Annotated in this window: 56 protein-coding genes (2 of these 56 only partly in view); 28 read left to right on the top strand and 28 right to left on the bottom strand. The window is 59.7% G+C overall.

What is annotated here, in order from left to right; translation table 11 throughout:
* From BK667_RS19180 to BK667_RS19190, 3 genes are all read left to right on the top strand, one after another.
* Nucleotides 1-1059 carry the 3' portion of an MltF family protein gene (locus BK667_RS19180; protein WP_123510211.1) on the top strand. It extends 363 nt beyond the left edge of the window, so 1059 of the gene's 1422 nt are visible here — the last part of the coding sequence; the start codon falls outside the window, past its left edge; its stop codon occupies nucleotides 1057-1059.
* A 103-nt stretch (nucleotides 1060-1162) separates the two neighbouring features.
* Nucleotides 1163-1597, top strand: coding sequence for a DoxX family protein (locus tag BK667_RS19185; protein ID WP_123598570.1), 435 nt, complete (start codon nucleotides 1163-1165; stop codon nucleotides 1595-1597).
* Nucleotides 1598-1845: 248 nt separating this feature from the next.
* Nucleotides 1846-2154, top strand: coding sequence for a class I SAM-dependent methyltransferase (locus BK667_RS19190; RefSeq protein WP_123510216.1), 309 nt, complete (start codon nucleotides 1846-1848; stop codon nucleotides 2152-2154).
* Nucleotides 2155-2166: 12 nt separating this feature from the next.
* Here BK667_RS19190 and greB read toward each other — a convergent pair whose 3' ends face one another.
* From greB to BK667_RS19205, 3 genes are read right to left on the bottom strand one after another with little or no spacing between them, the layout of a single operon-like run.
* Nucleotides 2167-2664: a transcription elongation factor GreB gene (gene greB / locus BK667_RS19195; RefSeq protein ID WP_123598571.1), complete on the bottom strand. Its 498-nt coding sequence runs from the start codon at nucleotides 2662-2664 to the stop codon at nucleotides 2167-2169.
* 33 nt (nucleotides 2665-2697) lie between these two features.
* Complete coding sequence (locus BK667_RS19200) at nucleotides 2698-5202, bottom strand: ABC transporter permease (RefSeq protein ID WP_123598572.1); 2505 nt, start codon at nucleotides 5200-5202, stop codon at nucleotides 2698-2700.
* Complete coding sequence (locus BK667_RS19205; protein WP_123510220.1) at nucleotides 5202-5885, bottom strand: ABC transporter ATP-binding protein; 684 nt, start codon at nucleotides 5883-5885, stop codon at nucleotides 5202-5204. Before BK667_RS19205 ends, BK667_RS19200 begins: the two co-directional genes overlap by 1 nt.
* Nucleotides 5886-5895: 10 nt before the next feature.
* Between BK667_RS19205 and BK667_RS19210 the strand changes: the two genes are divergently transcribed.
* The 3 genes from BK667_RS19210 to BK667_RS19220 all read left to right on the top strand — a co-directional run bounded on the left by BK667_RS19210 (nucleotide 5896) and on the right by BK667_RS19220 (nucleotide 7967).
* The gene (locus tag BK667_RS19210) at nucleotides 5896-6501 is read left to right on the top strand and encodes an arylesterase (RefSeq protein WP_123598573.1); all 606 of its coding nucleotides are present in this window, start codon (nucleotides 5896-5898) and stop codon (nucleotides 6499-6501) included.
* Between the two features lie 56 nt (nucleotides 6502-6557).
* Nucleotides 6558-6851 (top strand): hypothetical protein, encoded by a 294-nt coding sequence (locus BK667_RS19215; RefSeq protein WP_047527147.1) that lies wholly within the window; start codon nucleotides 6558-6560, stop codon nucleotides 6849-6851.
* A gap of 144 nt (nucleotides 6852-6995) precedes the next feature.
* Nucleotides 6996-7967, top strand: a complete 972-nt coding sequence (locus BK667_RS19220) for a L,D-transpeptidase family protein (RefSeq protein ID WP_123510233.1) — start codon at nucleotides 6996-6998, stop codon at nucleotides 7965-7967.
* Nucleotides 7968-8090: 123 nt separating this feature from the next.
* On the opposite strand, the gene BK667_RS19225 is transcribed toward BK667_RS19220, so the two are convergent.
* Entirely contained in the window at nucleotides 8091-8342 is a 252-nt protein-coding gene (locus tag BK667_RS19225) for an outer membrane lipoprotein OprI (RefSeq protein WP_002553018.1), read from the bottom strand.
* A 644-nt stretch (nucleotides 8343-8986) separates the two neighbouring features.
* On the opposite strand from BK667_RS19225, the gene BK667_RS19230 reads away from it, so the two are divergent.
* On the top strand, nucleotides 8987-9274 hold the full coding sequence (locus BK667_RS19230) for a GNAT family N-acetyltransferase (RefSeq protein ID WP_020800382.1): 288 nt from the start codon (nucleotides 8987-8989) through the stop codon (nucleotides 9272-9274).
* Between the two features lie 61 nt (nucleotides 9275-9335).
* Here the strand turns inward: BK667_RS19230 and BK667_RS19235 are convergent, their stop codons facing one another.
* Both BK667_RS19235 and BK667_RS19240 read right to left on the bottom strand, forming a co-directional pair.
* Nucleotides 9336-10412, bottom strand: a complete 1077-nt coding sequence (locus tag BK667_RS19235; protein WP_123598574.1) for a 3-deoxy-7-phosphoheptulonate synthase — start codon at nucleotides 10410-10412, stop codon at nucleotides 9336-9338.
* Nucleotides 10413-10541: 129 nt separating this feature from the next.
* A complete protein-coding gene (locus tag BK667_RS19240; protein WP_123510235.1) occupies nucleotides 10542-10985 on the bottom strand; it encodes a PilZ domain-containing protein in 444 nt (147 codons plus the stop codon).
* Between BK667_RS19240 and BK667_RS19245 the strand changes: the two genes are divergently transcribed.
* The 5 genes from BK667_RS19245 to cysB all read left to right on the top strand — a co-directional run bounded on the left by BK667_RS19245 (nucleotide 10984) and on the right by cysB (nucleotide 14934).
* On the top strand, nucleotides 10984-11370 hold the full coding sequence (locus BK667_RS19245; protein ID WP_123510237.1) for a thioredoxin family protein: 387 nt from the start codon (nucleotides 10984-10986) through the stop codon (nucleotides 11368-11370). The two genes, BK667_RS19240 and BK667_RS19245, sit on opposite strands and share 2 nt — an antisense overlap.
* Nucleotides 11367-12320, top strand: coding sequence for a putative 2-dehydropantoate 2-reductase (locus tag BK667_RS19250; RefSeq protein ID WP_123598575.1), 954 nt, complete (start codon nucleotides 11367-11369; stop codon nucleotides 12318-12320). The genes BK667_RS19245 and BK667_RS19250 overlap by 4 nt, the downstream gene beginning before the upstream one ends.
* 24 nt (nucleotides 12321-12344) lie before the next feature.
* Nucleotides 12345-13250 carry a 5'-nucleotidase gene (locus BK667_RS19255; protein WP_123510240.1) on the top strand — a complete coding sequence of 302 codons (906 nt, stop codon included), beginning with the start codon at nucleotides 12345-12347 and terminating at the stop codon, nucleotides 13248-13250.
* Between the two features lie 94 nt (nucleotides 13251-13344).
* Nucleotides 13345-13848 carry a universal stress protein gene (locus BK667_RS19260; protein ID WP_123510242.1) on the top strand — a complete coding sequence of 168 codons (504 nt, stop codon included), beginning with the start codon at nucleotides 13345-13347 and terminating at the stop codon, nucleotides 13846-13848.
* A gap of 111 nt (nucleotides 13849-13959) precedes the next feature.
* Nucleotides 13960-14934: an HTH-type transcriptional regulator CysB gene (gene cysB / locus BK667_RS19265; RefSeq protein WP_054052018.1), complete on the top strand. Its 975-nt coding sequence runs from the start codon at nucleotides 13960-13962 to the stop codon at nucleotides 14932-14934.
* 6 nt (nucleotides 14935-14940) lie between these two features.
* Here the strand turns inward: cysB and BK667_RS19270 are convergent, their stop codons facing one another.
* Both BK667_RS19270 and BK667_RS19275 read right to left on the bottom strand, forming a co-directional pair.
* On the bottom strand, nucleotides 14941-15423 hold the full coding sequence (locus tag BK667_RS19270) for a GreA/GreB family elongation factor (RefSeq protein WP_123598576.1): 483 nt from the start codon (nucleotides 15421-15423) through the stop codon (nucleotides 14941-14943).
* Between the two features lie 14 nt (nucleotides 15424-15437).
* Entirely contained in the window at nucleotides 15438-15836 is a 399-nt protein-coding gene (locus BK667_RS19275) for a hypothetical protein (RefSeq protein WP_123510246.1), read from the bottom strand.
* 124 nt (nucleotides 15837-15960) lie between these two features.
* Here BK667_RS19275 and earP point away from each other — a divergent pair, with 124 nt between their 5' ends.
* Nucleotides 15961-17118, top strand: a complete 1158-nt coding sequence (gene earP / locus BK667_RS19280; protein WP_123598577.1) for an elongation factor P maturation arginine rhamnosyltransferase EarP — start codon at nucleotides 15961-15963, stop codon at nucleotides 17116-17118.
* Nucleotides 17119-17166: 48 nt separating this feature from the next.
* Complete coding sequence (locus tag BK667_RS19285) at nucleotides 17167-17736, top strand: elongation factor P (protein WP_007943632.1); 570 nt, start codon at nucleotides 17167-17169, stop codon at nucleotides 17734-17736.
* Nucleotides 17737-17932: 196 nt separating this feature from the next.
* Here the strand turns inward: BK667_RS19285 and BK667_RS19295 are convergent, their stop codons facing one another.
* The 3 genes from BK667_RS19295 to BK667_RS19305 all read right to left on the bottom strand — a co-directional run bounded on the left by BK667_RS19295 (nucleotide 17933) and on the right by BK667_RS19305 (nucleotide 20156).
* On the bottom strand, nucleotides 17933-18352 hold the full coding sequence (locus BK667_RS19295; protein WP_123598579.1) for an organic hydroperoxide resistance protein: 420 nt from the start codon (nucleotides 18350-18352) through the stop codon (nucleotides 17933-17935).
* A 316-nt stretch (nucleotides 18353-18668) separates the two neighbouring features.
* Nucleotides 18669-19130, bottom strand: coding sequence for a MarR family winged helix-turn-helix transcriptional regulator (locus BK667_RS19300; protein ID WP_123598641.1), 462 nt, complete (start codon nucleotides 19128-19130; stop codon nucleotides 18669-18671).
* A gap of 69 nt (nucleotides 19131-19199) precedes the next feature.
* Nucleotides 19200-20156, bottom strand: coding sequence for a LysR family transcriptional regulator (locus BK667_RS19305; protein ID WP_123510254.1), 957 nt, complete (start codon nucleotides 20154-20156; stop codon nucleotides 19200-19202).
* Between the two features lie 110 nt (nucleotides 20157-20266).
* Here BK667_RS19305 and BK667_RS19310 point away from each other — a divergent pair, with 110 nt between their 5' ends.
* Nucleotides 20267-21016: a sulfite exporter TauE/SafE family protein gene (locus BK667_RS19310; RefSeq protein WP_123510256.1), complete on the top strand. Its 750-nt coding sequence runs from the start codon at nucleotides 20267-20269 to the stop codon at nucleotides 21014-21016.
* On the opposite strand, the gene BK667_RS19315 is transcribed toward BK667_RS19310, so the two are convergent.
* Nucleotides 21006-21860, bottom strand: coding sequence for a LysR substrate-binding domain-containing protein (locus tag BK667_RS19315; RefSeq protein WP_101209067.1), 855 nt, complete (start codon nucleotides 21858-21860; stop codon nucleotides 21006-21008). The two genes, BK667_RS19310 and BK667_RS19315, sit on opposite strands and share 11 nt — an antisense overlap.
* Before the next feature lie 96 nt (nucleotides 21861-21956).
* Between BK667_RS19315 and BK667_RS19320 the strand changes: the two genes are divergently transcribed.
* Nucleotides 21957-22172 (top strand): DUF1127 domain-containing protein, encoded by a 216-nt coding sequence (locus tag BK667_RS19320; protein WP_054052224.1) that lies wholly within the window; start codon nucleotides 21957-21959, stop codon nucleotides 22170-22172.
* A 64-nt stretch (nucleotides 22173-22236) separates the two neighbouring features.
* Nucleotides 22237-23460, top strand: coding sequence for a winged helix-turn-helix domain-containing protein (locus BK667_RS19325; protein WP_123598580.1), 1224 nt, complete (start codon nucleotides 22237-22239; stop codon nucleotides 23458-23460).
* A gap of 122 nt (nucleotides 23461-23582) precedes the next feature.
* Here BK667_RS19325 and BK667_RS19330 read toward each other — a convergent pair whose 3' ends face one another.
* A complete protein-coding gene (locus BK667_RS19330) occupies nucleotides 23583-24929 on the bottom strand; it encodes a class II 3-deoxy-7-phosphoheptulonate synthase (protein ID WP_123510260.1) in 1347 nt (448 codons plus the stop codon).
* Between the two features lie 147 nt (nucleotides 24930-25076).
* Between BK667_RS19330 and BK667_RS19335 the strand changes: the two genes are divergently transcribed.
* Entirely contained in the window at nucleotides 25077-25832 is a 756-nt protein-coding gene (locus BK667_RS19335; protein ID WP_123510262.1) for a spermidine synthase, read from the top strand.
* Between the two features lie 137 nt (nucleotides 25833-25969).
* On the opposite strand, the gene BK667_RS19340 is transcribed toward BK667_RS19335, so the two are convergent.
* Nucleotides 25970-26761 carry a crotonase/enoyl-CoA hydratase family protein gene (locus tag BK667_RS19340; protein WP_123598581.1) on the bottom strand — a complete coding sequence of 264 codons (792 nt, stop codon included), beginning with the start codon at nucleotides 26759-26761 and terminating at the stop codon, nucleotides 25970-25972.
* Between the two features lie 421 nt (nucleotides 26762-27182).
* On the opposite strand from BK667_RS19340, the gene BK667_RS19350 reads away from it, so the two are divergent.
* Nucleotides 27183-28856 carry a DEAD/DEAH box helicase gene (locus BK667_RS19350; protein ID WP_123510266.1) on the top strand — a complete coding sequence of 558 codons (1674 nt, stop codon included), beginning with the start codon at nucleotides 27183-27185 and terminating at the stop codon, nucleotides 28854-28856.
* A 178-nt stretch (nucleotides 28857-29034) separates the two neighbouring features.
* On the opposite strand, the gene BK667_RS19355 is transcribed toward BK667_RS19350, so the two are convergent.
* Complete coding sequence (locus BK667_RS19355; RefSeq protein ID WP_123598582.1) at nucleotides 29035-29802, bottom strand: DODA-type extradiol aromatic ring-opening family dioxygenase; 768 nt, start codon at nucleotides 29800-29802, stop codon at nucleotides 29035-29037.
* A 103-nt stretch (nucleotides 29803-29905) separates the two neighbouring features.
* Here BK667_RS19355 and BK667_RS19360 point away from each other — a divergent pair, with 103 nt between their 5' ends.
* Nucleotides 29906-30562, top strand: a complete 657-nt coding sequence (locus BK667_RS19360) for a thiopurine S-methyltransferase (protein ID WP_123598583.1) — start codon at nucleotides 29906-29908, stop codon at nucleotides 30560-30562.
* A gap of 200 nt (nucleotides 30563-30762) precedes the next feature.
* On the opposite strand, the gene htpX is transcribed toward BK667_RS19360, so the two are convergent.
* Complete coding sequence (gene htpX / locus BK667_RS19365; protein ID WP_123598584.1) at nucleotides 30763-31650, bottom strand: protease HtpX; 888 nt, start codon at nucleotides 31648-31650, stop codon at nucleotides 30763-30765.
* 315 nt (nucleotides 31651-31965) lie between these two features.
* On the bottom strand, nucleotides 31966-33177 hold the full coding sequence (locus tag BK667_RS19370; RefSeq protein WP_054052048.1) for a pyridoxal phosphate-dependent aminotransferase: 1212 nt from the start codon (nucleotides 33175-33177) through the stop codon (nucleotides 31966-31968).
* A gap of 225 nt (nucleotides 33178-33402) precedes the next feature.
* Between BK667_RS19370 and msrB the strand changes: the two genes are divergently transcribed.
* From msrB to BK667_RS19385, 3 genes are all read left to right on the top strand, one after another.
* Nucleotides 33403-33798, top strand: coding sequence for a peptide-methionine (R)-S-oxide reductase MsrB (gene msrB / locus BK667_RS19375; RefSeq protein ID WP_123598585.1), 396 nt, complete (start codon nucleotides 33403-33405; stop codon nucleotides 33796-33798).
* Nucleotides 33799-33997: 199 nt separating this feature from the next.
* Nucleotides 33998-34483, top strand: a complete 486-nt coding sequence (locus tag BK667_RS19380) for a glutathione peroxidase (RefSeq protein ID WP_123510276.1) — start codon at nucleotides 33998-34000, stop codon at nucleotides 34481-34483.
* Complete coding sequence (locus tag BK667_RS19385; RefSeq protein ID WP_123598586.1) at nucleotides 34480-34941, top strand: MarR family winged helix-turn-helix transcriptional regulator; 462 nt, start codon at nucleotides 34480-34482, stop codon at nucleotides 34939-34941. The genes BK667_RS19380 and BK667_RS19385 overlap by 4 nt, the downstream gene beginning before the upstream one ends.
* On the opposite strand, the gene BK667_RS19390 is transcribed toward BK667_RS19385, so the two are convergent.
* The gene (locus BK667_RS19390; protein ID WP_123510280.1) at nucleotides 34925-37246 is read right to left on the bottom strand and encodes a hybrid sensor histidine kinase/response regulator; all 2322 of its coding nucleotides are present in this window, start codon (nucleotides 37244-37246) and stop codon (nucleotides 34925-34927) included. The genes BK667_RS19385 and BK667_RS19390 overlap by 17 nt on opposite strands.
* A 154-nt stretch (nucleotides 37247-37400) precedes the next feature.
* Between BK667_RS19390 and BK667_RS19395 the strand changes: the two genes are divergently transcribed.
* Together BK667_RS19395 and msrC are read left to right on the top strand one after the other, a co-directional pair.
* Nucleotides 37401-38291: an ATP-binding protein gene (locus tag BK667_RS19395; protein ID WP_123510282.1), complete on the top strand. Its 891-nt coding sequence runs from the start codon at nucleotides 37401-37403 to the stop codon at nucleotides 38289-38291.
* Complete coding sequence (gene msrC / locus BK667_RS19400) at nucleotides 38288-38770, top strand: free L-methionine (R)-S-oxide reductase MsrC (RefSeq protein WP_054052060.1); 483 nt, start codon at nucleotides 38288-38290, stop codon at nucleotides 38768-38770. Before BK667_RS19395 ends, msrC begins: the two co-directional genes overlap by 4 nt.
* Nucleotides 38771-38934: 164 nt before the next feature.
* On the opposite strand, the gene BK667_RS19410 is transcribed toward msrC, so the two are convergent.
* The 4 genes from BK667_RS19410 to BK667_RS19425 all read right to left on the bottom strand — a co-directional run bounded on the left by BK667_RS19410 (nucleotide 38935) and on the right by BK667_RS19425 (nucleotide 47693).
* On the bottom strand, nucleotides 38935-41880 hold the full coding sequence (locus tag BK667_RS19410; RefSeq protein ID WP_123598587.1) for an HD domain-containing phosphohydrolase: 2946 nt from the start codon (nucleotides 41878-41880) through the stop codon (nucleotides 38935-38937).
* Nucleotides 41881-41928: 48 nt separating this feature from the next.
* Complete coding sequence (locus BK667_RS19415) at nucleotides 41929-45585, bottom strand: transporter substrate-binding domain-containing protein (protein WP_123598588.1); 3657 nt, start codon at nucleotides 45583-45585, stop codon at nucleotides 41929-41931.
* 8 nt (nucleotides 45586-45593) lie between these two features.
* Nucleotides 45594-46220 carry a response regulator transcription factor gene (locus BK667_RS19420; protein WP_123510288.1) on the bottom strand — a complete coding sequence of 209 codons (627 nt, stop codon included), beginning with the start codon at nucleotides 46218-46220 and terminating at the stop codon, nucleotides 45594-45596.
* A gap of 366 nt (nucleotides 46221-46586) precedes the next feature.
* Complete coding sequence (locus BK667_RS19425; protein ID WP_123598589.1) at nucleotides 46587-47693, bottom strand: alkene reductase; 1107 nt, start codon at nucleotides 47691-47693, stop codon at nucleotides 46587-46589.
* Between the two features lie 322 nt (nucleotides 47694-48015).
* Here BK667_RS19425 and BK667_RS19430 point away from each other — a divergent pair, with 322 nt between their 5' ends.
* On the top strand, nucleotides 48016-48903 hold the full coding sequence (locus BK667_RS19430; RefSeq protein ID WP_123598642.1) for a LysR family transcriptional regulator: 888 nt from the start codon (nucleotides 48016-48018) through the stop codon (nucleotides 48901-48903).
* 1 nt (nucleotide 48904) lies between these two features.
* Here BK667_RS19430 and BK667_RS19435 read toward each other — a convergent pair whose 3' ends face one another.
* The gene (locus tag BK667_RS19435) at nucleotides 48905-50125 is read right to left on the bottom strand and encodes an MFS transporter (RefSeq protein WP_123598590.1); all 1221 of its coding nucleotides are present in this window, start codon (nucleotides 50123-50125) and stop codon (nucleotides 48905-48907) included.
* A 228-nt stretch (nucleotides 50126-50353) separates the two neighbouring features.
* Between BK667_RS19435 and BK667_RS19440 the strand changes: the two genes are divergently transcribed.
* Nucleotides 50354-51448: a Gfo/Idh/MocA family protein gene (locus tag BK667_RS19440; protein ID WP_123510294.1), complete on the top strand. Its 1095-nt coding sequence runs from the start codon at nucleotides 50354-50356 to the stop codon at nucleotides 51446-51448.
* A gap of 82 nt (nucleotides 51449-51530) precedes the next feature.
* On the opposite strand, the gene BK667_RS19445 is transcribed toward BK667_RS19440, so the two are convergent.
* The 5 genes from BK667_RS19445 to BK667_RS19465 all read right to left on the bottom strand — a co-directional run bounded on the left by BK667_RS19445 (nucleotide 51531) and on the right by BK667_RS19465 (nucleotide 55264).
* Complete coding sequence (locus BK667_RS19445) at nucleotides 51531-52862, bottom strand: deoxyguanosinetriphosphate triphosphohydrolase (RefSeq protein WP_123510296.1); 1332 nt, start codon at nucleotides 52860-52862, stop codon at nucleotides 51531-51533.
* A gap of 68 nt (nucleotides 52863-52930) precedes the next feature.
* A complete protein-coding gene (locus BK667_RS19450) occupies nucleotides 52931-54094 on the bottom strand; it encodes an EAL domain-containing protein (protein ID WP_123598591.1) in 1164 nt (387 codons plus the stop codon).
* Nucleotides 54095-54220: 126 nt separating this feature from the next.
* Nucleotides 54221-54562, bottom strand: a complete 342-nt coding sequence (locus BK667_RS19455; RefSeq protein ID WP_123510299.1) for a hypothetical protein — start codon at nucleotides 54560-54562, stop codon at nucleotides 54221-54223.
* Complete coding sequence (locus BK667_RS19460) at nucleotides 54559-54948, bottom strand: phage holin family protein (RefSeq protein WP_123510301.1); 390 nt, start codon at nucleotides 54946-54948, stop codon at nucleotides 54559-54561. Before BK667_RS19460 ends, BK667_RS19455 begins: the two co-directional genes overlap by 4 nt.
* A gap of 1 nt (nucleotide 54949) precedes the next feature.
* Nucleotides 54950-55264 (bottom strand): ElaB/YgaM/YqjD family protein, encoded by a 315-nt coding sequence (locus BK667_RS19465; protein WP_123510303.1) that lies wholly within the window; start codon nucleotides 55262-55264, stop codon nucleotides 54950-54952.
* 306 nt (nucleotides 55265-55570) lie between these two features.
* Between BK667_RS19465 and BK667_RS19470 the strand changes: the two genes are divergently transcribed.
* Nucleotides 55571-55678 carry the start of an ammonium transporter gene (locus BK667_RS19470; protein WP_123598592.1) on the top strand. The gene runs 1101 nt beyond the window's last position, so only the first 108 of its 1209 coding nucleotides appear in the window; its start codon is at nucleotides 55571-55573; the stop codon falls past the right edge of the window.

Raw genomic sequence — 55678 nt, forward strand, 5'->3', positions numbered from 1 at the left:
GATCCGCAATCCGGTCACGCCGTCAGTACCAGCGAACCGATTGCCAGCAACATTCCGCTGATCCTGGTCGGCATTAAGGGCGAACGCCGTTACACCAAACTCGAACAACTCTCCGGCAAAACCCTGGCGTTGCCCACGGGCAGTGCGGCCGGGGATGCGGTCAGTCAGATCAATCAAAAACTCGCCCTGCACAAACTGGCACCGGTGAAGGTCGAGTGGGTCGACCCCAGCCTGGCGGTCGAAGATGTGCTGGAGATGGTCCAGGGTGGCATCTTCCACCTGACCATCGTCGAGCAACCGATCGCTGAACGCTGGGGCAAGATCCTGCCCAAGTTGCGCTTCGATCGGCAGTTGCTGATCAGCGAACCCGGCGAGGAATACTGGTTTGTGCGCCGTGATGCTTCGATGCTGCGGGCGAGCATCGATCGCTTTCTGACCACCTACAAAAAGCCGTCGGATGAGGACGTGGCGTTCTTGCGCATTTATCGACGGCTGTATCAAGTGCACTATCCACTGGCCAAGGCTGACCGACAGCGTCTGGAAAAACTCCGCCCGGTGCTGCAGAAACACGCGGACGCCCAAGGCATGGACTGGCTGAACCTGGCGGCGCTGGCGTTCAAGGAGTCAGCGTTGCAACCCGAGGCTCGCGGTGGTGGCGGCCCGACCGGCCTGATGCAGATCACCCCGTCGGCGGCCCAGCGGGTTGGAGTCAACAATATTCAGAACCTCGACGCCAATGTGCAGGCCGGGGCCAAGTACCTGGCGATGATCCGCCGCAAATTCTTCTCCAGCCCCAAACTCAACGAGCGTGAGCGCATGGCGTTTGTGCTGGCGGCCTATAACATGGGGCCGGAACGGGTCCAGGGCATGCGCGCCGAAGCCCGGCGCCGGGGGCTGAATCCGAACCAGTGGTTCTTTCAGGTGGAGCGCATTGCCATGGAGCAGGTGGGAATGGGTGCGGTCAGCTATGTTAATAGCGTGAACAAGTATTACTTGGCATTCGATCGGGAGCGGGAGTCGTTGGAGCCTCAGGGGCAAAAAGTCGCCTCACGGAAATGATCGATTAAGCTGATGGTTGTGGCGGAATATTTGCGCTTTTATCATTCGATATAACGATTAATATAGCGGCCAACCAACACACATAATCAATGGATGACACAGCATGAGCTCACTGATCAACAAGGTACTGTTTACCCGCGCCGGCTATGGCCTGACTGTTCTGCGGATCTTCGTCGGCATCATCTTCGCGGCCCACGGCTCGCAGAAACTCTTCGGTCTGTTCGGTGGCTACGGGATTGCCGGTACTGCGCAATACATGGAAAGCATCGGTCTGGCACCGGGTCACCTGATGGCGATCCTGGCCGGTGGTACTGAGTTCTTCGCCGGCCTCGCATTGATCATCGGCCTGTTGGCTCGTCCAGCGGCGCTGGGGCTGACATTCCTCTCGTTGGTGGCAATCTTTACCGTGCATTTGCCTAACGGTTTGTTCATGGCCAACAACGGTTACGAGTTCGCCCTGGCCCTGCTCGGTGGCAGCATCGCGGTGCTGATCGAAGGTGCGGGCAAGCTCTCGGCGGACCGCGCCATCGCTGGCTGACCGCTCTGGCTCAACGAAAAGGCCCGCATTGTGCGGGCCTTTTTTGTTGCGCGTCATTCTTGACACTGTCCGGTCAGGTTCTCTAGGATGCTGCTCATGCGCCGATTTAAACAGCTACTTGCGGGGCGCCAGGTGACTCATTCAGTTGCCGATAGAAGCTTGAAACAGGCTTCGAAATACCGCTAAAGCGCTGGTTCGGTGTTGCCTCTCACCTGCCATGCAGACTTTCGAGGCAGAGACACGACCCAATGAATGCACTAAGCCCCGTTGTACGTCCCGCGCCGATCACGGCACACCTCACCCAGCGCAATCCAAAAATCCTGCTTGGCGGAAAACATCAGCCAACGCTTCTGCGTTATCTCGATGGCTGGCCACGTCGCACCGGCGGTCCCGCCGCGTTCCTGATCCAGTTTGTCGAAGACGGCGAGTCCTTGGCTCGATTTACCAATGACAGTTTTGATCTGGCGGTGATTCAGTCGCCCACGCTTGAAGATGCTCCGCAAGTGATCAAGCAACTGATTCGGGTTGCGCGGCAAGGGTTGATTACCCGGCGCTGAGGTTTCGGGGCTCTACAGATACTCAATCGCCACGATATACACACACTGCTCGCCCGTTGGTGTCTGGACTCGAACTTCTGCGTCCAGCGCCTTGCCGATCAGTGCTCGTGCCAGTGGCGAATCAATGCTGATCAATCCCAGTTTGAGGTCCAGTTCATCCGGGCCTACGATGCGATAGCGCGACTCTTTGCCTTCCTCATCTTCAATCGTCACCCAGGCTCCGAAATACACCTTGTTCGGATCGCTGGGTTTTTCGCTGACGACTTTCAGGGCTTCCAGGCGCTTGGTCAGAAAACGCACGCGACTGTCGATCTCGCGCAACATTTTTTTGCCGTAGGTGTACTCGGCGTTTTCCGAGCGATCACCCTGGGCCGCCGCTTCGCTGACTGATTGCGTCACCTGGGGGCGGCGCACGTGCCAGAGTTCGTGGAACTCGGCACGCATCCGCGCTTCACCTTCAGGGGTGATCAGCGCGGTGCCAGCGGTGCGGGGAGGGCGATAACGGCTCATGGCGACTTCTTGTGGAAATGAGTCACGAGTCTATCAACCCTCGCGCAAGACTGTCAGGGGGCTGGCGTTCAAGGCGCGCCGCGTGCCGAACACGCCGGCGCCGCCAATCAGCACGGCGCCGATCAGGGGCAGCACCAGCAACCATGGGTGCGGGTGCCAGGGCAGGTCGAAGGCGTAACGGTAAAGCACCAGGCTGACCAACTCCGAACCCAGTGCCGCCAGCAAACCGCTGACCGCTCCAAGTAAACCGAACTCAATCCGCCGGGCCTTGACCAGCAACTGACGCTCGGCCCCCAATGCCCGCAACAACGCGCCTTGGCGAATACGTTCATCCAGCGTTGCCTGCAGGCCGGAGAACAGCACCGCCATCCCCGCCGCCAACACGAACAACAATACGTACTCCACCGCCAGGGTGACCTGGGCGAGAATGCTGCGCAGTTGTTCCAGCAAGGCTTCGACTTGCAGGATGGTCACCGCCGGGAACGCCCGGGACAAATCCACAATCTGCTGATCGTGACCCGCCGCCAGATAGAAGCTGGTCAGGTACGTCGCCGGCAGATCCTTCAAGGTGCCGGGCTGGAAGATCATGAAGAAGTTCGGCTGGAAGTTGTCCCAGTTGATATCCCGCAGGCTGGTGACTTTCGCTTCGCGATTGACCCCGCCGACAGTAAATACCAGATGATCGCCCAGCTTGAGTTTCAGGCTTTCGGCGACTTTGCCTTCTACCGATACGCCGGGCACTTCGTCCGGCGTTTGTTCGGTCCACCAGGTGCCTGAGGTGAGCTTGTTGCCCGCCGGCAGGTCCGCCGCCCAGGTCAGGCTCAGGTCACGCTGAATCGCCCGGTCACCCGCCGAATCCTTGCTGACGATGTCCTGCACCGCTTCGCCATTGATGCTGATCAGCCTGCCAGGCACCACCGGGTACAGCGGCGCCGATTGCGCCGACAGTTCGATCAGGCGATCGGTGAACGCCTGTTTATCCGCCGGCAGAATGTTCAGGGCGAAATAATTCGGTGCGTTTTTCGGCAGCTGGTTCTGCCAGGTGTCCAGCAATTCGCCGCGCAACAGCGCGATCAATGCCATGGACAACAGAATCAAGCCAAAGGCCAGGGATTGGCCGGCGGCGGCCAGTGGGTGACGCAGTAACTGGCCCAGACCCAGGCGCCATGGCAAAGACGCGCGCGCCAGCATCCGACGCAGGCTTTTAAGCAGCAACAGCAGCAAACCGCCCAGCACCACGGCTGCGATTACGCCGCCGCCCAGCAGGGCAAACGTCAGGACCAGGTCCAGACTCAAGCGCCACATGATCAGCCCGAGCGCACCCAGCGCCGCGCCATAGACCATCCAGGTGCTGGACGGAATCGGCAGCATGTCCCGACGCAGCACCCGCAATGGCGGCACCCGTCCGAGTGCGGCCAGCGGTGGCAGGGCGAAACCGGCCAGTGCCACCAGCCCGGTGCCGATCCCGGCAATGGCCGGCAACAAGCCGCCCGGTGGAACGTCTGTGGGCAACAAGTCATGCAGCAGCGCAAACAACCCAAGCTGCGCCAACCAGCCGATCAGGGCGCCGCTGAGACTGGCCAGCAAGCCGAGCACCGTCAGCTGCAAACTGAACAGCACCATGGTTTCCCGGCGGGACAAACCCAGGCAACGCAGCAAGGCGCTGGCATCGAATCGGCGTGTGGCGAAACGGGTCGCCGACAGCGCCACTGCGACACCGGACAGCAAAACTGCCACGAGGCTGGCCATGTTCAAATAGCGTTCGGCCTTGCCCAGGGCGCCACCGATTTGCCGGTTGCCGTCCCGGGCATCCTGCAGGCGCTGATTGGCGGCAAGGCCGGGCTTGACCAGTTGGCGATAGGTTTCCAGCGCCTGGGCCTTGCCGCGCCAGAGCTCGCGGTAACTGACCCGGCTGCCGGGTTGCACCACGCCGGTGGCGGTGAGGTCGTCGAGGTTGATCAGCACTCGCGGTGTCAGGCTGTAGAAGTTGCCGGCGCGATCGGGCTCGTAGGTCAGCACTCGCGTCAGCTTCAGGGTTTTCATGCCGACGTCGATGCTGTCGCCGATCTTCAGGTCCAGCGCCGTCAGCAGTCGCGCTTCGACCCAGGCTTCGCCGGGCTTCGGCCCGCCACCGGACTCTTCCGGGGCAAAAGGCGCGGGGGCGCTTTTCAGTTCGCCGCGCAGCGGATAGACCGCGTCCGCCGCCTTGATGCTGGACAGCTGGATGCCGTTGTCGGTGGCGATGACACTGGAGAATTCCACCACCTGGGCGTGTTCCAGCCCAAGCTCCGTGCCGCTCTTGATCTGTTCGGGCCGCGCCGGCGAGCTGCCTTCGAGCAACAGGTCGGCGCCAAGAAACTCGGTGGCGCGCAACATCATGGCGCCGTTGAGGCGAGCGCCGAAATAACCGATGGCAGTACTCGCCGCCACGGCCACCAACAAGGCGAAGAACAACACCCGCAGCTCACCGGCGCGGGCGTCGCGCAGCAGTTGGCGGATGGCGAGGCTGAACAGGCGCAACAGCGGCAAGCGTGCCATCAAGGCTCCAGAGGGGCGACCAGCAGGCCGGCTTCAAGGCGGATCAGGCGCCGGCAGCGATGTGCCAAGCGTTCGTCGTGGGTCACCAGCACCAGGGTCGTGCCGCGTTCCTTGTTCAGTTCGAACAGCAGATCGCTGATGCGCTCGCCGGTGTGGCTGTCGAGGTTGCCGGTGGGTTCATCGGCAAACAGCACGTCGGGTTCGGCAGCAAACGCCCGGGCGATTGCCACGCGCTGCTGTTCGCCGCCGGAGAGCTGGCGTGGCGAGTGCGTCAGGCGCTGGCCCAGGCCTACCCGTTGCAGCAATTCGGTCGCGCGCTCCCGGGCGTCTTTGCGTCCGTCGAGTTCCAGGGGCAGCATCACGTTTTCCAGGGCGTTGAGACTGTCGAGCAGTTGAAAGGATTGGAAGACAAAACCCACATGCTCGGCGCGAATGCGTGCGCGTTGATCTTCGTCGAGATTGCTCAGGGCCTGGCCGGCGAGGGTGACTTCGCCACTGCTCGGCAGGTCGAGGCCGGCCAGCAGGCCGAGGAGGGTGGATTTGCCAGAACCGGAGGCGCCGACAATGGCCAGACTGTCGCCCTTGTTCAGTTCCAGGCTGAGTTCGTGCAGGATAGTCAGTTCACCTTCCGCGCTGGGAACCACTTTGCTGAGGTTCTTCGCGGTGAGAATGCTTGCGCCCATGGAGAATCCGATGCGTGTGTGGTTTTTGAGTGCTGGCCTGGCCTTGATGTGCATGGCCCAGAACGCAGCGGCGGGTACAGTCCTGATCGTTGGCGATAGTATCAGCGCCGGTTTCGGACTGGATACCCGCTTGGGGTGGGTGTCGCTGCTTGAGCAACGGCTCAAGCACGAAGGTTTCGACGATAAAGTGATCAATGCCTCCATCAGCGGCGACACCAGTGCCGGAGGCCAGGCACGCCTGCCGGCGCTGCTTGCAGAGCATAAACCGGAGCTGGTCATCCTCGAGTTGGGAGGCAACGACGGGCTGCGTGGACTGCTGCCAACACAATTGCAACAAAACCTTGCGGCGATGATCGACAGCTCAAAAGCCAGCGGTGCGAAGGTCTTGTTGCTGGGGATGCAATTGCCGCCCAATTACGGTGCCCGATACACCGAGGCCTTTGCGAAGGTCTATGGCACGCTGGCGCAAGAGAAAAAAATCCCCCTGGTACCGTTTTTTCTCGAAGGAATCGGCGGTCATCCAGACCTGATGCAAGCCGACGGCCTGCACCCGGCCGCGGTGGCTCAGGACAAGTTGCTGGAAAATGTCTGGCCGACGCTGAAACCGCTGCTTTGACGCTTTTCTAGTGGCGGTGTTTCGGCTAAGGTGGCGCCCCCGATTTGGAGCCCCCGATGCCGCGTCCTGCCTGGTCCCTTTTTGCCTACCAACTGATCGAGCCTGACGAGCAGCTGGATCTGTTCGCCTGCCAGGAAGTGCGGGTGCATCTGGTGGCGCGGCAGCTTGAACTCGGCGGTTCGGCGGACCGGACGCTGTGTGGCAGCCTGCTGCCGGCGCAGCCGCGTTGGTCGAGCGTGGATCGCAGGGTGTTCCAGGACCAGCGTTTGTGTTCGCTGTGCCGAGCGATTCTTGAGTCGCAAAAACGCGGCACCTCGCCGATCTGGCCGGAATTGCGTTTCGAGCTTTAAGCTCCTACCTATGACCTCGCCGCTGCTCCCGCATGAAAAAAATGTCATGTATCGCCTGCAATGTGCTCGATCTCCCCGAAATTACGGACGTCGGTGTACAATCGCGTTCTTATACCCTTGTCGATCATGCGAAGGATTTTCCGGATGTTGCCGCGCTTTCCTGCCGTCACCCGCTGCCTGACCCTTGCCGCCTTCTGTGTGGCGGGTCCAGTTTCAGCACTAGAGCTGCCTCTACCACCTCCAGGTGAAGACATCATCGGTCAGGTGCAAGTGATCAAGGCCAAGTACGAAGATACCTTCGCCGACCTTGGTACCACTTACGATCTGGGCTATTCGGAAATGGTCGCGGCCAACCCGGGCGTTGACGCCTGGCTGCCGGGCGCCGGCACCGAAATCATTCTGCCGACCCGCTTCATCCTGCCGCCGGGTCCGCGTGAAGGCATCGTCATCAACCTGGCCGAGTACCGCCTCTACTACTATCCGAAAGGCCGGAACGTGGTGTACACCTTCCCGCTGGGGATCGGCCGTGAGGGTTGGGGTTCACCGATCGCGCACACCACCATCACCGCCAAGACGCCGAACCCGACCTGGACCCCTCCAGCCTCGATCAAGGCCGAGCATCTCGCCGACGGTGACCCGTTGCCGAATGTGGTGCCGGCCGGCCCGGACAACCCGCTGGGGCCGTTCAAGTTCAGCCTGGGCACTCCGGGCTACCTGATTCACGGCTCGAACAAGAAATTCGGTATCGGCATGCGCACCAGCCACGGCTGCTTCCGCATGTTCAACAACAATGTGCTGGAAATGGCGGGCATGGTGCCGGTCGGTACATCGGTGCGGATCATCAACGACCCGTACAAGTTCGGCCTGAGTGGCGGCAAGGTTTATCTCGAAGCGCACACGCCGCTGGACGACAATGGCAATCCGTCGGTGGTCGACAAGCACACCGCCGTGATCAATGCGATGCTCAAGCGTGAAGACATCACCAACAATCTGCGCATGAACTGGGATGTCGTGCGTGACGTGGTAGCGGCCGAAGATGGCCTGCCGGTGGAAATCGCCGTGCCGAATACGTCCGCGCCTATGGTGTCGAGCGTGCCGGTCGATCTGCAGCAGTAAACACGAAAAAGGAACCCGCCGACGTTGGCCGTCGGCGGGTTTTTTTATGGCCGATACAAAACACCGGGCATAAAAAAAGCCGATCCATAAATGGATCGGCTTGATAACAATCCCGAAGGACTATTACTTGCGGCTAGCTTTGTCCAGCATGCGCAGAGCACGCTCGTTAGCTTCGTCAGCAGTCTGTTGTGCTTTTTGAGCAGCAGCCAGAGCTTCATCAGCTTTACGGTAAGCTTCGTCTGCACGAGCCTGGGAGCGAGCAGCTGCGTCTTCAGTAGCGGTCAGACGTGCTTCGGTTTCTTTCGATACGCTGCTGCAACCGGTAGCCAGAACTGCGGCCAGAGCCAGAGCAGAGAATTTCAGAACGTTGTTCATCGTGTTCCCCTTCAAGGACTTTCTATTAAGTAGCTGTCTCCTCAGAGTGAGGAAATAGCCGGCGTACATACTACCCATTACTTGTCGTAAGTAAACTGACGTAAAGCAAGAAGCAAAAAAAATTGTAGGCGTTGATTCTTTTTCGAGCAACTTTTAACTGCTCTGGATAAAAAATACCCAGCTGCGAGGCCCGAGATGAGCGAGCCGCATGAGAAAAGTTCCCTAATCCGAAGGCAGTATCTCCGGTCTTTGTTAAAGTCTGTCTACATGCTTTCGTCTACACTTTTGTTCGGATTTTGCGTAGCGCCTCTCATATCTTTCTGCATGTTGAGGTGACTTTAACGAAGGGCGCTCGTCTTAAGTCTCAACATCCGGCAATGTTCAGGCTTTCGACCCGGGAAGATCTTTGGTCGAGCCATCCCTGCGTCAATTGGAGCAGCACCCCGCAGCCACCTCGGCATGATGACGAGCGCACCTTGAGCATTTTCGCCAATGGTGCCTACTATTTGATACGTGCCCAGGTTGCGCGAGATCGGTGTCGCTCTTCTCGGTGTCCATTCAGGCACAGGGTGGCGTAGATGTTCCTTCGCCGGAAAAACATCGGTAAGGTAGGGGTCAGAATCCAAGACCCGCGAGGAGTAGTGATGAGCGAGGCGTTGTCCATCCACCATGACCAGGCTGGTCATCAGTTCGAGACCAATGTGGACGGTCATCGTGCCTACCTGACCTATATGGATCTGGGGAAACAGACCCTGGATATCTATCGCACCTTCGTGCCCAACGCATTGCGTGGCCGTGGCATTGCGGCGGCATTGACCGAGCAGGCGCTGCAGTACGCTGAAGAAATGGGCTACACGGTGATTCCATCGTGCTCCTACGTGGAGCGCTACATGGAACGTCATCAGCGGCACGCGGCCAAGCTGAGCCAGTAAACGCAACGCATAAAAAAACGCCGGGTTAAACCGGCGTTTTTTTGTGCCTGAAAAACGATGATCAGCTGCGATCGCGTTTCGGCAGCACGTCCTTGAGCTTGGCGTGCATGCTGCGCAGGGTGTTTTCGGTGGCAGTCCAGTCGATGCAGGCATCGGTGATCGATACGCCGTATTGCAGGTCGGCGAGGTCTTTCGGGATCGCCTGGCAGCCCCAGTTCAGGTGACTCTCGACCATCAGGCCGATGATCGACTGGTTGCCTTCGAGGATCTGGTTGGCGACGTTCTCCATCACCAGCGGTTGCAGGGCCGGGTCCTTGTTGGAGTTGGCGTGGCTGCAATCGACCATGATGTTCGGCTTGATCTTGGCCTTGTTCAGCGCTTGCTCGCAGAGGGCGACGCTGACCGAATCGTAGTTCGGCTTGCCGTTGCCACCGCGCAATACCACGTGACCGTAGGCGTTGCCCTTGGTGGTGACGATCGACACGCCACCTTCCTGGTTGATGCCCAGGAAGCGATGCGGGCTGGAAACCGACTGCAAGGCGTTGATCGCCACGGTCAGGCCGCCGTCGGTGCCGTTCTTGAAGCCGACCGCCGAGGACAGGCCGGAGGCCATTTCACGGTGAGTCTGGGATTCGGTGGTACGCGCGCCGATGGCCGACCAGCTGATCAGGTCCTGCAAGTATTGCGGGGAGATCGGGTCGAGGGCTTCAGTGGCGGTCGGCAGGCCCATCTCGGCCAGGTCCAGCAGCAACTTGCGGCCGATGTGCAAGCCGTCCTGAATCTTGAACGAGTCATCCAGGTACGGATCGTTGATCAGACCTTTCCAGCCGACGGTGGTACGTGGCTTCTCGAAATACACGCGCATGACCAGATACAAGGTATCGGACACTTCGGCGGCCAGAGTTTTCAGGCGCTCGGCGTATTCGTGGGCAGCCTTGATATCGTGGATCGAGCACGGCCCGATCACCACGAACAGGCGGTGGTCGGTGCCATCAAGAATGTTGCGAATGACTTCGCGGCCCTTGGTCACGGTGCGCAGGGCAGCGTCGCTCAAAGGGATATCACGCTTGAGCTGATCGGGAGTGATCAGGGTTTCGTTGGAAGCGACGTTTAGGTCGTTGATCGGTAAATCAGCCATCGTTTACTCGTCAGGTCACGGGTGCCATCCGCCAGCGAACCCGCGCGGCGGAGCACAGCAAATTAAGCGCGTCGGGGGACCCGAACCTTAGCGCGTTACACCGTGGCTCGACAATGGGCAGACACCGCTTTAATCCAGCACAGGCTGAGCAAAAGCCTTGCGAACCGTGTCGTGGGAGAACTCGTCGGCATGCTGCTGCACCCATTCAAGGGCCAGGGCTTGAGTTTCCTGCAGATCATCATGGGCATCATGCAGGCGACGATAACGTTCGATCTGGCACACCTGCTCGCCCATTCGCGCACTGAACAGCATCTGTTCGTCGACAAAAGCGATGCCCACCAGGTAGCCACGCTTTCGGCGCAGGCACCAGGCCACGTAGCCCAGATAACGCAAGTCGGGGTTCAAGGTCGGCATGCGCACTTCGAGTGCCGTGCCGTGACGCCAGGCGCGGTGGTAATTGCAAGCCATGCCGCCGAGGCTGATAGTGTGCAGCCGTTGCCGTGAAATGCACTCATGTTTGAGCAGCGTAAGTTCCACGGGCACATCGTCAGGATGAGGAAGAAAACGTCCCATGAACACGGACTCCCTGTGTCGCCCATTTGACATTGTTTCCCCCAGTATAGTGGTCGAATCGGAACTGACCGATTTCGACGCCGACCAAAGGCTGCTGGCGATGAACGGCGTTTCCCTGGTGATTTTCACCAGCGTCGGCTGCGCCAGTTGCCGGTTTGCCCGAGAGCAATTGCCAAGGCTCGATCTGGCGATCGATCAGTTGTGCTGGATCGACGCGGCGGACAATGGCGGGTTGGTGGAACGTTATGAGGTCTTTCATTTGCCGGCGCTGTTTGTGGTGCGCGACGGTGAGTTCTTTGGGGCGGTACAGTCGCGCCTGACCGACACTGAACTGAATCAGGCGGTGAGCCAGGCGCTGAGTCGAATTGCTGAGGAGTTGCCATGATTGGAGCAGTTGCCAAGCCGACAATCGGCATTATCGGGACCGGCGCAATTGGTGGTTTCTACGGGTTGATGCTGGCGCGTGCCGGTTTCGATGTGCATTTTCTGTTGCGCAGTGAGTTTTCCGCAGTCGCCGAGCGCGGGCTGCAAGTCAACAGTGCGGTACATGGCGCGCTGACGTTGAATCCGGTCCAGGCCTATTCAGCGGCCGAAGACATGCCACCCTGCGACTGGTTGCTGGTGGCGGCGAAGAGCACCAGCCCGGGGCTCGCGCCGATCATCATTGAAGCCGCGGCCCCCGGCGCCAAAGTCCTGCTGCTGCAAAATGGCCTGGACGTCGAAGACAGTCTGCGAGAGTCGCTGCCGGATTCGCTGCATGTGCTCGGTGGGTTGTGCCTGATTTGTGTCCATCGCGAAGGCCCGGGCGTGATCACCCATCAGGCCCTCGGCGCGGTAAATGTTGGCTACCACAGTGGCCCGGCCAACGACGACGCGGCGCGCATGGCGCTGGTCGAGGAGGGCGCCGGGCTATTCCGTGCCGCCGGTATCGACTCTCAGGCCATGCCCAATCTGCATCAGGCGCGCTGGCAAAAACTGGTCTGGAATATTCCTTACAACGGTCTGTCGGTTTTGCTCGGGGCGAGCACGACACCGTTGATGGCCGATGCCGACAGCCGCGCGCTGATCCAGGCATTGATGGCCGAAGTGGTGCAGGGCGCCCAGGCCTGCGGTCACGTCATACCGCCCGGTTACGCCGACTACCTGTTCATGATGACCGAGAAAATGCCTGACTATTGGCCGAGCATGTACCACGATCTCCTGCACAAACGACCGCTGGAATTGGAGGCAATCTACGCCCGGCCCTTGGCGGCGGCGAAAGCGGCGGGATGTGAGTTGCCACGCATCGAGGCCCTGTATCGGGCGCTCGGTTTTATCGATCGACGTAACGTTTGAGTCGATCCACCAGAGGGGAAGGGCATGGCCAAGGACATAGATGACAAATTGGTGCTGGCGATTTCTTCGCGAGCGCTGTTCGACCTGAGCGAAAGCCACAAGGTCTATCTGTCGGATGGGGTCGAGGCCTATCGGCAATACCAGATCGAGCACGAAGACGAAGTCCTCGCGCCCGGTGATGCTTTCCCGCTGGTGGAAAAACTCCTGAACCTCAATGCCAGTCTTGGCCGCGCCCGGGTCGAAGTGGTGCTGGTGTCGCGCAACAGTGCCGACACCGGACTGCGGGTCTTCAACTCGATTCACCACTACGGACTGGCGATTTCCCGCGCGGCGTTTGTCGGTGGACGCAGTCCTTATCCGTACCTCAAGGCTTTTGGTTGCGACCTGTTTCTCTCGACCCATGCCGAAGACGTGCGCAGTGCGCTGGACGCCGGTTTTGCCGCCGCGACCATTCTGTCGGGCGGCGCGAGCCGGGCCGCCAGTGATGAGTTGCGCATTGCCTTCGACGGGGATGCGGTGCTGTTTTCCGATGAGTCGGAGCGGGTTTATCAGTCGGGTGGGCTGGAAGCTTTTCAGGCCAGCGAACGCCAGGCGGCCCGTGAGCCCTTGCGCGGTGGACCGTTCAAAGGCTTCCTGGCGGCGTTGAATTTGTTGCAGCGCGAGTTCCCCGAAGACGCCTGCCCGATCCGCACCGCCCTGGTCACCGCGCGTTCGGCACCGGCCCACGAGCGCGTGATCCGCACGTTGCGCGAGTGGGATATCCGTCTGGACGAATCGCTGTTTCTCGGCGGCCTGACCAAAGCCGCGTTTTTGGAAGCCTTTGCCGCCGACGTGTTTTTCGACGATCAGGCAGGCCATTGCGAACTGGCTCGTGAAGTGGTCGCCACCGGTCACGTGCCCCATGGCATAAGCAACGAGCAAAAAGTTTAAGCCCTTGCTTCAAGGTGTTACGCGGCCCGTCGTACTCGGCAAGGCACTGCTAAGCTGAATCAATCTCCGCCATGTCGGCACGCAAGGAGGTCATATGATTCGTTCCATGCTGTATGCCACCGACCTCGGCCTGTATGCACCTTTGGTGATGCAGCACGCCTTGGCGCTGGCGCGAACATTCAATGCCGACTTGTATGTGGTGCACGCAGTGGAACCCATGGGGCTGTTTGCCGAATCGGTGCTGCAGAGCTATCTCGATGAGCAAGCGTTGAACGAGTTTCACAGCCAGGGCCTGAACACGGTGATCGCCAATATTGAACGGCGGGTGCTGGAAAGCTTTCGTGAAGAACTGGGGGATGAGGGGGAACAGGATCTGGCGCGGATACAAGCGGTGCGGGTGCTTCAGGGCGATCCGTCGCAGGTGATTCTCGACCAGGCGCAGAAACTCTCCGTGGATTTGCTGATCGTAGGTAGTCATAGCCATCGCGCCAGTGCGGAAACGCCATTGGGCCGCACGGCGGCGCGGGTCTTGCAGTTGGCTCGGGTGCCGGTCTATCTGGTGCCATTGGTGGAGCGTCGGCGTCTGGGAGATCGCTAGAACAAATAATGCTGTTTTGATAAAAAAGTTCTAGATTTATTCTTCAAACCATTAATATAGTTATATACCGTCGCTGATGCCCGTGGCGTCTACCTGCTTTGAGGGATTCATATGAAGCTTCAACAACTGCGCTACATCTGGGAAGTGGCGCACCACGACCTCAACGTTTCCGCTACAGCCCAAAGTCTCTACACCTCGCAGCCGGGCATCAGTAAACAGATCCGTTTGCTGGAAGACGAATTGGGCGTCGAGGTCTTCGCCCGCAGCGGCAAGCACCTGACCCGCGTTACCCCGGCCGGCGAACGCATCATCACCACTGCCGGCGAAATCCTGCGCAAGGTTGAAAGCATCAAGCAGATTGCCCAGGAATTCTCCAACGAGAAGAAAGGCACCCTGTCGATCGCCACCACCCACACCCAGGCGCGTTATGCGTTGCCGCCGGTGATCAGCAACTTCATCAAGCAATACCCGGACGTTGCGTTGCACATGCACCAGGGTTCGCCGATGCAGATCGCCGAAATGGCCGCTGACGGCACCGTGGATTTCGCCATCGCCACCGAAGCCCTGGAGTTGTTTGGTGACCTGGTGATGATGCCGTGCTACCGCTGGAACCGCTGCGTGGTCGTGCCCCAGGGCCACCCGCTGACCAAGCTGCCGAAGCTGACCCTCGAAGCCCTCGCCGAATACCCGATCGTGACCTACGTGTTCGGTTTCACCGGCCGTTCGAAACTCGACGAAGCCTTCAGCCATCGTGGCTTGACGCCGAAAGTAGTGTTCACCGCCGCTGACGCCGACGTGATCAAGACTTACGTGCGCCTGGGTCTGGGTGTGGGCATCGTCGCTAAAATGGCGGTCGACGCCAAACTCGACAGCGACCTGGTGATGCTCGATGCCAGCGATTTGTTCGAATCCAGCATCACCAAGATTGGTTTCCGTCGCGGCACCTTCCTGCGTGGTTTCATGTGCGACTTCATCGAGAAGTTTGCCCCGCACCTGACCCGCGAAGTCATGGCCAAAGCCATCCAGTGCCACAACAAGCAGGAACTGGAAGAGCTATTCGACGGCGTCGAACTGCCGGTCCACTAAGCTGCTTTAAATCACCTCGGTAACAGCAAACTGTTGCCGAGCGCCCGCCACCAGAATCTCTACCTCGTCCCCTTCGAACTTGCCCAACAGGCTTTTGCCCAGTGGTGAGCGAGGGGTGATGACGGTGATCATCTGCCCCACCACATCGACCTTCAAACCCGCCGCATCAGGCGCCAGGAACAGCCACTGTTCACGACCCTTTTCGTCTTCGAGGCCGAGCAGGGCGCCGACTTCGATGCCGCGCTGATCATCATACGGGCGCAGCGTCAGGTTCTGGCAGAGGGTCAGTGAATGACGAATTTCCTCGACCCGTTTCGCCTGCCCGGCCGCCAGGTATGACGCCTCGAGCCCCAGCGTGTCGTATTTGTTTTCGGCGATGTTCTCTTCGTGGGTCGCGGTTTCGTACGCGGTTTGCGCAGCACGTTCAGCGATGTCGAGATCGATACGCAGCTTGTCGAGTATCAGTTGGTGGACGGTCGGCTTGTGCATAGAGAGCTTCTTGATCAATCGCAGAATTGCAGGACGTTGGCGCGGCTTTTTTCGTTCGGCGCGGTTTGGTCCTGTTGCAGCCAGAACTGGCATTTGGGGTTCGACAGGTTGCGGTTGTTCGTGCGGGCCTGGTCGAGGGTTTGCTGTTGTTCGTTCTTGCGCAGGTTCTCTTTGTATTGCTCGAACATCGGGGTTTCAGGGGCGGGCTGCACCACCACCGGCGGTTTTGCCAACTGCTGCACGGCCTGGGCCACTGGCGCCAATTGCTCCGGGAAGACAAAACGCGAGGCGAGCCAGCAAGTCAGCGCGATGGCCAGGAACCCAAGCCAAAGACCCAGAGCAATGCTGGCGGTCAATTGCACGGCATTGAGGCGGATCGGCAACGGGCGGCGCGGGTTGGGACGGTAGGGCATGGCTGCCTCCTGGCGGGTGGTCGCGGGCGGATCGCGATTGTCGCACGAAGATTAATCGTCGTCGGCCCTTCTGCACGGGGTAATTTATGCGGACAATCGGCGCCTTTGCCAACGGGAGCCATAAATGCCTGAACTGCCTCAAATGAAAAACCGCGGGCGCTGGGATATTTTTTGCACCGTGGTCGACAACTTTGGCGACATCGGTGTGACCTGGCGCCTGGCCCGACAACTGGTGGCCGAACATTCGGTGCACGTTCGCCTGTGGGTCGATGACTTGCGGTCCTTCGAACGCCTGTGCCCGCAGATCGACATCCACGCGCCCCAGCAATGGCAGCAGGGTGTCGAGGTGCGTCAATGGCCCGCCGAATGGCAACCCGTGGAGGCCGCCGACGTGGTGATCGCCGCGTTCGCCTGCCAACTGCCGAGCCCCTACATGGATGCCATGGCCGAACGGGAAAAACCGCCGTTGTGGATGAACCTGGATTATCTGAGCGCCGAGGACTGGGTGATCGGCTGCCACGGTTTGCCGTCGGTGAAATACAAGAGCGTGCAGAAGTTCTTCTTCTTTCCGGGGTTCCAGAAAGGCACTGGAGGCTTGCTCCGTGAAAGTGGATTGCTGGAGCGGCGTCGGCAGTTTCAGCAAAGCCCCGAGGCTCAGCGAGAATTCCTGCAAGGTTTGGCGATTGATCGCGCGCCCGGTGCGCAGTTGATCTCGCTGTTTGCCTACGAAAACACCGGGCTGGCGAGTTGGCTCGACACGCTGGCCGCCGATTCGACACCCACCCACCTGCTGGTGCCGGAAGGGCGGATTCTCGGCGACGTCGAACGCTGGCTCGGCGTCGATGGGCTGGTGGCAGGTGCGCTGCATGTGCGGGACGCCCTGACCATTCAGGTGCTGTCGTTCGTCCGCCAGGATCAATACGATCACTTGCTCTGGTGCTGCGATTTCAACGCCGTGCGTGGCGAAGATTCGTTTGTCCGGGCGCAATGGGCGGGGCGGCCGCTGCTGTGGCACATCTATCGGCAGGACGAAGACATCCACCTGGACAAGCTCGAAGCCTTCCTCGTGCTCTATACAAAAGACCTGTCGGCGCCTGCCGCAGAAGCGATCAGCGGTCTTTGGCGGGTGTGGAATGCCGGCGGCGACATGGCCGACCAATGGCTCGCGACCCGCAAACACTGGCCGGAGCTGGAAAAACACGCCGAGGCCTGGTGTCTGGAACAAGCCTTGCAGGCCGATCTTGCCGCGGCGCTGGTACAGTTTTACCTAAATTGGATATGATACGCGGCCTAGATTTTTGTAAATCCCATCCAAATTCGGATATTCGCAATGAAAACTGGTAAAGAACTGAAACCCGGTACCGTGATCCGTCTCGAAAACGATCCTTGGCTGGTTCAGAAAGCTGAATTCACCAAGTCCGGTCGTAACAGCGCGATCATGAAGACCAAGCTGAAGAACCTGCTGACCGGTTACAAGACCGAGATCGTTTACAGCGCCGACGACAAACTGGACGACGTAATCCTCGACCGCAAAGAAGCGACCCTGTCCTTCATCAGCGGCGACACCTACACGTTCATGGACACCACCGACTACACCATGTACGAGCTGAACGCTGAAGACATCGAAGCCGTTCTGCCTTTCGTTGAAGAAGGCATGACCGATGTTTGCGAAGCGATCTTCTTCGAAGAGCGTCTGGTTTCCGTAGAACTGCCGACCACTATCGTGCGTCAGGTTGACTACACCGAAGGTTCCGCTCGCGGCGACACTTCCGGCAAGGTGATGAAGCCTGCCAAACTGAAGAACGGTACCGAGCTGTCGGTTGCTGACTTCATCGAAATCGGCGACATGATCGAGATCGATACCCGCGAAGGCGGTTCCTACAAAGGCCGTGCTAAATAAGCACAGCCCCAGGAATGAAAAAGCCCGACCATTGAGTCGGGCTTTTTTTTGCCTGCGAATAACTTGATAACAACACCTGTCTCCTGTGGGAGCGGGCTTGCTCGCGAAGGCTGCTGCACATTCAACAGAGATGTTGACTGAACTAACGCTTTCGCGAGCAAGCTCGCTCCCACATTTCGTGTTGCGGTGTTCGCTATCAAACAGTCACGTGCAGGCGCACTTCGACGTTGCCACGGGTGGCGTTGGAGTACGGGCAGACTTGGTGAGCCGTATCGACCAGGGATTGCGCATCGGCTTGTTCCAGGCCCGGCAGGCTGATGTGCAGGTCGATGTCCAGACCGAAACCGCCAGGGATCTGGCCGATGCCGACATGGGCAGTGATCGAGGCGTCGTTCGGGATGGTGCGTTTGGTCTGGCTGGCGACGAATTTCAGCGCGCCGATGAAGCAGGCAGAGTAGCCGGCTGCGAACAGTTGCTCAGGGTTGGTGGCTGCGCCGCCAGCACCGCCGAGTTCTTTTGGGGTAGCGAGTTTGACGTCGAGGATGTTGTCGCTGGAAACCGCACGACCGTCACGGCCACCGGTGGAAGTTGCGATTGCGGTGTAGAGAGTTTGCATGGTGTGAGCCTCATTCGGATTTGGATGTTTTGCGCTAAATGTTTGCGCGCTAAGTAAGTGCGAGATGAATGTATCGCGCGAATATTTAGTGCGCAAGATAAATTTTTGAAAAAATTTGGCCTGTGACAGATGTTTCGAATGCGAATCGCCGGAGAGGTTTGAAATAGAGGGGTTTGTGCGGGGAGTGCAGGCGGGAAATTATTGGCGGTTTTGAGGGCGCCTTCGCGGGCAAGCCTCGCTCCTACAGGGGAACGCATTCCAACTGTAGGAGCGAGGCTTGCCCGCGAAGAACGATAACGCGGTCCCGCAGATGCCCCTAAAGACTGTCCTGCAGGTGACTACGCAGATCCTGCAGATCATTTTGCAGCTTCTTCAACTGCTCAATCGTCTGCCCGCTGGCGCCCAAAATGCACTGCGGAATATCCCGAGCCTTGTCCCGCAACGCGCGGCCCTGTTCGGTCAGTTCGACAATCACCACCCGTTCGTCATCACGGCTGCGGGTTCGGCTGAGCAAACCTTCGACTTCCAGGCGTTTGAGCAAGGGTGTCAACGAGCCCGGATCGGTCAGCAGACGGTTGCTGATTTCACCGACGGTCAAACCGTCCTTTTCCCACAACACCATCATTGCCAAATACTGCGGATAGGTCAGGCCCAGTGCTTGCAGCAAAGGTTTGTAGACCTTGGTCATCAGCAGTGAAGTGGAATGCAGGGCGAAGCACACCTGATTGTCCAGCAGCAGGTGGTCGCAATTGTCCGGGGTGTTGCGTTCGGTGGTCATGTCAAAGCCTTGATCAGTGATCGTCATGAATCTAGCGGGCGAATCTTTAATGCGCCAGATAATTATGGCCTAGTCCCCGGCCAGATTGCCTTGCAGGGCCAGATCCCACGGTGCAATCGGGCTGAAGCGAGTCTTCAGGTATTCCAGCAGCAGACGACTGCGGGAACTGGCTTGCTGCTCCAGACGCAACGCATATATCCCGGCGGTTTCCGGTTTTGGCAGGCCGTTTTCGCAGAACAGTGGCAGCAGTTCGCCGCGCAGCAGGTATTCGCTGGCCAGCCAAGTCGGCAAGTGGGCGATACCCAGCCCGGCCAGTGCGCCACAGACCAACGCCTCGGCATTGTTGGCGCTCATGCGGATGCGCGCGGGGCGGTGCAATTGCATGCGCCCATCCTGTTCGAAGCGCCAGGCGAAGGGCGGGGCGAGGCCATCCCAGTCGAGGCCATCGTGTTCGTTCAACTGCGACGGGTCGGTCGGCACGCCTCGGCGCTTCAAATAGGCGGGGCTGGCGCAAGCGATGCGCACCATGTTCGCCAGTGGCGTGGCGACCAATCGGGTGTCGGCCATTTGCCCGGCGCGCAATACGAGATCGACTTTGCCCAGGTTCAGACCCTGCATGTCGACAAAACTGTCGATCAGGTGCAATTGCACGTCGAGACCGGGATACAGCATCAGAAAATCAGCGATGACCGGTGCCAGATGTCGACGGCCGAACGCAGCGGGCGCATCCACCCGAATCAAGCCTTCAGGCGCGCTGCTGAGGGACACCGCTTCCGCCCGGGCCAAGCGCAGTTCGGCGACTATCCGCCGCGCACGCTCGGCAAACGCCAAACCCGCCGGCGTCGCCCGCACCGCGTGGGTACTGCGCAGGAACAACTGACTGCCGACCGCGCTTTCCAGGCTGTCGATGCGCCGGGCGACGGCCGAAGGTGTCAGTGGATGGCGCCGGGACGCAGCGGAAAAGCTCCCGGTTTCCAACACATCGAGGAACAGCCCGAGTTGGTCAGTCAATTGATTGGGGTTCATGGTTTCACCAGCGCTTATGCGAAATCGGCACAGCCATTGTGCGTTGCTGTGCGTTTCCCCGCTATAGCCGACTGCGTAGGATGAAACGCCTGACAAGAGGGAATTGGCCTGTGATTGAGTTTTTGATGTACCTGATCTTTGGCGTGGCCTTGGGCACCTTGGGTGGGTTGTTCGGCATCGGTGGTGGCTTGGTTGCCATTCCGTTGCTCGGCGTGCTGTTTGGCCTCGATCAGCAACTGGCCCAAGGCACCGCGCTGGTGATGGTAGTGCCGAACGTGATGCTGGCGCTGTGGCGCTATCACCAACGCAATCGCATTGACTGGCGCCACGCTTTGCCTCTGGCTTCGATGGGATTTTGCTTTGCCTGGATCGGTTCGATCTGGGCCGTAGGCATCGATGCACAACACTTGCGCGTAGGATTTGTGGTGTTCCTGGTGGCGCTGTCGACCTACAACCTGGTGCGGATGTTTACCGCCAGTACACAAACGTCTTCGCACATGCATTACTCGTGGCCGTGGCTGGGTGTGCTGGGCACGGCATCCGGGACCATTGGCGGGTTTTTTGGTGTGGGCGGAGCAGTGGTGGCAACACCGGTGTTGACCAGCCTGTTCGGCACCACCCAGGTAGTGGCCCAAGGCTTGTCGCTGGCCCTGGCATTGCCGAGCACCGGGGTCACCTTGGTGACTTACGCGGTGCACCAAGAGGTGAACTGGATGATCGGTTTGCCTTTGGCGGTCGGCGGCCTGATGAGTATCAGTTGGGGGGTGAAGATCGCTCACGCCCTGTCTGAACGACTGTTGCGCGGGCTGTTCTGTGGCTACCTTGTGTTCTGTGCCGTGATACTCGCCCTTAAAGTTTGAAGCCTTCGACGATGTGTTCGGCCAGGCATTCGGTGATTGGCGACGGGTTGTGCAGGTTGCGCACCAGCATGATGCAGGCCTCGGGCAGCAGCGGCAGGTCTTCGGCGGCACCGAGGATGCGCATGTCCGGGGTGATCAGGCTTTCCAGTTGCGCGGTCACCGCCAGGCCGGCGCTGACCACAGCCATCAGCGCCGACAGGCTCGAGCTGTTATAGGCGATGCGGTAATCACGGCCCATGGCGTCAAGGGCATTGCACGCCCACAACCGGCAGAAACAATCACTGTTGAACATCGCCAGCGGTAGCGGCGTTTGCTCGTGGGCGCTGAAGCATTGCGCCTCGGCCCAGACGAAACGCTCCTTGCGCAGCAACTGGCCGATCTCGGTGCCCGGTTCGCGAGTGACGATCGACAGGTCCAGGTCCTGGCGCTGCAACAGTTGCCGGGTCGATTCGCAGTGAACTTCAATCTGGATCAACGGATAGAACTTGGCGAAGCGCGACAGGATCCCCGGCAGAAAGCGCATGACGTAATCATCCGGCGTACCGATGCGCACGGTGCCGACCATGTGCGGCTCGCGCAGGGTATTGAACACTTCACTGTGGAGTTTGAGGATGCGCCGCGCATAGCCGAGCAACACTTGGCCCTCGGCGGTCAACTTGACCTGACGCCCGTCGCGCTCGAACAGCTGGCGCTGCAACACGTCTTCTTCCAGGCGCTTCATCTGCATGCTCACCGCAGACTGAGTGCGGTTGACCATTTCACCAGCGCGGGTGAAACCGCCCAAATCGGCGATGGCGACAAAAGTGCGCAGTACATCGGTATCGATACTGGGGAACGCCGACATTCATCAATCTCCGAGATGTATACCATCAGAAACATTCGTTGGATTGATCTTAGCTTCGGCGCGAGACTTGAGCCATCCCTAAAGGAGGGCAACAAGATGAAAGGTCAACACGAGCATGTAACGTCAGAAAAATTCTCAATCCACGCGGTTTCCGATTTGCTGCACAAGTTTAGTCGCTGGTACGAACTTCACCGCGAACGTGAGCTTTTGGCGAGCCTGAGCGATGAAGCGCTGAAGGACATCGGTGTCAGCCGTGCGGATGTCGAGCACGAATCGATCCGGCCGTTCTGGGACGATCCGATGCATAAATGATGAGGCCATCGCTACACAAACCCCTCTCTGGTGAGGTAGGTTGCGAGCAGACAAGGAGATGCTCATGCCCGCAACGCTGTCCTTTTCCATCAAACAGGCTCGACGTCTGGCACTGGCTGCCCAAGGGTTTAACGGGCGCCAGCCGCCAGCGGCGATCAAACCGGTCCAGCTCAACCGGCTGATCGAACGCCTGGGCATTTTGCAAATCGATTCAGTCAATGCGTTAGTGCGTTCGCACTACCTTCCCTTGTTTTCCCGTCTTGGCAATTATCCTTCCGACTTGCTTGATCAGGCTGCCTGGAGTCAGGGTCGTCGACGTACGTTGTTCGAATATTGGGGCCATGAAGCTTCGCTGTTGCCGTTGTCCATGTACCCGCTGATGCGCTGGCGCATGCAGCGTGCGACCCGTGGTGAAGACATTTATCAGCAATTGGCAAAGTTTGGTCGTGAACAGCAGGACACGATTCGCCGGGTGCTGGGTTCGGTTGAGGAGTTGGGCGCATTAGGTGCGGGCAGTTTGTCGACCCGTCAGGAGCGGGCCGGACCCTGGTGGGACTGGAGCGCTGAAAAGCATGCACTGGAATGGCTGTTTGCCGCCGGTGAAGTAACCGTCGCCGGCCGTCGTGGTTTCGAGCGACTTTATGATCTGCCGGAGCGGGTGATTCCCTCGGCCATTCTGCAGCAGCCTTTGCTGACGGAGGATGAAGCCCAGCGGGGCTTGCTGCTGCACGCCGCGACGGCCCTGGGTGTGGCGACGGAAAAAGATCTACGGGACTATTTTCGCTTGAATCCCGGTGATGCCCGTCCACGTTTGGCGGAATTGGTCGAGGCCGGCGAATTGTTGACCTGCGAAGTCGAAGGCTGGCGCCAACCGGCCTATTGCCTGCCCGAGCCCAAGGTGCCGCGCAAGGTGGAGGCCAGTGCCTTGCTGTCACCTTTCGATTCGCTGATCTGGGAGCGCAGCCGCACCGAGCGCTTGTTCGATTTCCGTTATCGGTTGGAGATCTACACGCCGCAGGACAAACGGGTCTACGGCTATTACGTATTACCGTTTTTGCACAACCAACGGATTGCCGCTCGGGTGGATTTGCGCGCCGAACGGGCGCTGGGCCGGTTGGCGGTGCATGCCGTGCATGAGGAAGAGCCGGGGCTGGATGAGGCGGGGATGCTGGCGTTGGCGGTGAATTTGCGGGGGATGGCGGATTGGTTGGGGCTTGCGCAGGTGCAGTTGAATTGTCAGCGGGTGAGTGCGGGGCGGTTACGGGTGGCATTGGCGCAGATTGAGTGAGTGGGCCTTAATCCGATCGTTCCCACGCTCTGCGTGGGAACGCCTCTAGGGACGCTCCGCGTCCAGTGACGCGGAGCGTCACGGGCTGCATTCCCACGCAGAGCGTGGGAACGATCACTGACTCAGCGGCGGACTTGCTTCAACGTCTCAGCAATCAAAAACGCCAATTCCAGCGATTGATCCGCATTCATCCGTGGATCGCAATGGGTGTGATACCGGTCTGACAACCCATCCTCGGTAATCGGCCGCGCCCCACCGATGCACTCGGTGACGTTCTGCCCGGTCATTTCGATGTGGATACCGCCGGCATAGGTGCCTTCCGCTTCGTGCACCTGGAAGAACTGCTTCACTTCGCCGAGGATCTGCGCGAAGTCGCGGGTCTTGTAGCCGCTGCTGGCCTTGATCGTGTTGCCGTGCATCGGGTCGGAGCTCCACAGCACTTTCTTGCCTTCGCGTTCCACGGCGCGGATCAGTTGCGGCAGGTGATCGCCGACCTTGTTCGCGCCCATCCGCGCGATCAGGTTCAAACGGCCCGGGTCGTTGTCCGGGTTGAGCACGTCGATCAGACGAATCAAATCTTCAGGATTCATGCTCGGGCCGACTTTGACGCCGATCGGGTTGTTCACCCCGCGCAGGAACTCGACATGTGCGCCGTCGAGCTGACGGGTGCGGTCGCCGATCCACAGCATGTGGGCCGAGCAGTCGTAATAATCGTTGGTCAGGCTGTCGCGACGGACAAAGGCTTGCTCGTAGTTCAGCAGCAGCGCTTCGTGGGCGGTGAAAAAGCTGGTTTCGCGCAGTTGCGGCGAGCTGTCCATGCCGCAGGCGCGCATAAAGGCCAGGGTTTCATCGATGCGATCAGCCAGGTGGCTGTATTTTTCGGCCAGGGCCGAGTTGGCGATGAAATCCAGATTCCACTTGTGCACTTGATGCAGGTCGGCAAAACCGCCCTGGGCAAAGGCGCGCAGCAGGTTCAGGGTGGCGGTGGACTGGTGATAGGACTGCAGCAGGCGTTCCGGGTCCGGCACGCGGCTTTTTTCGTCGAAACCGATGCCGTTGACGATGTCGCCACGGTAGGCCGGCAAGGTCACGCCGTCGATGGTTTCGTCGTTGGCCGAACGGGGTTTGGCGAACTGGCCGGCCATGCGCCCGACTTTGACCACCGGGCAACCGGCGGCGAAGGTCATGACGATCGCCATTTGCAGCAGCACTTTAAAGGTGTCGCGGATTTTCGCGGCGGAGAACTCGGCGAAGCTTTCGGCGCAGTCGCCGCCCTGCAACAGAAACGCGCGGCCCTGGGTCACTTCGGCAAACTGACGGCGCAACTCCCGGGCTTCACCGGCAAACACCAGCGGCGGATAACTGGCCAGGGTTTGCTCGACCTGCGCCAAATGCGCGGCGTCGGGGTAGCGGGGTTGTTGCTGGATCGGCAAGGCACGCCAGCTGTCAGGGCTCCAGGGTTGGCTCATCACGGTCTCTAGTGTTTACGCACGGGCGCTTATGTTATCAGCAATTAGTGCGTGACCTGTTCCCGTCGCTTCGCGGACAATCGCGCCTTTGCCGCTTCATGTTGCGGTGTATTGCGTTGCCGGGCTCGGCAGCGATCAGGAGACGAAATGACTGAGGAGCGCGTCGAGCATTTGCTCGCCGAGGTACAGGATGAGTTCGGCGTGATTCGCGTGCTGGAAGTGGCCGATTACCGTTTTCTCGAATTCGGCGATGCCATCGAGCAAAGTTGCGTATTCACCGCCGACCCGAGCTGGCTGGAGTACGACTACACCCGCGCGATGCTGATCGGTGCGCTATGCCATGAGCAGCCGGAAAGCGCGCTGTTCCTCGGCCTTGGTGCGGGCACACTGACCCAGGCCTGCCTCAAGTTCCTGCCACTGGAAGACGTCGAAGCCATCGAACTGCGCCCCGACGTGCCGCGCCTGGCCATCGAATACCTAGGGCTGGATGATGATCCGCGGCTGTATATCCGCGTCGGCGATGCGCTGGAGTTGTTGGAGACGGCTGAGCCGGCGGACCTGATTTTCGTCGACCTTTATACCGATGTCGGGCCGGGTGTCGGGCATCTGGCCTGGAGTTTTCTGGAGAACTGTCAAAAACGCCTGAATCCGGGTGGCTGGCTGGTGATCAATCAGTGGGCCACTGATGATGGCAAACCCTTGGGCGCAGCGTTGTTTCGCGGGCTCTACCATCGGCATTACTGGGAACTGCCGGTGAAGGAGGGCAACGTGATTTTGATCGTGCCGTCGGAGCTGGATCAGGAACTGGACCTGGACGGCTTGATCGCCCGGGCCGAAGGACTGGCGCCGCAGTTGGGGTATTCGTTGCTGTCGTTGATCAAGGCGATTCGGCCGGCGACGTAATGCGTTGAGTGGACGGACCTCTTCGCGGGCAAGCCTCGCTCCTACAAGTTTTTTGTCGTTCGCATTTCCGGCATACGACACAAAACCTGTAGGAGCGAGGCTTGCCCGCGAAGACAATATTCGCCCCAACACAAACCTCAAACCCCTTTGAATACACCGGGCCGTTTCTCGATCATCGACCGCACACCTTCCTTGGCATCCTCGCTGTTTAGCAATTTCTTCACCATCGGCGGCAACCCCTGCGCCGCTGCCGTTTCCCCTTCATAGCGCGCCTGCCTGGCCGACATCAGCGTTGCCTGAACCCCCATTGGCGCCTGCCGGGCAATGCGTTCCGCCAGTTCAATTGCCCGGGGCAGCAAATCTTCACTGGCCATGACTTCCTGCACCAATCCCAAGTGCAACGCGTCATGGGCATCGAATTCATCGCCGGTCAGCAGCCAGCGCATCGCGTTGCCCCAACCGGCCACCTGATGCAGGCGCAACGTGGCGCCGCCGAACGGGAAGATCCCGCGCTGCACTTCCATCTGGGCGAAACGGGTGTTGCTGGCGCAGAGGTTGATGTCGGCGGCCAGCATCAACTCGATGCCAATGGTCAGGCAATAACCTTGCGCGGCGACGATCACCGGTTTGCTGACCCGTGGCCCGGCGAACACGCCCCACGGATCACAGCCGCCGGGGGGTGCCTGCCAGCCTTCGGCGAGGGCGGAACTGGCATTGATCAGGTCGAGCCCGGCGGTGAAGTGCTCGCCATGGCCGAACACCACCGCTACCCGCGCCTCGCTGTCGGCCTCGAATTCGCCATAGGCCAGGCTCAGTTCGTTGAGCAGATCAAGGTCGAAGGCGTTGCGCTTGGCAACCCGGTCCAGGCCAAGTAACAAGACATGACCATGTCGCTCACGGCTGATACGACTGGAAACGGTCTGATTCATGGGGCATTTCCTCGGGCGGGGAGAGGGTGCCAGACCGAAGGTCCGTGTCACCAGGGTGAACCGTTTTAGCGCCATCGCCAGCAGGGCCGGGCCTTTGAAAAATAGACCGTTGCGCGATTATCCGCAAAGCCTGTGACACAACGGTATATACGTCAGTTTTCCGACAAATAATGCTCCCTTTTTGGGCGAATTCCGGTATAGTGCGCGCCGGCCTTTAACCGGGCCGCGTTTAGGTAGCGCAATTCCCCGAAGTCAGCTTCGGCTGCACGTCCGCACAGCGGACTCTCCCTTGACGAATCTTTTTCATTCATTCGTTTTCGCAAATCCCCGCCGACAAAGCAGCCAGGGCGACTCTTGAGTCTTACACGGCATGCGCAGCTTTGGAGCATGGGTCTTTGCGGATGCACTTAGAGGCAGACCCATGACCCAGGAAACCGGCGGCTTCGCCGCTTTTAATCTTAATCCGAATATTCTTGCAGCCGTCATTGCGACCGGCTACGAAGAACCTTCGGCTATTCAGCAGCAATCGATCCCGATCATCATGGCCGGCCACGACATGATCGGCCAAGCGCAAACCGGTACCGGTAAAACCGCCGCGTTCGCCCTGCCTATCCTGCATCGCATCGATCCTGCCAAGCGCGAGCCGCAAGCCCTGATCCTGGCGCCAACCCGTGAGTTGGCGCTGCAAGTAGCAACCGCTTTCGAAACCTACGCCAAGCAAATGCCGGGCGTTACCGTTGTGGCCGTTTACGGCGGCGCCCCGATGGGCCCACAACTGAAAGCAATCCGTAATGGCGCACAGATCGTTGTCGCCACTCCGGGTCGTCTGTGCGACCACCTGCGTCGCGACGAAAAAGTCCTGTCGACCGTGAACCACCTGGTTCTCGACGAAGCGGACGAAATGCTCAAACTGGGTTTCATGGACGACCTCGAAGTTATCTTCAAGGCTCTGCCACCGACCCGTCAGACCGTATTGTTCTCGGCGACCCTGCCGCAGTCGATCCGTGCCATTGCCGAGCGTCACCTGCGTGATCCGCAGCACGTGAAGATCCAGACCAAGACTCAAACCGTTACCGCGATCGAACAGGCTCACCTGTTGGTTCACGCTGACCAGAAGACCTCGGCTGTATTGAGCCTGCTGGAAGTCGAAGACTTCGACGCCCTGATCATGTTCGTGCGCACCAAGCAAGCGACCCTGGACCTGGCCAGTGCCCTGGAAGCCAAAGGCTACAAAGCCGCTGCGCTGAACGGTGACATTGCCCAGAACCAACGTGAGCGCGTCATCGAATCCCTCAAGGATGGCCGTCTGGACATCGTTGTGGCGACCGACGTTGCTGCCCGTGGCCTGGACGTTCCGCGCATCACTCACGTGTTCAACGTTGACATGCCGTACGATCCAGAGTCCTACGTTCACCGTATCGGCCGTACTGGCCGTGCCGGTCGCGAAGGTCGTGCACTGCTGCTGGTGACTCCGCGTGAGCGCCGCATGCTGCAAGTGATCGAGCGTGTAACCGGTCAAAAGGTTGCCGAAGTTCGCCTGCCGGATGCTCAAGCTGTTCTCGATGCCCGCATCAAGAAACTGACCAACAGCCTGTCGCCGCTGGTCGCTGATGCCGAATCGACTCACGGTGATCTGCTGGATCGCCTGACCGCCGATATCGGTTGCACTCCGCGTGCCCTGGCCGCTGCGCTGCTGCGCAAAGCCACCAACGCTCAGGCGCTGACCCTGGCTGCCATCGAGAAAGAACGTCCACTGGTGCCGAACAATGCACCGCGTGGCGATCGTCCAGAGCGCACCGGTGATCGTCCGGACCGTGGTGATCGTGAGCGTCGTGCTCCGGTTGCATTGGCCGAAGGCCGTGCTCGTTGCCGTACCGCGCTGGGTGCGCGTGATGGCATCGCTGCCAAGAACCTGCTGGGCGCTATCCTCAACGAAGGTGGCCTGGCTCGCGAAGCAATCGGTCGCATCCAGGTGCGTGACAGCTTCAGCCTCGTTGAGCTGCCGGAAGATGGTCTGGAAAAACTCCTGACCAAACTGAAGGACACTCGCGTTGCTGGCAAGCAGTTGAAGCTGCGTCGCTATCGCGAAGATTAATCCGCTCTCGGGCTGATTGATCGCACATAAAAAATCCCCGACTGGTTCGGGGATTTTTTTTGCCTGATCGTTCCCACGCTCCGCGTGGGAATGCCTCATCGGACGCTCCGCGTTCGGCTTTTAAAGGGACGCGGAGCGTCCCGGGCTGCATTCCCACGCGGAGCGTGGGAACGATCAATTACCCAAACCGGTAAATATCCATCCCCAGCGCCCCCATGGTGAATCCCTGGTGCGCAATCCCGAACTCACCCCCGGCCCCGCGAGCAAAGTACAGCGGCAGCAAATGCTCATCGCTCGGATGGTTGCGCACAGCATTCGGTGCCTGCTGACGATAATCGTGCAGCGCGGCCTCGTCGTTGGCAGCGAGTTTTTCAATCATCCAGTCGCGGAATGCCTTGGCCCATGGTTCGACGCTCTCCGGGCCGGCGTGCCAGTCCAGTTCACGCAGGTTGTGAGTGATGCTGCCGGAGCCGATCAACAGCACGCCGTGCTCGCGCAGGCTGGTCAGTGCATGGCCGACCCGGGTCTGCAGGGCCGGGCCACCGCGGGTTGGCAGTGAGACTTGCACCACTGGAATGTCGGCCCGGGGGTACATCAATGACAGCGGCACCCAGACCCCGTGATCGAATGGCCGCTTGGCGTCGATGCGCACTGGCAGGCCATCGGCTTTCAACAACTCGACCACCTCTGCCGCCAGTTGCGGATCACCGGGCGCGGGGTATTGCACGTCGAACAAGGCCTTCGGGAAACCACCAAAGTCATGCCAGGTGTCGGGCTGCGGGTTGCCGCTGACCAGCAGCTCGTTGCTTTCCCAGTGCGCGGATACAATCACAATGGCGTTGGGCTTTGGCATTTCTGCGGCAAGGCGTGCCAGGGCAGGGCCGCTGGCGCCTGGTTCCAGTGCCAACATGGGCGAGCCATGGGATATGTACAGGCTGGGGAACATGAATGAGCTCCTGAGGGGTAAGATGGCGTCATCTTCAGTCAGATCATTGATCTAAATCTAATATAAGTTTTAGGGTCTTTTGATCGAATTTTCGGGATTAATTATGCAGCCGGAGTTTTGGCACAAGCGGTGGACGTCGAATCAGATCGGCTTCCACCTGCCGGAAGTGAATCCATATCTGCAACGCTACTGGCCGCAATTGGGCCTGGAAGAAGGCGCGCGCGTACTGGTGCCGTTATGTGGGAAAAGCCTGGATCTGCTGTGGCTGGCGAAATGCGGCCACGAGGTATTGGGCGTCGAATTGTCGGAAAAAGCCGTGGAAGACTTTTTCCACGAACATCAATTCGACCCGGATGTCAGCGACCAGGGCCCGTTCACGGTCTATCGCGCGGGTTCGATCGAGATCTGGTGCGGCGATTTCTTCGCCCTGACCGCCGGCGATGTGGCTGATTGCAGCGCGTTGTACGACCGAGCGGCGTTGATTGCCTTGCCGCCGAAGATGCGCGAGCAATACGCCGAGCATCTGAAGCGGATTCTGCCAAAGGATTCCCTGGGGTTGTTGATCACCCTGGATTACGACCAGACGCAGAAGGAAGGGCCGCCGTTTGCCGTGCTGGATGACGAAGTGCAACGGCTGTTCGGGGCGAGCTGGGAGCTGAAGATTCTGGAAGACCAGGACGTTCTGGGTGAGAGCTGGAAGTTTGTCGAGAGCGGTGTGACGCGGCTTGAAGAGCGGGTGTATCGGGTTTCCAGCCGATAGATTTGTAGGGTTGTATCGGCCCCCATCGCGAGCAAGCTCGCTCCCACACTGGATCTGTGTCGATCACAAAATATGTGATTCACCTCGGTCAACTGTGGGAGCGAGCTTGCTCGCGATGGGGTCCGAAAGAACACCACAAAATCAGCAGACAAAAAAAGGCCCGCATTCACTGCGGGCCTTTTCTTTTGGTACGGAGCGACTCAGCCCCGACGACGCAGCGCGTCAATACGCTCTTCCAGCGGCGGGTGGCTCATGAACATGCGGGCGAACCCTTGTTTGATGCCACCGTTGATACCGAAGGCGTTCAAGGTGTCCGGCATGTGCACCGGCAGCCCTTGTTCGGCTCGCAGGCGCTGCAGAGCGCCGATCATTGCGCCGGTGCCAGCCAGGCGTGCGCCGGCTTCGTCAGCGCGGAATTCGCGTTTGCGCGAGAACCACATGACGATGGAGCTGGCCAGAATGCCCAGCACCAGTTCGGCGACGATGGTCGCTACGTAGTAGGCGATGCCCTGGCCTTCTTCGTTCTTGAAGATCACCTTGTCGACAAAGTTGCCGATGATCCGCGCGAAGAACATCACGAAGGTGTTCACCACGCCCTGGATCAACGCCAGGGTGACCATGTCACCATTGGCCACGTGCCCGATTTCGTGGGCCAGCACGGCTTTGACTTCATCCGGCGAGAACCGCTCGAGCAGACCCTGGCTGACCGCGACCAATGCGTCGTTCTTGTTCCAGCCAGTGGCGAAGGCGTTGGCCTCGTAGGCCGGGAAAATCCCGACTTCGGGCATCTTGATCCCGGCTTCGCGAGACAGTTGTTCAACGGTTTGCAGCAGCCATTGCTCGTGACGGGTGCGCGGCTGGCTGATGATTTGGGTGCTGGTGCTCATCTTCGCCATCCACTTGGAGATGAACAGCGAGAACAGCGAACCGGCGAAACCAAAGACCGCACAGAAAAGCAGCAGCTGATTGAGGTTGAGATCAACCCCGTTGGCCGCCATGAACCCGTTGAAGCCGAAAAGGCTCAGGGTGATGCTGGCAATCAGCACGACCGCCAGGTTAGTGGCCAAAAACAGCAGGATGCGCATCATGGTTGTAGAAATCTCCTCATGCTAAAGATGTAGCGTACTGCGGGGTATATAAGGTGCTGCACCGTGCTATTCAACCGAGTGACTATTTCAAACTGTGTCCTACAGCAACAGTCTAGCCCCGTGCAGGGCATTTCCGACGTGGACGCAGGAAGGGTTTGGCAGCCGAATGACTGCGCAGGCCCCGTCTTTGTTAGACGCGAGCGCAAAATCCATCGACAGGCAACGATAGCAACAGGGATGTGCGGCAAGGTGTAGAGATGTGTTGCTGAATCAATCACCGTGCGACCGGACCCGCGTCGCACGGTGATCACCAGCTTACTGGCGGTAAGTCTTGAGGAAGTTGCCGATCCGGCCGATGGCCTGATCCAGTTCGTCGACCCGGGGCAGGGTGACCACGCGGAAGTGATCCGGCCACGGCCAGTTGAACGCCGTGCCTTGCACCACCAGCAGCTTCTCGGAGAGCAGCAGGTCGAGCACGAACTTCTCGTCGTTGTGAATCGGGCACACCTTCGGATCGATGCGCGGGAACGCATACAGCGCGCCCATCGGCTTGACGCAGCTTACGCCCGGAATGTCGTTGAGCAATTCCCAGGTGCGGTTGCGTTGTTCCAGCAGGCGACCTTGCGGCAACACCAGGTCATTGATGCTCTGGTAGCCGCCGAGCGCGGTCTGGATCGCGTGCTGGCTCGGCACGTTGGCACACAGGCGCATGTTGGCCAGCATGTCGATGCCTTCGATGTAGCTCTGGGCGTGGTGTTTCGGCCCGGAAATGGCGATCCAGCCGGAGCGGAAACCGGCCACGCGGTAGGACTTCGACAGGCCGTTGAAAGTCAGGCACAGCAGGTCTGGCGCCAGGGATGCGGTGCAAATGTGCACGGCGTCGTCGTAGAGGATCTTGTCGTAGATTTCGTCCGAGAACACCACCAGGTTATGCGAACGAGCCAGTTCGAGCATGCCCAGCAACACTTCCTTGGAATACACCGCGCCGGTCGGGTTGTTCGGATTGATGATCACCAGGGCCTTGGTGTTCGGGGTGATCTTGGCCTTGATGTCGGCCAGGTCCGGGAACCAGTCGGCGCCTTCATCGCACAGGTAATGCACCGGATTGCCGCCGGCCAGGCTGACCGCGGCGGTCCACAGCGGGTAGTCAGGCGCCGGCACCAGCACTTCGTCGCCGTTGTTGAGCAGGGCCTGCATCGACATCACGATCAGCTCGGACACGCCGTTGCCCAGGTAGATGTCCTCGATGCCGACACCTTCGACCTGCTTCTGCTGGTAATACTGCATCACCGCTTTGCGCGCGCTGAACAGACCTTTGGAATCGCTGTAGCCCTGGGCGGTCGGCAGGTTGCGGATCACGTCCTGGAGGATTTCATCCGGCGCTTCGAAACCAAAGGGCGCCGGGTTGCCGATGTTCAGCTTGAGGATGCGATGGCCTTCCTCTTCCAGGCGTTTGGCGTGCTTGAGCACTGGGCCGCGAATGTCGTAGCAGACGTTGGCGAGCTTGTTCGATTTGCTGACCTGCATGGCGATGTGTTCCCGAAAATGAACGATCCAGGCGGCGTGTGAACTACCGTACTGGGAATCCTGCGTATTCACCCAGGCCCGGAGCCTGGGATGGCGACACTCATAATCCGTTTGAATGCGCGGGGTCTGGCTGCCAGACTGGCGTTTGACGAGGCGCAATCATACGTGCCGCCCGATCCGTGGAAAAGGTACAGATCGGGCTTTTTCAGCTGCTGAGGTGTGACGATGGAAAAGTTGGATAAACCCCTGGAAGAATGGAAGGCGATGCTTGATCCAGAGCAGTACAACGTTTGTCGCCTCAAGGGCACCGAACGGCCATTCTCCGGCAAGTACAACGACACCAAGACCGACGGCGTTTACCACTGTGTCTGCTGCAACGAGCCGTTGTTCGATTCCAAGACCAAGTTTGATTCCGGCTGCGGCTGGCCGAGCTTCTATGCGCCGATCGGCGAGAGTGCGATGGTCGAGATCCGTGACGCCAGCCACGGCATGATCCGCACCGAAGTGGTCTGCGCCAAGTGCGACGCCCACTTGGGCCACGTGTTCCCGGACGGTCCGCCACCGACCGGTTTGCGTTACTGCATCAACTCCGTGTGCCTGGACCTGGTTCCCCGCTCGTAAACGCGAATCCCCCCTGTAGGAGCGAAGCTTGCTCGCGAAGGCATCGAATCAGTCAACATCATTGTTGAATGTTAAGACGTCTTCGCGAGCAAGCTTCGCTCCTACAGGGATTGGCGGGTGTTTTATTGATTTATTAAATTGCACACAATTCAATTGCTCGCTATGTTCAAAGCTTCTTCCTTCATTTGGAGCCCAAACCATGAGCGACAACCTGCTGAGCATCCCGGTTACCACCATCAAGGGTGAGCAAAAAACCCTGTCCGACTTCGCCGGCAAAGCCGTGCTGGTGGTCAATACCGCCAGCAAATGCGGTTTCACCCCGCAGTACAAAGGTCTCGAAGAACTGTGGCAGACCTACAAGGATCAAGGTCTGGTGGTGCTCGGCTTTCCCTGCAACCAGTTCGGCAAGCAGGAGCCTGGCAACGAAGGGGCGATTTCCGAGTTCTGCGAGTTGAACTTCGGTGTCAGCTTCCCGCTGTTCAAGAAGATCGACGTTAACGGTTCCGACGCCCATCCACTGTTCGTCCAACTAAAAAAACGCGCGCCGGGCCTGCTGGGTTCACAAGGCATCAAGTGGAACTTCACCAAGTTCCTGATCGGCAAAGACGGCCAGTTGGTCAAGCGCTTCGCCCCGGCGACCAAGCCTCAGGACTTGACCGCCGAGATCGAAGCCCTGCTGAAATGAACACCGTGTCCGCCGATTCCCTGAAACTCGACAGCCAGCTGTGTTTCAAGCTGTATGCCGCTTCCCGGGCGGTGATTCGTGGCTATAAGCCGATGCTCGATCAACTCGGCCTGACCTACCCGCAGTACCTGGCGATGCTGGTGTTGTGGGAATGGCAGGAAGAGGCGCCGGAGCAGCCGACCGTCAAGGCCCTGGGCGAACGCCTGGCGCTGGATTCCGGCACCCTCACGCCGTTGCTCAAGCGCCTTGAACAACTGCAACTGGTTCAGCGCCAGCGTTCGGCGCGGGATGAGCGTGAGGTGCACCTGAGCCTGTCGGCCGCAGGCCTTGCCCTGCGCGAGCAGGTCGGGCCGCTCAAGGCGCGCCTGTTGTGCGACAGCGGTGTTGATCTGAATCGCCTGAATGAACTGCGCGAGGGCCTCGATCAACTGTTGGGGCAGATCAAAGCGCTGTCGTAGTCGGTATCCACAAGTCGAGCAGGGCGGCCAGTTCTTCACGGCGAAAGGGTTTGGCCAGGTAGTCGCTCATGCCCGCCACGCGGCAGCGTTCGCGTTCTTCGGACATGGCGTTGGCGGTCAGTGCGACGATCGGCAACTGCGGCCAACGCCCACTGCGACGGATATGCCGACTGGCCTCGTAGCCGTCCATCACCGGCATGTTGCAATCCATCAGCACCAGATCGAATTCACTCAGCTCAAGTTGATCCAGGGCTTCGGCGCCGTGGGCGGCGACAATCACCTCGCAGCCGAGTTTGCCGAGCATGCCCTTGGCCACCAATTGATTGACCGGGTTGTCCTCCACCAGCAGCACCCGACCGCGACGTTGCGGGGTGAGGGTGTCGAGTTGTGCGTCGTTGGTCGTGGCGATGTCCGGCTGCAACACTCGGCGCAGGGTCTGGTACAGCGCGTTGCGTGCCAATGGCCGGGCCTGTTGCTGCAACGGCGCCAGGGCGGCGGCTTCTTCGCTGGGCATGAAACTGCCGTAGGCCGTCACCAGCAGAATCGGCGCCGTGAGTGTGGGGCGCAGGCCGAACAGGCATTCCGGGCAGTCGGTGATCAAGACATCGGGTTCCAGGCCAAGCATCGAGTCTTCAATCGAGCGCTGCTGATAATCCAGCCCCCATAACGGCAGCAGGCTTTTCAGGAGTTCCGCCAGGCCACTGCTGGCCGACGTAATCGCGATGACCTTGCCTTGCAACGGCGGGGGCGCAATGGCGCGGGTGTGGCAGGGCAGTGGCAGGTCAGCGCAGAACTGACTGCCGAATCCGGCTTCGGAACTGATCGTCAGCCGACCTTGCATGGCTTCGCAGAGGTTGTACGTCAGGGCCAGACCCAACCCGGTACCGCCGAATTGTCGGGTAATACCGGCGCCAGCCTGGGTGAACGGCTGGAAGATTTTCACCTGCGCGTCCTGGGCGATCCCGATGCCGGTGTCGCACACCTCGATGCGCACGCCGTCTTCAAAGGTTGAAAGCCGCACATCGACTCGCCCGAAGCGGGTGAACTTGAGGGCGTTGGACAGCAAGTTGCTGACAATCTGCCGGACCCGGGTCGGGTCGCCCAGCACCAGGGCCGGAAACTGCGGATCGATCAGGCAGGCCAGTTCAACGCTGGGAGCGGCGTTCTGCGACAACAGGTTGGCGGTGTCCTCGATCAGCGAGCCGAGGTCGAACGGGATGTGTTCGAGCTCCAGCTGCCCGGCGTCGAATTTCGACAGGTCGAGAATATCGTTGAGCAATTCCACCAGGACTTTGCCCGAGTCATGGGCGATGGACAGCTGTTGCTGTTGCTCGGCATTGAGCGGGCCGTCGAGCGAGAGCGCGATCATCCCCAGCAGGCCGTTGAGCGGTGTGCGGATTTCGTGACTCATGTTGGCCAGGAACGCCGAGCGCGCTTCGGCCATGTCCAGGGCGGTCCGGCGGGCGGCTTCCAGTTCCTCGTTGGATTGACTGAGCCGGGAGTTGATCGCCTTGAGTTCAGCCGTGCGCGCCGAGACGATATTTTCCAGTTGCCCGAGGTAATCGGTCAGGCGGTTTTCCGCGTTGCGCCGTTGCTGGATTTCGGTGGCGATGTTTTCGAACTGTTGATTGGCCACTTTGACCAGTACACCGATTTCATCGTTTTCATGCCCCGCCGGGTACTCCAGCCACGTCGGTTCGGCACTGCGCGGATCGCGGCCGCTGAGTTCGCGGATGACCCGCACCAGCGGTTTGGTCAGCATCACGTAAAACAGCGCCAGGAGAATGCCGGTCAGGATCAGGCTGCGGGCGAAACCGTTGAGCAAGGTCACTTCGGCCCGGCGCAGGAAGCGGTTGCCGAAGGAATAGGTGTCCACCTCTAGCTGCAAGGTGCCGAGGGATTCGTCGGGCAAGTGGTCGAGGTAGAGCCGGTCTTCGAACTTTCGGTTGGCGCCGAACAGGAAGTCGCTGATCACCCGGTAACCGCTTTGCAGGCCCTGGCGTTTGACGCTGGCCAGTACCGTATTGTTGTTATCGGTCAATTGCGCGCTGATGATGGCCGGCGAACGCAACAGGCCCATGGTCAATTCCTGGGCCAGCTCGGCATCGATGTTGTAGGCGATACGTGAGGCCGGGTTATGGCTGATTTCCAGCAAAGACAGGATTTCACGGTTGATGGAGGCGTCTTCGCTGGCATAATCGATGCCTATTTGCACCAGACTGAGCAATGTGCCCAGTATGAAACCGACCAGCACAGTGAGCCGGGCTTGCTTGTATGACAGCCGGTGAGTGAACTTGATATCCATGGGGTGTTGAACCACTTCCGTTTCCCTTCGCTGCTCAAGCATAGTCGATCATGCATGGATACCGATGTTCCCACGTCACCCTTATTCGAGGGGGCGGGTTGTTGTAAGTTGCTGTATCGCCATCATTACTGTGAAACGTGCCCGAGGAGAAGACGTGGATTCCCGATTGAATGCTTTTCTTGAACGCGCCGATGCCGTTCTGGCCCGTATCGAACCCTTGCTGCCGGCACCTCGGCAAACCATTGACTGGGTCCATTGCCTGGCCGCGCGCTGGCAGCGTGAGGGCCGCAGCGGTTTTCTGCTGCCGCTGCAAGTCAGCCTCGATACCCGTTTGACCGACCTGATCGGTGTCGACCGCCAGGTGGAACAACTGGGGCGCAACACCCAACAATTTATCGACGGCATGCCAGCCAACCACGCGTTGCTCTGGGGTTCGCGTGGCACCGGTAAATCGTCGCTGGTTCGTGCGTTGCTGGCCGAACATCACGAGGCCGGGTTGCGCCTGATCGAAATCGAGCGTGATCACCTGGCGGACCTGCCGCGTATCGTCGAACAGATTGCCAAATTGCCCCAGCGTTTCGTGCTGTTCTGCGATGACCTGTCGTTCGAGTCCGGCGAAGGCGATTACCGGGTGCTCAAGAGTGTGCTCGACGGCTCCCTTGAACAAGCGCCGGACAACGTGCTGCTGTACGCCACGTCCAACCGCCGCCACCTGGTGCCGGAAAAAGAAAGCGATAACGAAAACTGGAAGCGCGTCGACGGCGAATTGCATCCCAGCGAAGCGGTGGAAGACAAGATCGCGCTGTCGGATCGTTTCGGTCTGTGGCTGTCGTTCTATCCGTTTACGCAGGAGCACTTCCTTAATGTGGTCGAGCACTGGATCGGGCAACTGGCCGACAAGGCCGGCCTTGCCTGGCAGCGCAGCGAAGAGCTGGATATCCTCGCGGTCCGTTGGGCCACTGGCCGGGGAAATCGCAATGGACGTTGCGCTTATCAATTTGCGCGTTATTGGGTTGGACTGAAGCTGCTGGAGCACAAGGCATGATCGATTTACAACAAAGCGGCCAAGGCCTTGAAGGCTACGGCATGCTGCACGCACAACTGGAATCCTTGCTGGCGGACGAGCGGGACTTCATCGCCAACGCCGCGCAGTTTTCCGCGTTTCTGTTCAACCAGCTCGATGACCTGAACTGGGCCGGTTTCTACCTCAATCGCAACGAAGAGCTGGTGCTTGGCCCGTTCCAGGGGCAAATCGCCTGTGTGCGGATTCCGTTCGGTCGCGGTGTGTGCGGGGCGGCTGCGGCCACTTTGCAAACGCAGTTGGTCGAAGATGTGCACGCGTTCCCCGGGCATATCGCTTGCGACAGCGCGTCGAACAGCGAACTGGTGGTGCCACTGGTCAAGGACGGTCGACTGATCGGCGTGCTGGACCTGGACAGCCCGAAACTGGCGCGTTTTACCGCTGACGATCAGGCGGGCATCGAGCAATTGGCGGCGATCTTCCTGCGTTTGACGGATTGCTGATCATCCTTTCAAAATTGCCTGTCAGGTGAAATGCATTCCTGTGGGAGCGAGCTTGCTCGCGATGGCGGCCTTACATTCAACACATGTATTACCAGTGAGTCCGCTATCGCGAGCAAGCTCGCTCCCACAGGGGGTGTGGTGTTCAAAGCTTGAGTTGACTGTCGTTAGCTCAAGCCTGCCTTGGCCAGCAGGCTCGCCGGGTCCACGGCGTCGATCTGTTTCGGATCGAGGAATTGCTCGGCGTATTGCCGGTAAATCTGTTCGTTGATAAACAGCCCGAACAATTCGGGATCGATATGGGCGTCACGGCACATCGTGGCCATGATGCCCAGCGCTTCGCTCAAGGACTTGGCTTTCTTGTAGGGGCGATCGGCCGCGGTCAGCGCTTCGAAAATATCGGCAATCGCCATCATCCGCGCCGGCAAGCTCATGTCTTCGCGCTTCAACTGCTTGGGATAACCGGTGCCGTCCATTTTTTCGTGATGGCCGCCGGCGATTTCCGCCACGTTGTTGAGGTGGCCGGGGAACGGCAGATGGCTGAGCATCAGGATCGTCTGCACCATGTGGTGATTGATGATGTAGCGCTCTTCGCGAGTCAGGGTGCCTCGGGTAATGCTTAGGTTGTAGAGCTCGCCGCGATTGTATTTGTAGTGCGGCACATCGAGCTTGAAGCCCCAGGGATTGTCGGCCGGGATCAGTTCACCTTCGGCGCGTTCCAGCAGATGCTCGGGCTTGTCCGCCAGCAGTGGTTCACTGACCGGCAGCGTCGGTGCAGGGGTGCGCGACTGGCGACGGTTCTCTTCCCAGGAAACCCCCAGGCGATCATCCAGGGTTCGGGTCCAGGTCCGTTGGGCGATCAGGTTCAGGCGCGCGAGGTCGGCCTCGGCCATCGCCTCGCCGCCCAGATTGCAACGGGCGATAAAGGCGAAGTCATCGTCCAGGCCCGCCAGGTTGGCGTTGCGCAGTTCGGCAAGATGTTGTTCGTCGCCGCCCAGGGCCATGGCCTGCCAATAGTTGATCCAGGCATCACGCTTGAGGACTTCGAAACGGGTGCGGATTTCGTGGATGCGATCGTTCAGGGTTTCCAGTTTGGTGGCCTTGTCGACCACATATTCGGGCGTGGTGACCTTGCCGCAATCGTGGAGCCAGGCGGCAATGTGCAGGGCTTCCCACTCATCTTCGGTTGGTTGGTAGCCGCTGAACGCCGGGGCCTGGCTGGCCGCTGCCGCTTGGGCGAGCATCAAGGTCAGCGCCGGCACTCGCTGGCAATGGCCGCCGGTGTAAGGGCTCTTGGCATCGATCGCGCCGGCGAGCAGTTGAATGAACGAATCCAGCAGTTGTTTTTGCTTGGCCTGCAAACGCTGGCTTTCGATACTCACCGCCGCGGCGCCGGACACCGCTTGAAGAAACGCGATGCGATCCGGGCGAAGTTTTTCCAGGTCGCTTTGGCTGCCACTGTCGGCCAGCAGCAGAATCAGCAAGCCGACGGTTTCGTTGTGCCGGTTGCGCAGCCGAAGGCCGATCAGGTGCACTCGCGGGCTCTCCATGGCGAGCAAGACCTTGTGCAAATCCCCGGCCTGTTCGAAACCGAGACTGGTGACCACATTGTCGGCCGTCGCCAGTTGTTGCAGCCACGACGGGTTCTGCGGGTTCTGCAGCTCGTGTCCTCGAATATCGAACGACGGCAGGGATTGGGACGTGCCGTTGATCACCAGGCCATGGGGCTCGATGCGATCGCCGTCAGTTTCGCGCAGGTAGATCAGGCCGGCCTGGGCCTGGGCGATTTTCACGGTTTCAAACAGCACGCGTTGCAGCAAAGGGGCGAAGCGGGTCTCGGCACACAGGCTGTCGGTGATCTGGAAAAAACTCCCGAGGGTGTCCTTCATCCGCGCCATTGATACGCGCAACTGATCGACTTCCAGGACCGGGGAGTGACGACTGACGGGAAAGTTGAAATCGAAACTGCGAATGGCATCGGCTTCCCTCACCAGCGCACGCAAGGGCTTGACCAGGATCCGCGACGTCAGCCAACCCACCGGCAGGCACAACAGCAAGGTGGTCAGGGTAATCAGCGCCCCTTGCCAGCGCATGCGGTAGGCATCGACGAGCAATTCATCCTCGGGCACCAGCAGTGCCATTTGCAAACCCTGGGGGCCGCCCTCCTGCATGTGACTGCGGGCGACGATCCACTGCCGGCCGGCGACGTCCAGGCGATTGCCCGCCGGCGGGCTGGCGAGCAGGGCGCCGAGGCTGGGGCTCAAGTCCGCGGCTTTGCTCAGGCGGGCGGTCTGGTCATCGATGATCAGTTTGCGGCTGTCGGGATAGGCAATCGCATTGCCCTCGGCATCGAACAGTGCGATCTCGGTGCTGGGCGTGACGACGTGTTTGGCCAGGGTCGAGGAGAGCTCGGCCAGGGTCAGGTCGGCGCCCATCACCGCAGTGTCGCCGCTGCGCCGGGCCAGTGTGGTGCCGACGTTATGGGTGGAGAAAAAAATGTAGGGTTCGGTGGTGATCTGGTCCGTGTCCTGCCGAGCGCTGGTAAACCAGTCGCGGATCCGCGGATCGTAGGTTTCATCGGCAACGTCCTGGCGGCTGATGAGATTCAGGGCCTGATCGTAGAACAGGAACCGGGAGACGACCTGATCGCCACTGCCATGGCGTTCGATGCTCCACACCTGATAGGCCGCCGCATCCGGCGCCTTGAGCAGCGTCCTGAGGGTGTCGGTGCGCAGCGGCCGGACCATGAAGAAATCGCCATTGCCGTAGCCCAGGTACAGCGAGGCCAGGTTGGGGTTGTCCTTGAGCGATTGGCTGAACGGCTTGAGCAACGCCAGACGCTGCTCAAGTTCCGGGGCCTGGGTGGCCGGCATGTCGGCCAACAGGCTGAGCAGGTGACGAATCGGCTCGTAAGTGGATTGCAGGTCCAGGCGTACGTCCTGCTCGATGCGATTGAACAGCTTTTCACTGCTGGACAGAATGATCTGCGTGGTCTGCTGGTAATTGAAAATGCCCAGCACCACACCGGTCAGCAACAACAGGAAGGTGAACATGACGCTGATATGGACGTGCAGGGGAAACCGGCGTTGATCCGCGCGCAGTGGGCTGGGCATTACGGTCTCTCCATAGTGGTTAACGCACTGCTCAGCGTCCAAGCATAGTTAAGGCTCCGCCATTTTGCTGTTGGCGTTCAGGCCAATCTGTTGCTGCAGCGCGCGCTCCAGTTCGAGCATCGCCAGGTCCATGGCGTGGATGCATTTAGCGACCTCATCCGAAGGCGCCGGGTCATGGCAGACGTTTTCGAGCGCCTGGCAACAATCGATCACTCGGGAGGCCTGGGCGATGCGCGCCGCGCCTTTGATTTTGTGCGCGACGTCGAGCAGGGCCTGGCGGTTTTCGAATAGGGGTTCTACTCGGGATAAGGCCAGCAACTCCTGGCGATCCAGTCGGTTGCTGCTCAGCAGCTCGGCCATCAGCCGTTGGGCCAGCTCCGGGTTGCCGCCCGTCAACAGGTCCAGCCCTTGCAGGTTGAACGGCTGGTCACGGACGGTAGGCTTGATGCCTTCAACCCACTGACTCAACGCCATCAGGCTCAGGGGTTTGAACAGGCAATCGTTCATCCCGGCGTGCTTGCAGCGTTGTATTTCTTCGGGTTGCGCATTGGCGGTAAACCCCAGCACGGTGCAGGGCGGGCGTTGTTCTTGCCGTTCATGCTCGCGGATGAAACGAGCCAGGTCGTAGCCATTCATGATGGGCATATTGCAATCAACCACCACCAGATCGAAGGGCTCGTTCTTCCAGGCGTCCAGTCCAGCCTGGCCATCACTGGCACCGGTAAACCGATGCCCCAGGTATTCCAGCTGTTGGCACATGAGCAAACGGTTGGCGGGATGATCGTCGACCACCAGCACATTCAAGGGCGCCCGGGTGGTGAGGATCGGTGCTTCAACCCGGTCCGGCACCTGTTGCGGCGGCAGCGTTGGCAGGTGCAATGAAAGGCTGACCTGAGTGCCGACCCCCAACTGACTGCTCAGTTGCAGGCTGCCCCCCATCATTTCGCACAAGTGTCGACTGATCACCAGGCCGAGCCCCGCACCGCACCTGGCCAACTGCCCGGAATTGTCAGCCTGGGCAAACGGTTCGAACAGGCGCTGCTGATCCGCTTCGCTGATACCGACCCCGCTGTCCCTGACCTGCACCTGCATCCGCGTACGCTCGGGCTCATCACCCGGCAGCAACTCGACCGTAATCCTGACCTCGCCCTGTTCCGTAAACTTGATGGCATTGCTGACCAGATTCGACAGCACCTGTTTGAAGCGCAACGGGTCGAGCATCACATCGACGGGTGGCTGGGGCGGGTTGAACGTCAGCAGCAGGCGAAGATTCTTCTGCCGGGCCAGGCCATCGAAAATCCGCATCACCGAGGCCACGATTTCCCTCGGGTTGACCCGTTCGGGGCTCAGGCTCAGGCGCCCGGATTCGATCCGGGCGATGTCGAGAATGTCGCCGATCAACTCCAGCAAGTCTTTTGCCGAGCTGTACGCGGTTTCGATGGACGAGCGATGCTGATGCCCTTGATCCATGCGTTTGAGGGTCAGCTCAAGCATGCCGATCACCGCGTTCATCGGCGTGCGGATTTCGTGGCTCATGGTCGCCAGGAAGGTGCTTTTGGCCCGGTTCGCTTCATCGGCCTGCTCTTTGGCCGCCCGCAGCTTATCGAACAGTTGCCGCCGTTCACTGATGTCGATCCAGCCGCCGATGATGCCTTGCACTTCGCCACTGGAATCACGGTAGGGCAGGATCCAGTGATAAATCGTCAGTCGACGACCACCGATGTGCAGCGGGCGGTCGACGATCAACGGCGTACCTTCTGCCACGACGCGCTGATAGTCCGCCTGATATTCCTGGGCTTCGAAGGCATTGTTCATGCTGCCCGGCATGACGCATTTGCCGATCACCTCTTCGCGTTTCGCCTGGAAAACCTCCAGGTAACTATCGTTGCAGCTTTGCAGCAACCCCTGGCGGTCACGTACATAAATCGGGTGTGGCGTGCCGTTGACCAGCGAGCGCATGAATTCGAACTGATCGCTCAGCGCACGCTCGGCGGCCTTGCGCTGATTGATCTGGCGCCGCATCCACGCATTCCAGGCCATGGAAATCACTAACAGCAGGCTGGCACCGAACACGATCTGATAGAACACCCGGTGAAAGTTGTTCCAGGTTTTTTCCGAGGCTGCCGAGTAGCCACGCCAGCGGCTGTTGATGACACCCAGTTCTTCCGGGGCAATGCTCAACAGCGCTTTGTCGATGATGGAACTCAGTTCCGTGGCACCCCGCGCCGTGGCCAGGGAGAACGCCGCTTGCTGGGTGCCGATGGTGGTGCTGATTTGCAGTTTGTGTTCGAAGATACGCGAGGAAATGAAGTAATTGGCGATGACCAGCGAATTGACGGCGCCTTCCACCTGGCCTTCCGCGAGCAATTCCACGGCGTGAAAGGTGTCTGGCGTTTCAATCAGGTGAATCCGTGGAAACTCACTTCGCAGGTAGTCCACCAGGGGATTGCCCTGGGCGATAGCCAGGCGTTTGTCCTGCAGCTGCGAAAGATTTGTCGCGCTGTCGGCGGATTTACGCGTCAGCAGTACAAAGGAGTTTTCCAGGTAAGGACGGCTGAAATTCAGCTGGGCTTCCCGTTGGGGCGTAGGGAGTAGTGCGGCGATCAAATCGGCCTGATTGTCTTTGACCAGCGCGATCATCTGATCGTCGCCGCGGTTGCGCTGGATGTCGAAACGCAAACCGGTGCGCAATCGGATCAGTTCGAGAAGGTCGGCGGTGACGCCGCGAAAATTGCCGTCGCTGTCGAAAAACGTCAACGGCGCAAACGCCTCGTTGACCACGACGCGCACCACCGGGTGTTGCTCCAGCCAGCGTTGTTCACGGTCAGTCAGTTGCAGCTTGTGATCGGTGAGAAGAATGTCGCTGCCGACACTCCAGCGCTTGGCGATGTTTTCCCGTTCGCTGGTGGGGATGGCCTTGAGTATCGCGTTGACGATCTGCAGCAGCTCCGGGTTGTTCTTGTGCACCGCAAAACTGAAGCCGTAGGCCTCGTGTTTACCGAAATTGGCCATGCGGATGTTGTTCAGGTAACCCTTGTTGATCATGTAGTGGGCGGAAATGGTGTCGCCGAGAAAGACGTCAGCCTGATCGAAGGCCACCGCGTTGATTGCATTCTGATAAGAGGGGTAGTCGGTGATGATCGCTTTCGGGTACAGCGCCTGCACTTCCTCTCGCGGTAAATAGTGATACACCATGCTCAGTCGCAACCCGGCAAGGCCATCGGCCAGCGATCGGGTTTCTCCCTCCCGTGTCACCAGGACCGGTTGATCCACGGCGTAGGGCACGGACAGCTCAATGTCGGCATTGCGTGCTTCGAATCCATTGGCGGTGCCGAGCAGGTCGACCTCACCCTTTTCCAGCGCCTCGATGGCGGCGTGGCGGGTGCCGAAGCGAAGGACCTTGACCGGCAAGCCCATGGCCTGGCCGAGGATCCCGGCATAGTCAGCCGTGAAGCCTTCATAGTCGCGGCCGCTGACAGTCAGGTCAAAAGGTGGGTAGTCCGGGGCCGATGTGCCCACTATCAGTTCGCGTTTGTTATGAGCCCATTGCCGTTGCGGTTTATCCAGTTGGACTTCCAGATGCCCGACCGTCGAGCGGCTGAGCAGGGTGTAGTTCTCGACGGCAGTGGTGGCTGCGGACACTGAAGTGCTCAGGCATAAACCTGCGCTCAATATTATTAGATAGTCCTTTAGGCGACTGGGCATCCTGTCTCTCACACTAACGCGTTACGTTTTGCCATCTCGATAAGCGCTACCAGGGATTTGGCCTTGAGTTTTTGCATGAGTCGTTTTTTGTAAGTGCTGACAGTCTTGTTGCTCAGGAACATACCCTTCGCGATTTCCTTGTTAGTTCGCCCTTGCGCGAAAAGTTGCAACACCATCAGTTCCCGGTCATTCACCGACTTGAACAATTCAAGTTCGGCGTAGCGCACGTCGTCCGGACGTACCGGGTTCAAGGCCTGGCTAGGGAAGTAGTTGTAGCCCGACAGCACGGCCTTGATGGCGCTCATCAGTTCACTGAGATCTTCCTGTTTGCACACGTACCCCGAGGCGCCGGATTGCATGCAGCGAATACCGAACAGGGTTGGGCATTGTGCCGTTAGCACCAGTGTTTTCAGGGGGGTGCTCATTGCATTGAAACGAGCGAGAACTTCCAGTCCGTCGAGTTTGGGGATGCTGATGTCGAGAATGATCAAGTCCGGCATGCATTCACGAACCATCTGCATGGCATCGACCCCATTATCGGTTTCGCCCACGACTTTATAACCCTCATGCTCCAGCAGCATCCGGACAGCCAGACGGATGACGGGGTGATCGTCGACAATAAAAACGGAGTTCATAATCAAGTCCCATACGTGCACGAATAAAGCGCGCACCTTAGCTCAGTTAATTGGGAGGGCGCATGAACGGACGGGTGAATAGCAGTGATATAGGACAATTCCTACAAATTAAAAAGAATGGGACTACGTACCAACTAGGGTTTGAATGAGGGATGTGAAAGTTCTGATGTCGTAATCAGAAAGCGATGATGCTCACAGTGAAAGTTACATACTGTATTTGATTAGTTGTAAGGGGGAAGTTGAGGGGGCTCAATACCGGGAAAGAAAGGGGCGGGGAAAATGCGTCAGGCGGAGCGATTCAGAGCATTGACGTAGTCTGAACACTGGTGCCTGACGCTCCTGCCTGCTGGTTGAAGGCGTGAAGGTTTACGCAGTCGCTTCTTCTTTATAGAACGCGTAGTCGGTATAGCCCACTTCGGTCCCGCCAAAGAAGGTTGGACGGTCGTAGGCGTTCAGCGGCAGGTTATGACGCAGGCGTTCCGGCAAGTCCGGGTTGGCGATGAAGTGGCGACCGAAGGCCACCAGATCGGCGTCACCCGCTTGAAGAATGGCTTCTGCATTTTCACCGTTGAAGCCACCGGCAGCGATGATCACGCCTTTGTAGTGTTTGCGCATCAACTGGGCAGCTACGGGGGCAGGGTTGGCATTTTCGTCCTCGATATTGCCCAGGATGCGCGGCTCGATCAGGTGCAGGTAAGCCAGGTTCAGTGGCGCCAGTTGTTGCGCTACGTAGGTAAACAGGCCTTCCGGATCGCTGTCGCCCATGTCACCCCAGGTGCCGTTTGGGCCGATACGTACCGCCACGCGATCACTGCCCCACACTGAAATCAGCGCATGGGTAACTTCCAGCAGAAAGCGTGCACGGTTTTCGAACGAGCCGCCGTAACTGTCGGTGCGCTTGTTGCTGTTGTCCTGCAGGAACTGATCGACCAGATAACCGTTGGCGCCATGCAGTTCCACGCCGTCAAAACCGGCTTTCACGCCGCGTTCGGCAGCGCTGCGGAAGCTTTCTACCAGGCCTGCAATCTCTTCGAGGGTCAGGGCGCGGTTCGGGGTGTTGGGAACCCAGCCTTCGGTGGTGTAAGCGACGCCGCCGTGCAGGACTTCCGATGGGCCGACCGGAAGGCTGTCCGCAGGCTGTACGTCGACATTGGATTGGCGACCCGCATGATAAAGCTGCAGGAAGATCTTGCCGCCCTTGGCGTGCACGGTGTCAGTGATGTGTTTCCAGCCAGCGATCTGGCTGTCGTCGAACAGGCCGGGTGCGCCGAGATAGCCATTGCCGTTTGGCGCGGCGATGGTGGCCTCACTGATCAGGAAACCACCTTCGGAAGTGCGCTGGGCGTAGTACTCGGCCATCAGGTCGCCAGGACGAGCGCCCTCTTCGGCACGCATGCGGGTCAGCGGTGCCAGTACGACACGGTGGGCGAAGGTGAATGGGCCGACTTTAACCGGGGAGTGAAGTTTGGACATGATTGCCTCGATCTGAAGAGTAAAGGGAAGAACGGTTGAATATCTGCCCGGGTCGATAGTCCTGTGGACTTTCGGGGTTGGGGCGCCTGGAGTTAGTTAATGCGATTTCCCCGGGTGGATAAACGGGCCGAGCTTCCCAACACTTCGGACTTTTCGGCTGTAATGCTGGCGATCATGTGGATTGATTTGAGGGATTGAGCTTGCTCACGAAGACGGGGACTCGGTCGTACTGACAAACCGCGACCGTTTTCCTCCTTTGCAAACCCGCCACCCGTCTCTACTCTGCGTTAACCCACCTTCAGCCTCGAGCACACCTGCCATGATGGACAACCTCAGCGGTATCACGGCCTTTATCCAGGTGGCCGAGACTCGCAGCTTTACCGAAGCCGGGCGCCTGCTGGAAATCTCGTCCTCGGCCGTTGGCAAAAGCGTGGCGCGCATGGAAGAGCGTCTCGGCGTGCGCCTGTTCCATCGCAGCACCCGCAGCGTCACCCTGACCACTGAAGGCGAGCTGTTTCTGGACCGTTGCAAACGCATCATCAGTGAAGTGGAAGCGGCGGAAATGGAGCTGCTGGAGCTGTCCGCCACACCGCGTGGCAAGGTGCGGATCAGCGTGCCGATTCAGAATGTGCTGATCATGCCGGTGCTGGCCGGGTTCATGCGTGCCTATCCAGGCATCGAGTTGGACGTGGACATGTCCGACCGCATGGTGGACGTGATCGAGGAGGGGTTCGATGCGGTGATCCGCACGGGTGCGCCGCAAGATTCGCGGCTGATGGCGCGCAAACTCGGTGGCTATCAGTTGCAGTTGGTGGCGTCGCCGGCGTACCTGGAACGCAATGGCGAACCTGTACATCCGGACGATTTGATCCGTCACACCTGCCTGCTGCACAAGTTTCCGGCCACCGGGATGATCGAGCGCTGGCCGCTGCGGGTGGATGACACGCACATCGAGCCGAACCTTGCGCGGGCATTGACCTGCACCACGATGGATCCGCTGACGTACCTGGCGATAGACGGGGTGGGGATTGCCTGCCTGCCGGATTTTTCAATCCGTCAGCCGTTGGCCGATGGCCGGCTGAAGGTGGTGCTGGCGGATTACACCGACCACACCGGCAACCTGTGGATGCTCTGGCCTGCGTCGAAGCAGACGGCACCCAGGCTGCGAGTGTTGATCGATTTTTTCAAAGACAACATCTTGAAGGTTTGAATCAGCGTTGCAGGGCCTCGGCAATCGGGGCTTTGCTAATGCCGAAACTGAGCATCACCGCCAACCCGAGCAAACCGATGCCGGCGCCCAGCCACAGCGCCGAACCCACGCCAGCGTGATCGACCATCAAACCGCCGAACAGCGAACCCGAGGCAATTGCCACCTGGAATGTGGTCACCAGCATGGCGGAACTGGCCTCAGGCAGTTGCGGTGAAGTCAGTTGCATCCAACTGCTGACACCGAGCGGAATGGCGCCGTAAGCAATGCCCCACACCAGTACCGCCAAGGTTACCCCCCATCCTTGCAACTGCGGCAAGGCCAATTGTGCAATCACCATCAGCACTATCACCGCGCCCAGGGAGGCACGCAGGTGGGTGGTGATGGTCCCGGCCATGGCGAAATTCGCCAGCATGCCGACCAGGCCAAACCCGAGCAGAATCGCGGTGATCGCGCTCGGCGAGAAACCGGCGTCATGCCCAAGGAACGGCGCAATGTAGGTGTACGCCGAGAAGTGCGCCGCCACCACCGTGCCTAACAACAGCATGCTGCGTCGAGCATTGCTGCGTGAGAGAAACGCCAACAACGCGCGCATCTTCAGACCCTCCCTGGAGGGCAGCGAGGGCAAGGTCAATGCCTGCGCAGCCAACGCCAACAAGGCTAATCCCGCGGTCACCGCGAACGACAGGCGCCACGAAAACAAGGTGCTGACAAAGGTCCCGAATGGCACACCAAACACCGTCGCCAGGGTGATCCCGGCAAAGATCAATGCCGTCGCTTTCGCCGCTTTCGATTCGCTGACCAGACGTCCGGCGGCTGCAATCGCCACCGCCCAGAAACCACCCAGCGCCACACCCAATAACCCGCGGCCGAGCAGCATGATCGCCAGGGTTGGCGCCACGGCCGACAGCAGATTCGAAACCACCAACAACACCGTCAACAACAGCAGCAGGTGCCGCCGATTCATCCGCCCGGCGCCGAGCATGATCGCCGGCGCCGACACTGCCGCGACAACGCCCGGCACGGTCACCATCAACCCCGCCACGCCGTCGGTGATGTTCAAGCTGTTGGCGATTTGCGGCAGGACGCCGACCGGCAAATATTCAGTGGTAACGAACGCAAAGGCGCCAAGCGCCACCGAGTACACCGACAGCCAATCGCGCCAGGAAGAAGACGCCTCCTGCGTCAACGCAGCCGTTGCCGGTAAAGCCTGTAAGTCGTGCATGGGGAAAGCTCCACAGTAATGAGTGGCGCCATGCTAGGGATCTCCTCCCTCGGGAAAAACGGGCTGTGGGTCCGATCACTGTGGATCAATCACTCCATAATCAAACCGCTCTGGCCGGAGGATTAGCGCCGTCCGTGTCCGCAGTGTTCGGCCCTTTGGCCGGTTTTTCCCGAAGGTCGCGCTCCCTAGACTTGTCCCCGTCAACCATCACCTAACGAGGACTTCGCCATGACAACCCCACACTCCCCGATACGCGTCGGCATCATCGGCGTCGGCAATTGGGCCCGCCACGGTCACCTGCGCGTGCTTGATCTGCTGCCGCAATTTCACTTGCAAGCGGTGTACAGCGAACATCGTGAACGTGCCGAAGCGGCCGCCGGTGAATACGGCATCACGCAAGTGGCGGACTCCGTCGACGGGCTGGTCAACAACCCCGACGTCGACCTCGTGCTGGTCCTCAACACCGCACCTCAACACGAAAAAACCGTGCGCGCGGCCATCGCCGCCGGCAAAGATGTGTATTGCGAATGGCCGCTGACCACCACCACGGCTGACTCCGAGAATCTGCTGCGACTGGCACAAGAGGCCGGCGTGCGGCATATCGTCGGCTTGCAACGCCGCCATGCGCCGCACAACCGCTACCTGCAAGACCTGCTGCAACAGGGTTACGTCGGCAAAGTGCGTTCGGTGCGGATGCACGTCAGCATGAATTACTTCCAGGCCCTGCGCCCCAATGCCTTGCGCTGGACCGCTCCCGAGGAAAACTTCTCCAGCGTGATCGCGATCTACGCCGGGCACTTTCTCGACATGCTCTTCACCGCCACCGATTGGCCGACCAGTGTCTCGGGGTTGATGGTCAATCAGTTTCCCAGGATCACCATCAAGGAAACCGGCGAAGAGCTGGAAAGCAGCGCTCCCGACCAACTGGTGCTCAGTGGCTTGCTGGAAGGTGGCGGGGTCATTTCGATTCACATCGAAGGCGGCAAGCGCAACGGCTCGGGGGTGCAGATCGATATCACCGGCGACCAGGGCGATCTGAAAATCACCAACCGTTCAGCCTTTGGTGATGTCGGCGATGATTACGTGATTGAGGGTGCCCACGGCGACAACCTCGCGCTGCAAGTGCTCCCGCTGCCTGAGTGTTACCAGCGCCTGCCGGCCTCTTCGTTGCCTTCAGCCGTGCTGGAACTGGCGGAGTTGTATCACGTGTATGCCCAAGATGTGGCCGAAGGCACCCATGCGGCGGCGACATTCAAGGATGCGCTGCGCTTGCATCAGTTGCTGGATGCGGCAAAAAGCGGGGTTCAGTCGCCACTTGGCTGAATCGCCTGACGGCGGCTACCCGTTACGCGGCGCCACTTGAATCAGCCGGTCGGCAGCATCCGACTCGGCTGATCCAGGGGGCTTATCCGTGAACGGAGCGCCCAGTCATTTCCTGAGCCATTTCGCTGGCATAGCTGTCGGTCATGCCGGCGATGAAATCAATCATGCGCAGGAATGACGTATGCAACGGGCCATTGGGATCGGGCGCGTTGTTGCCCAGCAGGTCGAGTACGCGACGGCTCTTGAACGACGGCGTGCGACCGTTGTGCTGTTCCAGCGCCGCGCCGCAGAAGGCGTTGAGCAGGATTTCCAGGGTGGTGTAGGCGCCGATTTCATGCAGCGTCTTGCGCTTGTCCTGGAAGATCTTTTTACGCGCCATGTCCTTGGCATTGAGCACGCAACGCTTGGCCGGGCCGTGCATGTGTTCCACCAGATCGCCGGGCAGCGTGCCGGCCAGCAGCGCGTCCTGTTGCTCGACAAAGGCGCGGGCGGCGGCGTTGGTCAGGTGTTCGATGGCTTTGCCGCGCAGGATCGCCAGTTTGCGTCGACGGGAATCCTGCGGGCCGAGCAGGCGATAGGTTTCCGGAATGTCGTCGCCCACCAGGTCCAGCAGCAGGGACTCGACTTCGGCGTATTCCAGCAGGTCCATCTCCAGGCCATCTTCAAGGTCGATCAGCGCGTAGCAGATGTCATCGGCGGCTTCCATCAGGTACACCAACGGATGACGGGCCCAGCGCTGTTCTTCCAGTTGCGGCAGGCCGAGTTTGTGCGCGATTTGCTCCAGCAGCGGCAATTCGCTCTGATAGCAGCCGAACTTGTGCTTTTTGTAGCCCAAGGAGTCGGCGTGCTTGGCGGTCCAGGGGTATTTCAAATACGTGCCGAGGGTGGCGTAGGTCAGACGGGTACCGCCGTCGAACTGGTGATATTCCAGCTGCGTGAGCACGCGAAAGCCTTGGGCATTGCCTTCGAAATTGAGGAAGTCGTTGCGTTCAACCTCGCTCATGCCATCCAGCCAGCCACGCCCGGCGGCTTGCTGGAACCAATGACGGATCGCGTCTTCGCCGGAGTGACCGAACGGTGGATTGCCGATGTCATGGGCCAGGCAAGCCGATTGCACGACCATGCCCAGGTCGCTCGGTTCGCACCAGTCGGGCAGGGCGCTGCGGATGGTTTCACCGACGCGCATGCCCAAGGAGCGGCCCACGCAACTGACTTCCAGCGAGTGGGTCAGGCGCGTGTGGATATGATCGTTGCTGGACACCGGATGCACCTGGGTCTTGCGCCCCAGGCGGCGGAACGCACCGGAGAAAATGATGCGGTCATGGTCTTTGTGGAAAGGGCTGCGGCCGAGTTCTTCCGGGCTGTGCACAGGCTTTCCGAGGCGTTCGCGAGTAAGCAGGGTTTGCCAATCCAAGGCTGGTTCTCTCCGTCAAGTGACTGATGGCCCAGTGTCCTGTCTCGCCTCAGTACCTGCAAGCAGAACTACAGCCCGGCGGCGTCGATATCGATGAGCAGCAGGCGTTCGCCGTTGTCGAAAAACTGTCCCGCCGTCAGGCAATACTGGTTGCTGGTGGCGTCGCGGTAGGTGTTGGAGAGGGTTAGCCGACGCTCATCCCAACCCTCGGCCAGCAGGTGATAGAAGTACGGGCGCCACGACCAGTTGTGGCCCAGGTAGCGGTTGTCCGCCTCCCAGCCATTGTTGCGCCATTCCAGATTGGGCGTCAGTTGTGTGCCGTGGCGATCGCATTGGTAGAAGCGCAACAGCCAGGGAAACGCATTCAGTTGCGGCAATGCACTGATCGGCGCACGGGCCTGGGCCCAATCCTGCAGAATCGCCATCAGCTCGCTGAGTTGCCGGCGCATGACCATCAACTGGCCGCGTTCAATCAGCTTGCGCTGCACGTAGCGCTGACGCAGTTGCGCGAACTGTTCGACGAAGGCATCGGTGGCAAAGAAATCGGTGTGCGCCCGGGCGAACAGAAAACCCTGCACATAACGCGAACCGCACTCCAGGGCGAAATTCAACTGGGCCTCGGTTTCCACCCCTTCGGCAATGATCCAGCACCCGGTTTTCTCGGCCATCAGGGCCAGGGCCTTGACCACTTCGCTGCTCGGTCCGCCCAGGGCGGCGGCCTGAAACAGGCGCATGTCGAGCTTGAGAATGTCCGGTTGCAGGGCCAGTACCCGATCAAGTTGCGAGTAACCGGCACCGAAGTCATCGATGGCGATTCGCGCGCCGGCCTGACGGTAGCGCGCCACCACTTCGGCCAGGCGCTGGCTGTCGCCGCCCAGTTCGGTGATCTCGAAGACGATGCGTTGCGGATCGACGCCATGCCTGGCCAGTTGCTTGAGACTCGGCAGGGCCTGATCCGGGCGCAAGCGGCTGATCCAGCGCGGCGACATGTTCAGGCTCAGGAACCATTGCGAAGGTGCTTCGTGCAGACGGCTCAACGCGTTATCGCGTATCTGCCGGTCGAGGCGACGCAGGGCGATGGCGGGTGTTCGCGGGTCGGCGAACAGCGGCCCCACGGAGGTCAGTTGCCCATCGGCCTGGCGCAGTCGACCCAATGCTTCGACGCCCGCGATACGCCCGGTGGCGGTATCGATAAACGGCTGAAAGCAGGCGAGCGGTTGCCCGTCGATCACGAGGCCTCCTTAGTAAGGTCTTGTTTTTGGAGAGTGCCTGGCGCCGGGTACGCACGCAGGATTGAACCCCTCGATAAAGAGGTTCATCCCGGTGGTATTGCAAGAATGCAGCCAGCCAGTGACTGCTTAGTGTTTGTGCGAGGAACCCTGCAGCACCAGTTTGATCAGCGGCCCCAGGCTGGTGCCCAGTTGAACCAGACGCGTGATGCTACTGACGCCACCGTTCTTGGCGCCCTTGCCGGTCAGAAAACCGAGCAGGGTCACGGCGGCCATGCCCCAGAGCGGGGCGTGCTTGATGCCGAAACCGTCTTGCAGGTTTTGCGTCATCCCGCGCACCCGCTGCAAGGGTTGCAGCAATTGCCGGGATTCCTGGCGGATTTCCTGGCGATGCATTTCCATGCGCAGGCGGATCAGCGCTTTGCGCATTTCCGTGCGCGAACTGTTGTGAGGCAGTTGAGGCAGGCTCATGGCAGCAGGCGCTCCCGGTCGTTGGCCAATTCTTCCAAAGTACCGTGGAAGGGCGAGGACTCATCGAAAACGGCTGCTTTGAGGCGCATCCCGCAGAAAATCGCGGCCAGGGTGTAGAACACGCAAAGCCCGATGATCGCGGCCAGGCGATAGGTGTCCCAAAACAGGATCATCACCAGCGTCGACAACCCCACCAGCAACAGCAAGGCAAACACCAGCGCCAGGCCTGCGAACAGCAACAGGCTGACGGTGCGTGCTTTCTGTTCCTGCAATTCGATGCCGAACAACTCGACATGGCTGTGCAGCAACCCTAGAAACGCGGCACCCAGGCGCCGCGATGAAGCGCTTGTGCCCGTCGCGGACGAGCCGGATTCGCCGATAGACATATCAGCGCCGTGTGGCCAGCAGGCCAATCAGAAAGCCCACGCCGGCGGCAATGCCGACTGATTGCCATGGGTTGGCCTGGACGTAATCTTCGGTGGCGGTGACAGCCGCCTGACCGCGCTGGCGCAGGGAGTCTTCGGTCAGTTTCAAGGTTTCCCGGGCTCGCAGCAGGCTGTCGTGGATCTGGTCGCGCAATTCATCGGCCTGATCACCGGCGATGGATTTGGTGTGTTCCAGCAACCGTTCGGTGTCGCTGACCAGGGTTTGAAAATCGTTCAGCAGGATTTCTTGAGCAGTCTTTGCCTTGATGCTGGCCATGGGTGGATCTCCGTAAGTGGCTTCTGATGCGTTCGAGTATGAGCCTTGGGCGAAGGTTCAGTACAAATGACTGGTACAACTTTTGCTATGTCATGGTGCGTCAGCCAGCGCCGTTGCGCTGTTGCTGGGCATGATTTGAGCAAAACCATAACTCAAATAATCAAAACCCGCGCAAAGGTGATGACCTTGTGCGCCAAAGCGGTTCATTGGAATCAATGCGTTGGTTTCGACAAGCCGCAACTTGGTGCATGGATGGCCTGCGCGAACTGCTTTGGTGCTTTTTTAGCCTTCAGGTCTGCCAACCCCATGGAAAATCTGCAAAGCGCTGTGGACAGTCTGGTCCATAGCTCCAATACGTTGTTCATTTTGATCGGTGCGGTCATGGTGTTGGCCATGCACGCCGGTTTCGCGTTT

The sequence above is a fragment of the Pseudomonas frederiksbergensis genome, assembly GCF_003732705.1.
GTDB classification, from domain to species: domain Bacteria; phylum Pseudomonadota; class Gammaproteobacteria; order Pseudomonadales; family Pseudomonadaceae; genus Aquipseudomonas; species Aquipseudomonas frederiksbergensis_F.

Coding starts and splice junctions, on each gene's coding strand:
- BK667_RS19185 (WP_123598570.1), top strand. CDS start 1,163: ATGAGCTCACTGATCAACAAGGTACTGTTTACCCGCGCCGGCTATGGC.
- BK667_RS19190 (WP_123510216.1), top strand. CDS start 1,846: ATGAATGCACTAAGCCCCGTTGTACGTCCCGCGCCGATCACGGCACAC.
- greB (WP_123598571.1), bottom strand. CDS start 2,664: ATGAGCCGTTATCGCCCTCCCCGCACCGCTGGCACCGCGCTGATCACC.
- BK667_RS19200 (WP_123598572.1), bottom strand. CDS start 5,202: ATGGCACGCTTGCCGCTGTTGCGCCTGTTCAGCCTCGCCATCCGCCAA.
- BK667_RS19205 (WP_123510220.1), bottom strand. CDS start 5,885: ATGGGCGCAAGCATTCTCACCGCGAAGAACCTCAGCAAAGTGGTTCCC.
- BK667_RS19210 (WP_123598573.1), top strand. CDS start 5,896: ATGCGTGTGTGGTTTTTGAGTGCTGGCCTGGCCTTGATGTGCATGGCC.
- BK667_RS19215 (WP_047527147.1), top strand. CDS start 6,558: ATGCCGCGTCCTGCCTGGTCCCTTTTTGCCTACCAACTGATCGAGCCT.
- BK667_RS19220 (WP_123510233.1), top strand. CDS start 6,996: ATGTTGCCGCGCTTTCCTGCCGTCACCCGCTGCCTGACCCTTGCCGCC.
- BK667_RS19225 (WP_002553018.1), bottom strand. CDS start 8,342: ATGAACAACGTTCTGAAATTCTCTGCTCTGGCTCTGGCCGCAGTTCTG.
- BK667_RS19230 (WP_020800382.1), top strand. CDS start 8,987: ATGAGCGAGGCGTTGTCCATCCACCATGACCAGGCTGGTCATCAGTTC.
- BK667_RS19235 (WP_123598574.1), bottom strand. CDS start 10,412: ATGGCTGATTTACCGATCAACGACCTAAACGTCGCTTCCAACGAAACC.
- BK667_RS19245 (WP_123510237.1), top strand. CDS start 10,984: ATGAACACGGACTCCCTGTGTCGCCCATTTGACATTGTTTCCCCCAGT.
- BK667_RS19240 (WP_123510235.1), bottom strand. CDS start 10,985: ATGGGACGTTTTCTTCCTCATCCTGACGATGTGCCCGTGGAACTTACG.
- BK667_RS19250 (WP_123598575.1), top strand. CDS start 11,367: ATGATTGGAGCAGTTGCCAAGCCGACAATCGGCATTATCGGGACCGGC.
- BK667_RS19255 (WP_123510240.1), top strand. CDS start 12,345: ATGGCCAAGGACATAGATGACAAATTGGTGCTGGCGATTTCTTCGCGA.
- BK667_RS19260 (WP_123510242.1), top strand. CDS start 13,345: ATGATTCGTTCCATGCTGTATGCCACCGACCTCGGCCTGTATGCACCT.
- cysB (WP_054052018.1), top strand. CDS start 13,960: ATGAAGCTTCAACAACTGCGCTACATCTGGGAAGTGGCGCACCACGAC.
- BK667_RS19270 (WP_123598576.1), bottom strand. CDS start 15,423: ATGCACAAGCCGACCGTCCACCAACTGATACTCGACAAGCTGCGTATC.
- BK667_RS19275 (WP_123510246.1), bottom strand. CDS start 15,836: ATGCCCTACCGTCCCAACCCGCGCCGCCCGTTGCCGATCCGCCTCAAT.
- earP (WP_123598577.1), top strand. CDS start 15,961: ATGCCTGAACTGCCTCAAATGAAAAACCGCGGGCGCTGGGATATTTTT.
- BK667_RS19285 (WP_007943632.1), top strand. CDS start 17,167: ATGAAAACTGGTAAAGAACTGAAACCCGGTACCGTGATCCGTCTCGAA.
- BK667_RS19295 (WP_123598579.1), bottom strand. CDS start 18,352: ATGCAAACTCTCTACACCGCAATCGCAACTTCCACCGGTGGCCGTGAC.
- BK667_RS19300 (WP_123598641.1), bottom strand. CDS start 19,130: ATGACCACCGAACGCAACACCCCGGACAATTGCGACCACCTGCTGCTG.
- BK667_RS19305 (WP_123510254.1), bottom strand. CDS start 20,156: ATGAACCCCAATCAATTGACTGACCAACTCGGGCTGTTCCTCGATGTG.
- BK667_RS19315 (WP_101209067.1), bottom strand. CDS start 21,860: ATGTCGGCGTTCCCCAGTATCGATACCGATGTACTGCGCACTTTTGTC.
- BK667_RS19320 (WP_054052224.1), top strand. CDS start 21,957: ATGAAAGGTCAACACGAGCATGTAACGTCAGAAAAATTCTCAATCCAC.
- BK667_RS19325 (WP_123598580.1), top strand. CDS start 22,237: ATGCCCGCAACGCTGTCCTTTTCCATCAAACAGGCTCGACGTCTGGCA.
- BK667_RS19330 (WP_123510260.1), bottom strand. CDS start 24,929: ATGAGCCAACCCTGGAGCCCTGACAGCTGGCGTGCCTTGCCGATCCAG.
- BK667_RS19335 (WP_123510262.1), top strand. CDS start 25,077: ATGACTGAGGAGCGCGTCGAGCATTTGCTCGCCGAGGTACAGGATGAG.
- BK667_RS19340 (WP_123598581.1), bottom strand. CDS start 26,761: ATGAATCAGACCGTTTCCAGTCGTATCAGCCGTGAGCGACATGGTCAT.
- BK667_RS19350 (WP_123510266.1), top strand. CDS start 27,183: ATGACCCAGGAAACCGGCGGCTTCGCCGCTTTTAATCTTAATCCGAAT.
- BK667_RS19355 (WP_123598582.1), bottom strand. CDS start 29,802: ATGTTCCCCAGCCTGTACATATCCCATGGCTCGCCCATGTTGGCACTG.
- BK667_RS19360 (WP_123598583.1), top strand. CDS start 29,906: ATGCAGCCGGAGTTTTGGCACAAGCGGTGGACGTCGAATCAGATCGGC.
- htpX (WP_123598584.1), bottom strand. CDS start 31,650: ATGATGCGCATCCTGCTGTTTTTGGCCACTAACCTGGCGGTCGTGCTG.
- BK667_RS19370 (WP_054052048.1), bottom strand. CDS start 33,177: ATGCAGGTCAGCAAATCGAACAAGCTCGCCAACGTCTGCTACGACATT.
- msrB (WP_123598585.1), top strand. CDS start 33,403: ATGGAAAAGTTGGATAAACCCCTGGAAGAATGGAAGGCGATGCTTGAT.
- BK667_RS19380 (WP_123510276.1), top strand. CDS start 33,998: ATGAGCGACAACCTGCTGAGCATCCCGGTTACCACCATCAAGGGTGAG.
- BK667_RS19385 (WP_123598586.1), top strand. CDS start 34,480: ATGAACACCGTGTCCGCCGATTCCCTGAAACTCGACAGCCAGCTGTGT.
- BK667_RS19390 (WP_123510280.1), bottom strand. CDS start 37,246: ATGGATATCAAGTTCACTCACCGGCTGTCATACAAGCAAGCCCGGCTC.
- msrC (WP_054052060.1), top strand. CDS start 38,288: ATGATCGATTTACAACAAAGCGGCCAAGGCCTTGAAGGCTACGGCATG.
- BK667_RS19410 (WP_123598587.1), bottom strand. CDS start 41,880: ATGCCCAGCCCACTGCGCGCGGATCAACGCCGGTTTCCCCTGCACGTC.
- BK667_RS19415 (WP_123598588.1), bottom strand. CDS start 45,585: ATGCCCAGTCGCCTAAAGGACTATCTAATAATATTGAGCGCAGGTTTA.
- BK667_RS19420 (WP_123510288.1), bottom strand. CDS start 46,220: ATGAACTCCGTTTTTATTGTCGACGATCACCCCGTCATCCGTCTGGCT.
- BK667_RS19425 (WP_123598589.1), bottom strand. CDS start 47,693: ATGTCCAAACTTCACTCCCCGGTTAAAGTCGGCCCATTCACCTTCGCC.
- BK667_RS19430 (WP_123598642.1), top strand. CDS start 48,016: ATGGACAACCTCAGCGGTATCACGGCCTTTATCCAGGTGGCCGAGACT.
- BK667_RS19435 (WP_123598590.1), bottom strand. CDS start 50,125: ATGCACGACTTACAGGCTTTACCGGCAACGGCTGCGTTGACGCAGGAG.
- BK667_RS19440 (WP_123510294.1), top strand. CDS start 50,354: ATGACAACCCCACACTCCCCGATACGCGTCGGCATCATCGGCGTCGGC.
- BK667_RS19455 (WP_123510299.1), bottom strand. CDS start 54,562: ATGAGCCTGCCTCAACTGCCTCACAACAGTTCGCGCACGGAAATGCGC.
- BK667_RS19460 (WP_123510301.1), bottom strand. CDS start 54,948: ATGTCTATCGGCGAATCCGGCTCGTCCGCGACGGGCACAAGCGCTTCA.
- BK667_RS19465 (WP_123510303.1), bottom strand. CDS start 55,264: ATGGCCAGCATCAAGGCAAAGACTGCTCAAGAAATCCTGCTGAACGAT.